The 57,671-nt window shown below is 67.7% G+C and carries 46 protein-coding genes (1 of these 46 only partly in view); 29 read left to right on the top strand and 17 right to left on the bottom strand.

From position 1 onward, the window contains the following. Both XARJCFBP2528_RS05940 and XARJCFBP2528_RS05935 read left to right on the top strand, forming a co-directional pair. Positions 1-1,066: the end of a TonB-dependent receptor gene (locus XARJCFBP2528_RS05940; RefSeq protein ID WP_016901849.1), read on the top strand. The gene continues 1,235 nt to the left of window position 1, outside the view; the window shows 1,066 of its 2,301 coding nt (coding positions 1,236-2,301); its start codon lies beyond the left edge, outside the window; the stop codon is at positions 1,064-1,066. 233 nt (positions 1,067-1,299) lie between these two features. Then, positions 1,300-2,400 carry a glycerophosphodiester phosphodiesterase gene (locus tag XARJCFBP2528_RS05935; protein ID WP_016901850.1) on the top strand — a complete coding sequence of 367 codons (1,101 nt, stop codon included), beginning with the start codon at positions 1,300-1,302 and terminating at the stop codon, positions 2,398-2,400. Positions 2,401-2,486: 86 nt separating this feature from the next. On the opposite strand, the gene XARJCFBP2528_RS05930 is transcribed toward XARJCFBP2528_RS05935, so the two are convergent. Both XARJCFBP2528_RS05930 and XARJCFBP2528_RS05925 read right to left on the bottom strand, forming a co-directional pair. Next, entirely contained in the window at positions 2,487-3,272 is a 786-nt protein-coding gene (locus tag XARJCFBP2528_RS05930; RefSeq protein WP_026064178.1) for a rhomboid family intramembrane serine protease, read from the bottom strand. Between the two features lie 363 nt (positions 3,273-3,635). After that, on the bottom strand, positions 3,636-4,592 hold the full coding sequence (locus tag XARJCFBP2528_RS05925) for a TerC family protein (protein ID WP_016901852.1): 957 nt from the start codon (positions 4,590-4,592) through the stop codon (positions 3,636-3,638). A 261-nt stretch (positions 4,593-4,853) separates the two neighbouring features. Here XARJCFBP2528_RS05925 and XARJCFBP2528_RS05920 point away from each other — a divergent pair, with 261 nt between their 5' ends. Next, positions 4,854-6,020 (top strand): class I SAM-dependent rRNA methyltransferase, encoded by a 1,167-nt coding sequence (locus XARJCFBP2528_RS05920; protein WP_047124502.1) that lies wholly within the window; start codon positions 4,854-4,856, stop codon positions 6,018-6,020. Between the two features lie 31 nt (positions 6,021-6,051). Next, the gene (locus XARJCFBP2528_RS05915; RefSeq protein ID WP_016901854.1) at positions 6,052-6,369 is read left to right on the top strand and encodes a membrane protein; all 318 of its coding nucleotides are present in this window, start codon (positions 6,052-6,054) and stop codon (positions 6,367-6,369) included. Between the two features lie 219 nt (positions 6,370-6,588). On the opposite strand, the gene XARJCFBP2528_RS05910 is transcribed toward XARJCFBP2528_RS05915, so the two are convergent. Further along, positions 6,589-6,888, bottom strand: a complete 300-nt coding sequence (locus tag XARJCFBP2528_RS05910) for a hypothetical protein (protein WP_016901856.1) — start codon at positions 6,886-6,888, stop codon at positions 6,589-6,591. A gap of 216 nt (positions 6,889-7,104) precedes the next feature. Between XARJCFBP2528_RS05910 and XARJCFBP2528_RS05905 the strand changes: the two genes are divergently transcribed. The 14 genes from XARJCFBP2528_RS05905 (at position 7,105) to XARJCFBP2528_RS05840 (ending at position 26,227) form a co-directional block, all read left to right on the top strand. Continuing rightward, positions 7,105-7,434 (top strand): DUF3088 family protein, encoded by a 330-nt coding sequence (locus XARJCFBP2528_RS05905; protein ID WP_102596592.1) that lies wholly within the window; start codon positions 7,105-7,107, stop codon positions 7,432-7,434. Between the two features lie 101 nt (positions 7,435-7,535). After that, positions 7,536-8,123 carry an RNA polymerase sigma factor gene (locus XARJCFBP2528_RS05900; RefSeq protein WP_016901858.1) on the top strand — a complete coding sequence of 196 codons (588 nt, stop codon included), beginning with the start codon at positions 7,536-7,538 and terminating at the stop codon, positions 8,121-8,123. 2 nt (positions 8,124-8,125) lie between these two features. After that, the gene (locus tag XARJCFBP2528_RS05895) at positions 8,126-9,094 is read left to right on the top strand and encodes a FecR family protein (RefSeq protein WP_016901859.1); all 969 of its coding nucleotides are present in this window, start codon (positions 8,126-8,128) and stop codon (positions 9,092-9,094) included. 156 nt (positions 9,095-9,250) lie between these two features. Further along, positions 9,251-12,013, top strand: coding sequence for a TonB-dependent receptor (locus tag XARJCFBP2528_RS05890; protein ID WP_016901860.1), 2,763 nt, complete (start codon positions 9,251-9,253; stop codon positions 12,011-12,013). 71 nt (positions 12,014-12,084) lie between these two features. Continuing rightward, complete coding sequence (locus XARJCFBP2528_RS05885; RefSeq protein ID WP_230673963.1) at positions 12,085-14,157, top strand: acylase; 2,073 nt, start codon at positions 12,085-12,087, stop codon at positions 14,155-14,157. 82 nt (positions 14,158-14,239) lie between these two features. Beyond that, positions 14,240-14,716 (top strand): hypothetical protein, encoded by a 477-nt coding sequence (locus XARJCFBP2528_RS05880; protein WP_016904927.1) that lies wholly within the window; start codon positions 14,240-14,242, stop codon positions 14,714-14,716. A gap of 121 nt (positions 14,717-14,837) precedes the next feature. Beyond that, on the top strand, positions 14,838-16,094 hold the full coding sequence (locus XARJCFBP2528_RS05875) for a dipeptidase (RefSeq protein WP_016904926.1): 1,257 nt from the start codon (positions 14,838-14,840) through the stop codon (positions 16,092-16,094). Positions 16,095-16,572: 478 nt separating this feature from the next. After that, positions 16,573-17,883 carry an MFS transporter gene (locus XARJCFBP2528_RS05870; RefSeq protein WP_047124500.1) on the top strand — a complete coding sequence of 437 codons (1,311 nt, stop codon included), beginning with the start codon at positions 16,573-16,575 and terminating at the stop codon, positions 17,881-17,883. 25 nt (positions 17,884-17,908) lie between these two features. After that, positions 17,909-19,078, top strand: coding sequence for a glycerate kinase (locus XARJCFBP2528_RS05865; RefSeq protein ID WP_016902098.1), 1,170 nt, complete (start codon positions 17,909-17,911; stop codon positions 19,076-19,078). A gap of 163 nt (positions 19,079-19,241) precedes the next feature. After that, complete coding sequence (locus XARJCFBP2528_RS05860) at positions 19,242-20,420, top strand: sugar diacid recognition domain-containing protein (RefSeq protein WP_016902099.1); 1,179 nt, start codon at positions 19,242-19,244, stop codon at positions 20,418-20,420. Positions 20,421-20,562: 142 nt separating this feature from the next. Beyond that, entirely contained in the window at positions 20,563-22,293 is a 1,731-nt protein-coding gene (locus tag XARJCFBP2528_RS05855) for a sensor domain-containing diguanylate cyclase (RefSeq protein WP_374057756.1), read from the top strand. 137 nt (positions 22,294-22,430) lie between these two features. After that, a complete protein-coding gene (locus XARJCFBP2528_RS05850; protein WP_016902101.1) occupies positions 22,431-22,823 on the top strand; it encodes a DUF2628 domain-containing protein in 393 nt (130 codons plus the stop codon). 590 nt (positions 22,824-23,413) lie between these two features. Continuing rightward, positions 23,414-23,629, top strand: coding sequence for a hypothetical protein (locus XARJCFBP2528_RS05845; protein WP_016902102.1), 216 nt, complete (start codon positions 23,414-23,416; stop codon positions 23,627-23,629). A gap of 120 nt (positions 23,630-23,749) precedes the next feature. Further along, entirely contained in the window at positions 23,750-26,227 is a 2,478-nt protein-coding gene (locus XARJCFBP2528_RS05840) for a GH92 family glycosyl hydrolase (protein WP_026064226.1), read from the top strand. 439 nt (positions 26,228-26,666) lie between these two features. On the opposite strand, the gene XARJCFBP2528_RS05835 is transcribed toward XARJCFBP2528_RS05840, so the two are convergent. Both XARJCFBP2528_RS05835 and XARJCFBP2528_RS05830 read right to left on the bottom strand, forming a co-directional pair. Beyond that, positions 26,667-28,082, bottom strand: a complete 1,416-nt coding sequence (locus XARJCFBP2528_RS05835; protein WP_016902104.1) for an amino acid permease — start codon at positions 28,080-28,082, stop codon at positions 26,667-26,669. Positions 28,083-28,263: 181 nt separating this feature from the next. Next, entirely contained in the window at positions 28,264-28,644 is a 381-nt protein-coding gene (locus tag XARJCFBP2528_RS05830) for a hypothetical protein (protein ID WP_016902107.1), read from the bottom strand. Positions 28,645-28,911: 267 nt separating this feature from the next. Here XARJCFBP2528_RS05830 and XARJCFBP2528_RS05825 point away from each other — a divergent pair, with 267 nt between their 5' ends. The 4 genes from XARJCFBP2528_RS05825 to XARJCFBP2528_RS05810 all read left to right on the top strand — a co-directional run bounded on the left by XARJCFBP2528_RS05825 (position 28,912) and on the right by XARJCFBP2528_RS05810 (position 32,559). Further along, on the top strand, positions 28,912-30,495 hold the full coding sequence (locus tag XARJCFBP2528_RS05825) for a DNA recombination protein RmuC (RefSeq protein ID WP_016902111.1): 1,584 nt from the start codon (positions 28,912-28,914) through the stop codon (positions 30,493-30,495). A 182-nt stretch (positions 30,496-30,677) separates the two neighbouring features. Continuing rightward, the gene (locus tag XARJCFBP2528_RS05820) at positions 30,678-31,082 is read left to right on the top strand and encodes a hypothetical protein (RefSeq protein WP_026064228.1); all 405 of its coding nucleotides are present in this window, start codon (positions 30,678-30,680) and stop codon (positions 31,080-31,082) included. 153 nt (positions 31,083-31,235) lie between these two features. After that, positions 31,236-31,787: a glutathione peroxidase gene (locus XARJCFBP2528_RS05815; RefSeq protein WP_016902115.1), complete on the top strand. Its 552-nt coding sequence runs from the start codon at positions 31,236-31,238 to the stop codon at positions 31,785-31,787. A 352-nt stretch (positions 31,788-32,139) separates the two neighbouring features. Beyond that, a complete protein-coding gene (locus XARJCFBP2528_RS05810) occupies positions 32,140-32,559 on the top strand; it encodes a lysozyme inhibitor LprI family protein (RefSeq protein ID WP_157789060.1) in 420 nt (139 codons plus the stop codon). A 162-nt stretch (positions 32,560-32,721) separates the two neighbouring features. On the opposite strand, the gene XARJCFBP2528_RS05805 is transcribed toward XARJCFBP2528_RS05810, so the two are convergent. From XARJCFBP2528_RS05805 to XARJCFBP2528_RS05780, 6 genes are read right to left on the bottom strand one after another with little or no spacing between them, the layout of a single operon-like run. Next, on the bottom strand, positions 32,722-33,765 hold the full coding sequence (locus XARJCFBP2528_RS05805) for an MlaA family lipoprotein (protein WP_026064229.1): 1,044 nt from the start codon (positions 33,763-33,765) through the stop codon (positions 32,722-32,724). A 10-nt stretch (positions 33,766-33,775) separates the two neighbouring features. Next, a complete protein-coding gene (locus tag XARJCFBP2528_RS05800; protein ID WP_016902122.1) occupies positions 33,776-34,075 on the bottom strand; it encodes an STAS domain-containing protein in 300 nt (99 codons plus the stop codon). Continuing rightward, positions 34,065-34,727 (bottom strand): MlaC/ttg2D family ABC transporter substrate-binding protein, encoded by a 663-nt coding sequence (locus XARJCFBP2528_RS05795; RefSeq protein ID WP_016902124.1) that lies wholly within the window; start codon positions 34,725-34,727, stop codon positions 34,065-34,067. The genes XARJCFBP2528_RS05800 and XARJCFBP2528_RS05795 overlap by 11 nt, the downstream gene beginning before the upstream one ends. After that, the gene (gene mlaD, locus XARJCFBP2528_RS05790) at positions 34,724-35,269 is read right to left on the bottom strand and encodes an outer membrane lipid asymmetry maintenance protein MlaD (protein WP_016902127.1); all 546 of its coding nucleotides are present in this window, start codon (positions 35,267-35,269) and stop codon (positions 34,724-34,726) included. The genes XARJCFBP2528_RS05795 and mlaD overlap by 4 nt, the downstream gene beginning before the upstream one ends. Before the next feature lie 11 nt (positions 35,270-35,280). Then, positions 35,281-36,030, bottom strand: a complete 750-nt coding sequence (locus XARJCFBP2528_RS05785) for an MlaE family lipid ABC transporter permease subunit (protein WP_016902129.1) — start codon at positions 36,028-36,030, stop codon at positions 35,281-35,283. Continuing rightward, on the bottom strand, positions 36,030-36,824 hold the full coding sequence (locus XARJCFBP2528_RS05780) for an ABC transporter ATP-binding protein (RefSeq protein WP_026064230.1): 795 nt from the start codon (positions 36,822-36,824) through the stop codon (positions 36,030-36,032). Before XARJCFBP2528_RS05780 ends, XARJCFBP2528_RS05785 begins: the two co-directional genes overlap by 1 nt. Before the next feature lie 235 nt (positions 36,825-37,059). Between XARJCFBP2528_RS05780 and XARJCFBP2528_RS05775 the strand changes: the two genes are divergently transcribed. Then, on the top strand, positions 37,060-37,347 hold the full coding sequence (locus XARJCFBP2528_RS05775; RefSeq protein WP_016902133.1) for a DUF6916 family protein: 288 nt from the start codon (positions 37,060-37,062) through the stop codon (positions 37,345-37,347). A gap of 6 nt (positions 37,348-37,353) precedes the next feature. Here XARJCFBP2528_RS05775 and XARJCFBP2528_RS05770 read toward each other — a convergent pair whose 3' ends face one another. The 4 genes from XARJCFBP2528_RS05770 to XARJCFBP2528_RS05755 all read right to left on the bottom strand — a co-directional run bounded on the left by XARJCFBP2528_RS05770 (position 37,354) and on the right by XARJCFBP2528_RS05755 (position 39,656). Next, positions 37,354-37,881 (bottom strand): GNAT family N-acetyltransferase, encoded by a 528-nt coding sequence (locus XARJCFBP2528_RS05770; protein ID WP_016902134.1) that lies wholly within the window; start codon positions 37,879-37,881, stop codon positions 37,354-37,356. A gap of 36 nt (positions 37,882-37,917) precedes the next feature. After that, entirely contained in the window at positions 37,918-38,454 is a 537-nt protein-coding gene (locus XARJCFBP2528_RS05765) for a phage tail protein (RefSeq protein WP_016902135.1), read from the bottom strand. Between the two features lie 57 nt (positions 38,455-38,511). After that, positions 38,512-39,039, bottom strand: coding sequence for a phage tail protein (locus XARJCFBP2528_RS05760; protein WP_026064231.1), 528 nt, complete (start codon positions 39,037-39,039; stop codon positions 38,512-38,514). Between the two features lie 71 nt (positions 39,040-39,110). Beyond that, entirely contained in the window at positions 39,111-39,656 is a 546-nt protein-coding gene (locus XARJCFBP2528_RS05755) for a phage tail protein (protein WP_016902137.1), read from the bottom strand. A 264-nt stretch (positions 39,657-39,920) separates the two neighbouring features. Here XARJCFBP2528_RS05755 and XARJCFBP2528_RS05750 point away from each other — a divergent pair, with 264 nt between their 5' ends. From XARJCFBP2528_RS05750 to XARJCFBP2528_RS05725, 6 genes are all read left to right on the top strand, one after another. Next, complete coding sequence (locus XARJCFBP2528_RS05750; protein WP_047124498.1) at positions 39,921-45,239, top strand: putative Ig domain-containing protein; 5,319 nt, start codon at positions 39,921-39,923, stop codon at positions 45,237-45,239. A 363-nt stretch (positions 45,240-45,602) separates the two neighbouring features. Beyond that, positions 45,603-49,007 (top strand): exodeoxyribonuclease V subunit gamma, encoded by a 3,405-nt coding sequence (gene recC / locus XARJCFBP2528_RS05745; RefSeq protein ID WP_047124665.1) that lies wholly within the window; start codon positions 45,603-45,605, stop codon positions 49,005-49,007. Further along, positions 49,004-53,062, top strand: a complete 4,059-nt coding sequence (gene recB / locus XARJCFBP2528_RS05740) for an exodeoxyribonuclease V subunit beta (protein WP_047124497.1) — start codon at positions 49,004-49,006, stop codon at positions 53,060-53,062. Before recC ends, recB begins: the two co-directional genes overlap by 4 nt. Before the next feature lie 398 nt (positions 53,063-53,460). Further along, positions 53,461-55,593 carry an exodeoxyribonuclease V subunit alpha gene (gene recD / locus XARJCFBP2528_RS05735; protein WP_016902141.1) on the top strand — a complete coding sequence of 711 codons (2,133 nt, stop codon included), beginning with the start codon at positions 53,461-53,463 and terminating at the stop codon, positions 55,591-55,593. A gap of 139 nt (positions 55,594-55,732) precedes the next feature. Further along, entirely contained in the window at positions 55,733-56,014 is a 282-nt protein-coding gene (locus XARJCFBP2528_RS05730; RefSeq protein WP_016902142.1) for a type II toxin-antitoxin system RelE/ParE family toxin, read from the top strand. Positions 56,015-56,031: 17 nt separating this feature from the next. Next, positions 56,032-56,322, top strand: a complete 291-nt coding sequence (locus tag XARJCFBP2528_RS05725; RefSeq protein ID WP_026064232.1) for a HigA family addiction module antitoxin — start codon at positions 56,032-56,034, stop codon at positions 56,320-56,322. A 542-nt stretch (positions 56,323-56,864) separates the two neighbouring features. Here the strand turns inward: XARJCFBP2528_RS05725 and XARJCFBP2528_RS05715 are convergent. Next, on the bottom strand, positions 56,865-57,197 hold the full coding sequence (locus tag XARJCFBP2528_RS05715) for a hypothetical protein (RefSeq protein ID WP_026064233.1): 333 nt from the start codon (positions 57,195-57,197) through the stop codon (positions 56,865-56,867). Between the two features lie 88 nt (positions 57,198-57,285). Further along, positions 57,286-57,671: integrase core domain-containing protein (locus XARJCFBP2528_RS05710; RefSeq protein WP_047124496.1), on the bottom strand; the 386-nt coding region annotated here is incomplete at its 5' end.

Here is a 57,671-nt window from a genome sequence, read left to right as displayed (position 1 = left end):
CTGGATCGACGGGCCGGTCAGCGACGACAAGTTCCTGCAGGATCCCGATCGCCGGCTGTTCTCGCAGAACTACATCATCACCACGCGGCAGTTCTACGTGCAGGGCAACTTCAAGTTCCTCGACGAGCGCCTGAGCGTGGATCTGGGCATCAAGAGCCCGAGCACCGAAATGACCGCACGCGAAACGCCGGGGCTGGCGGTGGAAGCGCCGGTGGCGACCGGTTCGATCAAGGCCAGCGAGTCGGTGCTGCCGCAGGTCGGTCTGGGCTATCGCATCGCAGATGGGCAGGAAGTGTTCGCCTCGTACGCGGAAAACATCGCCGCGTTCCAGGGCGGCGGCGCCGGTGGTCCGTTGCTGGTGACGCAGGCCTCCTTCGATGCCAGCGTCGGCGCACTGGAGCCGGAGAAGTCGCGCACCGTGGAAGCCGGTTACCGCTTCGTGCGTGACCGCTTCGAAGCCTCGCTGGTGGGTTACGACGTGACCTTCGACAACCGCCTGCTCTCGCTCAATCCCTGCGCCAGCATCCAGCAGGGCACCACGCCGGCCTGCACCACGCGCTTCTTCAACGTGGGCTCGGTGAGCAGCCGCGGCGGCGAACTGACCGTGATCTGGAAGCCGACCAGCTACCTGCAGTGGTACAACTCGGCCTCGATCAACCGTTCGACCTACGACGACAACTACGTGCAGAACGGGGTGATCATTCCGACCGCCGGCAAGACCACGGTGGATACGCCCAAGCGCATGTTCGCCAGCGAAATCGCCTTCAACTACGCCAACTGGAACATCAACCTGCGCGGCAAGTACACCGGCCAGCGCTACTACACCTACACCAACGACCAGGGCTTTGGCGGTTACACCTCGTTCGATGCGGGCGCCGGGTACGACTTCGGCCAGGCCGGCGTGCTGCAGGGGCTCAAGCTCTCGCTCAACGTGACCAACCTCACCGACAAGCGCTATGCATCCAACCTCACCGCGTTCGCCAACAGCGATCCGAATGGCCGTCAGCTGGCGTTCCATGCCAGCGCGCCGCGGCAGGTGTTTTTGACCTTGGATGCGAAGTTCTGAGTTAGGGATTGGGGATTGGTAACAGCGGGTCTTGTGGCTGCTGACTGATTTCCGGTGATGATCGACGTGGATGGTTTTAGAGTGGCTGGCAAGACCTGTCGAGTGATTGTCGGGCGGATGCGACGATGCGAAGGTGCGGGATGCAAGGTCGTGCATCCCGCCTCGCTCATCGGCCGCGCTCGCCTGGCAGTTGTACCGTGGTGTTGATGGCTGCTTTTTTGTTGGAGAAAGGCATGATGCAGTTCCACCGTGCATTGGTGTTGGGGGCGATGATGGTCGGCATGAGCGGGCCCGCGTTGGCAGAGGCGCCGTTGGCGAAGACGGTGCAGATCTTTGCGCACCGTGGCGCCAGCGCGTTGCGCCCGGAACACACCCTGGCCTCGTATGCCAAGGCGATCGTCGATGGCGCCGATTTTGTCGAGCCGGACCTGGTGTCCAGCAAGGATGGTGTGTTGGTGGCGCGCCATGAGAACGAGATCGGCGGCACCACCGATGTGGCCAGCCACCCGGAGTTCGCCGCGCGCAAGACCCGCAAGACCATCGATGGCCAGGCGATGGAAGGCTGGTTCACCGAAGACTTCACTCTTGCCGAATTGAAGACCTTGCGTGCGCGCGAGCGGTTGCCGCAGTTGCGCGGCACGCGTTGGGATGGGCAGTTTCAGATCGTCACCTTCGATGAAATCATCGATTTTGTCGCGGCCGAATCGGCAGCGACCGGGCGCACGATCGGGCTGATTCCGGAGATCAAGCACCCAAGCTATTTCAGTGCGCTGAATCTGGCGATGGAAGACAAGGTGCTGGCGAGCCTGCGTGCGCATGCCTACACGCAGACCGTGCCGGTGGTGATCCAGTCGTTCGAGACAGGCAACCTGCATTACTTGCGCGGCAAGATCGGGCGCAGCAGCAATATCCGTTTGCTGCAGCTGTTGGGCGGCGCGCAGATGGCGCTGCCCGATGCGGGCGTGGGCAGCGCACCGCGCACCTACGCGCAGATGATCACGCCCGAGGGGCTGAAGCAGGTCGCCAGCTATGCCGATGCCATCGGCCCGGACATCCGCAGCATCATTCCACTGGATGCGCAGCAACGCCTGGGCACGCCGACCAGCTTGGTGCACGACGCGCACGCGGCAGGATTGCAGGTGCAGCCGTATACCTTCCGCCCGGAGAATTATTTCCTGGCCGCCAACAACCGCAGCAGTGGTGCGGTGACCGAGCGCAACGAGGCCGGTGCATTGGCCGAGTTGAAGGCGTATCTGGATGCGGGTATCGATGCGTTCTTTGCAGATGATCCCGGCTTGGCGCGGCGTGCGTTGAGCGAGCGTGCAACGCGTTAAACGTTGGACGCATATGCGGTCTGTAGGAGCGCGCTGGCGCGCGATGAAGCGTTCCCGATAACGCTCCATCGCGCGCCAGCGCGCTCCTACGTCCCCGGTGGCCGTTCGCGTGGCGGAAAATGCAGCACTACATTTTGCGAGCCGTCTTCCTGGCGCTGCCACAGCACTGGCACCTGGCGTGGCGGCGGCGGTTCCAGCACGTCGCGTTCGGCGTTGCTGATCTCCCAGGCAGCGTCTTCGTCCTCGTCTTCCCAGCTGTAGCGCGGCCTGGCCTGTTGCGGGTCGCGCAGGCGCAGCAGCAGCGCGGCGATCAGGCCGGCCACCGCGCCGCCCAGATGCGATTGCCAGGACACGCCGGCCTCGTGCGGCAGGATGGTCAGCACCATGCCGCCGTAGAACAGGAAGGCGATCATGCTGGTGGCAATCGCCGGGCGGTCGCGGCGCAGCAGGCCCAGCACGAACACCAGGAACATCAGCCCGTGGGTGACGCCGCTGGCGCCCAGATGCCGGCTACCGGGCTCGCCCAGCAACCACGCGCCCAGCCCCGAGCCCAGCCACAGCAACGGCAGCGCCAGGGCGGTGGCACGCGGATACACGCTGCCGGCCAGCGTGCCCAGGATCAACAAGGCGGCGGCGTTGGCGCCCAGATGCGCGAGCGAGCCGTGCAGCAACGGTGCGGTGAGGATGCCGAGCAGACCGTCGGCCTGCAGCGGTGCCACCGCCCAGGCGCGCCAGTCGAACATGCCCTGGGCGGTGAACACCGCCACCAGCAGCAGCACGGCGGCCAGGCTGAAGTTGAAGGCACGCAAGACCCGGGAACGATCCAGGCGATCTTGCGAGGTGGCGTCGGCGGCAACAGGATGCGGTGTCATGCCTTCACGGATGGCGTCGCGCGGATGTTTTACAAGCCTGTCCGGCGCGGGATAAGCAGGCCCGACGACGGGATAATCCAGCTTCGCCACCGGTGATTGGCGCAGCGGCTCGCGTGGCATCACTCAGGTGGCTGGGGCGCGACACCGATTGGCTGCAGGGTCCTTGCCCACCCACCATCGCGGGCCACGCCGCAAGTACGTCCCTGTAGGCGCTTACGCGGCATCCATACCGCGTAAGGTCCCGCGACGGTGAGCAGGCAAGGACTCGTCGAATTGGTCGGTGCGCTTGGATGCGAGCAGCGCACGCGGCGCTGCCGTTCCCGATTCCCTAATCCCGATTCCCGATTCCCGATTCCCAGCCCCTCAGTGCCGAGCCGGTTTGGGCGGCCGCAGTAGGCTCAGCACGATGGTGAAGACCAGGATCACGATCACCACCGCCAGCGAGACCAGCACCGGGATCTTGTACAGATCGATGATCATCATCTTGGTGCCGATGAACACCAGGATCACCGCCAGGCCGTACGGCAGCAGGTGGAAGCGGTCAGCCATGCCGGCCAGCAGGAAGAACATCGCGCGCAGGCCCAGCACCGCGAACACGTTGGAGGTCAGCACGATGAACGGGTCGGTGGTGATCGCGAAGATCGCCGGGATGCTGTCCACCGCGAAGATCACATCGATCACCGCAATCAGGATCAACACCACGAACAGCGGGGTGAACCAGCGCTTGCCGTCCTTGATCACGCTCAGCGCATGGCCGTGGTATTGCGGGCTCAGGCGCAGATGGCCGCGCATCCAGCGCAGCACCGGGTTGGCTTCCAGGTCCGGCTCCTTGCCGGCGGAGAACCACATCTTGATGCCGGTCAGCAGCAGGAAGGCGCCGAACACGTACAGCAGCCAGTGGAACTTGGTCAGCAGCACCGAGCCGGCGAAGATCATGATCGCGCGCAGCACGATCGCGCCCAGCACGCCGATGATCAGCACGCGCTGGCGCTGCTCCTCGGGCACGCCGAAGTAGGTCATCACCATCAGGAACACGAAGATGTTGTCGACCGCCAGCGATTTCTCGACCAGATAGCCGGTCAGGAACTCCAGCCCGATGCGGTCGGCCGCCGCATCGCCCATGCTGCCCTGCAGGTACCACCACAGGCCGGCGTTGAAGGCCAGCGCCAGCAGCACCCAGCCGATGCTCCACCAGGTGGCTTCCTTGAAGGTGACCTTGTGGGCACCGCCGTGGCGCATCAGCACCAGATCGACCAACAGCGCCACGATCACCACGATCGCGAAGCCGCCCCATAACCAGACATTGCCAATGGTTTGCATAAAAGAATCCCGAAAGTGAAACGACCTGGACAGCCGGTGGGCTGAGGCCTTGTGACACGGAAATCGTGGATTCCGGGTGACGGACCTTCGCCTGCGCGGCGAAGGTCTCGCTCACAACCGGCCGGGCCGGTTGCCGTTGCACCGGAGCGCCTGATGGCAGGGCTCGTCATGACGGCGACAACGCTGGGAGCTACTCCCCTTCTGCAGCCGATTCTGCGTGCCCGGGGCAGGCACGTCAATCCAGCCGGATACAATGGGCGGATGAATACTCCTGTCCCCGTCGTCCGACTCAAGAATGCGTGGCGCTCCAGCCACCCGTGGATCTTCCAGAAGCTGGTGGAAAAGCCCGCCGCCAAGCCCAAACCCGGCACCATCGTCGATGTGGTCGGCGTGGACGAGGAGTGGGTCGGCCGCGGCTTCTACAACGGCCACTCGCGCATCGCCGTGCGCATCCTGGAGACCGACCAGGCGGTGCCGGTGGATGCGGGCTGGTTCTCGCGCAAGATCGCTGCGGCAGTGAGCCTGCGCCGCGACTGGCTCAAGCTCGACGCGGTGTCCGATGCCTGGCGCGTGGTGCACAGCGAAGGCGACGGCCTGTCCGGCCTGGTGGTGGACCGTTATGGCGACCTGGTGGTGGTGGAGTTCTTCGCCGCCGGCATGTTCCGCCACCGCGAATGGATCTACGAGGCGCTGCGCGAGCAGTTCCCGGGCTGCCGCTTCCACAGCTTTGCCGACGAACACGTGCAAAAGCAGGAAAGCTTCGATTTCCACGGCAACACCACCACCGAAGCGGCGGTGATCACCGAGTACGGCATCAAGTTCCGCGCCGACCCGGCCGGCGCGCACAAGACCGGCTTCTTCGCCGACCAGCGCGAGAACCGCCAGTGGCTGAGCGAGCAGGTCGAAGGCAAGAGCGTGCTGGACCTGTGCTGCAATACCGGCGGCTTTGCGGTGTATGCGGCTGCGCGCGGCGCGTCCGAGGTGCTGGGCGTGGACATCGACGAGGACGTGATCGCCATCGCCAAGGGCAACGCCAAGCTCAACAACGTACGCCCCAAGTTCGTGCAGGCCGACATCTTCCCCTGGCTGCGCGATGCGGCCAATCGCGGCGATCAGTTCGATGTGGTGATCCTGGACCCGGCCAAGATGACCCGCGATCGCGAGCAGGTGATTCCGGCGCTCAAGAAGTACCTGGACATGAACAAATTGGCGTTGGGCGTGGTCAAGCCCGGCGGCTTGTTCGCCACCTTCTCCTGCACCGGGCTGGTCGCCGAGCAGGAATTCCTGGACATGCTGCGGCGCGCCTCGTATTTCTCCGGGCGCACCATCCAGATCCTGAAGGTGGCCGGTGCCGGTCCGGACCATCCGTTCATGGCGCACGTGCAGGAATCGCGCTATCTGAAGGCAGTATTCTGCCGCGTGATCTAGCGCAGCGATCAACCCCTGGAGCGGCCAGTCGATGACAGCGGACGATGAGGAACGCAAGGCGCTGAGCCGGTTGCTGCGCGAGATCGAGCGGCCCCATGCCAGTCTGCTGGCCAGCAACTGGCCGGTGTTCGGCGTGTGGCTGCTGTTCTCCGGCGCCTTCATGTATCTGTTCCAGACCGGCAGCGGCTCGCCGTTGCATCCGTTGCTGCTGGCGCTGGGCTCGACCTGTCTGGGCGTGTTCGGTGCGTGGATCGTGCTGCGCTCGGTGTGGGCGCGGCAGTGGCCGCATGTGCGCGAGCACATCGACGTGGAGAGCGTGCGCGCGCGTCTGGCCGAACTGGGCGATTGAGTGCGGCGCGAGGCGCTGCTGCACGACTGCCGGGCAGGTGTGGCAGTGATGCAGGCCGCACACATCGATGCGTACGGCGGTGCCTATCTCTTGGTGCCTGTGAGCCGCTGATTGCAGCGCACGGTGCGGCGTACGCGGCTCGAACCAGTGCTGCACCGCGCGGCCGTCCCTGGCCTGTGCGTTGTCCGTCAGTGAGTGCTGTCAGTCAGGTGCGACCCATCACCAGCCCGCCGGTCGTGCGGTGATTTCCGGCACCGCCTGGCGCAGGTCGGCCCCGAACTCGGGATTGCGCATCGTCGCGCCATCGGCGTAGCCGTAGAACACGCCTTGGGTGGGGGTGGTGCCTTCGCGCAATTCGATATCGCCACGCACCTGCGTGGTGCCGGCAATGGTGACCGCACCGAACGCGCCCGGCCCCATGAAGGCCGTATTGGCTTGCGCGTTCGCACCGATCGTAGCGCCCGGATGCCACACGGTCAGGCCGTCGAGCACCGCATTGCCCTGCACGGTGCCGCCCATCACCGTGGCGTGGCCATTCGCGTGGCAGCGCGCCCCTGGTGCGTGGCGCGCCTGCATAACCCAAAGCAGTCAGGTCATTGCCAACGGCCATTTCGTTGGCCGCATCTGAGCGGACATTGTCGATGTCTGCCGCGATCCGCGCGGCGGCGGTCACCAGGCTGGACACACACGCAGCGATCGCGATCGATGCTTCCACGCAGCGAGGACGCCACCGCCATGTCCGATGTGTCCACGTCCGCGCTGTGCAGCGCCAAACCGGTTCTGCTGTTGCTGGAGCACGACTCAAAGATCCCAAGCACGCCGGCCGACGCTTCTTCTGTCGCCATGGCTGGGTTGCTGGAAGCTGCGTTGTCGGGCGTCGACGGAGAACGCGGCCGGCTGGAGGTGCGCCGGATCGGCCCCCCGCGGCCGCGTCGCGGTGTGATCGGCCTGGTCGGCGAAAGCGACCGATCGCTGCCCACGCTGGTGACCTGCAGCGCGCGCTGCGCGGGTAGTGCCATCGCAGCGAACCACCCGTCAGAGGGCATGGCGGAGTTGCGGCGCTGACGCATCGTGCCTTTGAAGAGCAGGTCATTCGCTCGAATCCCCCGGAGAACGCAATGACTTCCTCACCTCGACGTGCGGGCACGTCAGCGGCCGCGTCCTAGATGCCGGCCATCGATTCCCAGCGCGCCGCCTGGCTGGCGACGCAGATCCTGCCGCACGAGCCGGCGCTGCGGCGCTGGCTGCGCAAGCACGCCCCCGGCAACGTCGATTGCGACGATGTCATCCAGGAGACCTACGCCATCCTCGCCGGGCTGGGCGAGGTGGGCCATATCGCCAACCCGCGCGCCTATCTGTTCACCGCCGCGCAGTCGGTGCTGCTGCAGCAGGTGCGGCGCGCCAGAATTGTTTCGATCGAAAGCGTGGCGGAAATCGAGCGCCTGGACATCACACAGGACGAGCGCTCACCCGAGCGCCACGCCATTGCCGGTCAGGAGCTGCGCCGCATCGGCGAAGCGCTGGCGGCACTGCCGGACAAATGCCGCCAGGTGTTTCTGCTGCGCAAGGTCGATGGCCTGTCGCAGCGCGAGATCGCCGCGCGGCTCGGAATCAGCGAGAACACTGTGGAAAAACACATCGTGAAGGGATTGCGGCTGCTGATGGCGCGGATGGGCCGCACCCCCGCACCCGCACCGAGTGCCGGCCAGGCCGCGCCGGCCACGCGCCTGGCCGATCCGCAGCGCGGCAGCTGAGCATGCGCAGCATCGACGACATTGCCGCCGCCTGGGTGGGCCGCGAAGACGGCGACCGGCTCACGCCGGCCGAGCGCATGCAGCGCGACCGCTGGCTGGCCGAAGACGTGCGCCATCGCGGTGCCTATGCACGTGCGCACGCGGTGCACCTGCATTTCGATCGCGCGCGTGCGTTGGGGCAGGGCTTTGGCGCGGAAGCGACGCGTTCACGGCGCACGCATCGACGCGGCAGGTGGCTGGCCGCACTGGCCGCCTGTGTGGTCGCTGCGGCCACCGGCATGCTGGCATTGCAGCAGGCCGTGCCCGACCACGGCGCGCCCGGCAGCGGCCATCACCTCACCCGCATCGGCGAGGTATTGCGCCTGCCGTTGGCAGACGGCTCGGCGGTGACGCTGAACTCCGGCTCGGAGGTGGTGGTGGAGTTCAGCGCCGCCCGTCGCCAGGTCCAGTTGCTGCGCGGCGAGGCCTTGTTCGACGTGGCCAAGGACCGCCATCGCCCGTTCGTGGTGATGGCGGCCGGCGCGGAAGTGCGCGCGGTCGGCACCAGTTTCAGCATGCGCCGGCGGCAGGACGATGCCGTCAAAGTCGTCGTGCGCGAAGGCACCGTCGACGTGGAGGCCGACCAGCGCACACCGCAGCGGGTGACAGCCAACATGCTGGCCATGGTCAGCCCGACGCGTGCGGTGCAGGTGCAGCCGCTGCCAGCACGGCGCGTGCAGCAGTTGCTGGTCTGGCGCGAGGGCATGATCGCCTTCGACGGCGACACCTTGGCGCAGGCCGCTGCCGAATTCGCCCGCTACAACGACATGCGCATTCTGATCGACGACCCCGCGGTGGCGCGGCGCACCGTGGTCGGCCTGTACTCAGCCAACGATCCGGAAGGCTTTGCACGCTCCGTTGCGATGAGCATGGGCCTGCAGATCGAACACACCCGTGGCGGCATCCACCTGCGCGGCGCACTCGCGCAGTGAGGTGCAGCGCTGCACATCATCATCAGCGATGTCGATGGCGGAAAAGCGGCGGCGACGCATCCAACAGACAGGGGGCCACACAGCAACGGTGACAACGACCGGACAGCGGCGCACGCGCGCCAGCGGAGAGCAGTGATGCAGGCAGCAAGCAGGCGTTTGAGCAAGGCCATCGGCACCGCCGTGGCGATGATGGCAGCGGGACATGCGGTGGCAGCGTCAGCGCAGGGGCGCACCTTCTCGCTCCCCGAGAGCAATGCGGTGGTGGCGTTGCCGGAGTTTGCGCGGCAGGCCGGGGTGCAGATCGTGGCACCCGGCGAATACCTGCAGCAGGTCCGCACGCCGGCCGTGCAGGGCACGCTGGAATCGCGCGTGGCCTTGCGGCAGTTGCTGGCCGGCACCGGATTGAGCGTGGTCGAAGACGACGGCGAACGCATCACGCTGGCTTCGGCGCAGCCGTTGACGGCCGCGCTCCACGGCCATCCGGGGACGGGGTATGCGCAGGTGGACGCATCCGCAACCACGCCGCCAGCCGCCGCACCGCCCGCAGATGCCGCCGTCGGCAATCTGGATGCGGTGGTGGTCACCGGCGCGCGCGGCGTGCAGCGCACCGTCACCGAAAGTCCCACTCCAATCGATGTGATCGGCGCGGCGGAACTGGAAAAGACCGGTCGCCCGGGCCTGCTGGCGGCGCTCAACGATCTGGTGCCGTCGTTCAATGCGCCGGCCAAATCCGGCAACGGCACCTCGTATGTGATCGCCACCGGCGGGCTGCGCGGGCTCAATCCGGATCACACCCTGGTGCTGGTCAACGGCAAGCGCCGCCATCGCACCGCCAGCATCAACATCGCCGGCATCGTCGGGCGCGGCTCGGTGCCGGTGGACATGAGCCTGATCCCGGTCTCGGCGGTGGACCACATCGAGGTGCTGCGCGATGGCGCGGCCGCGCAATACGGTTCGGATGCGATCGCCGGCGTCATCAACATCCTCCTCAAATCCGATGCCGATGGCGGCAAGGCCGACATCCTGTGGGGCCAGAACATCGACCGCGCCGATGGCGACAGCAGCAACGCCAGCATCGGCAAGGGCCTGGCACTGGGCAGCGACGGCTTCGTCTATCTGGCCGCAGACGCCAGGTATCAGCAGACCTCCAATCGCGCAGTGCCGGTGGCCGACGATTACCGGCTGTACTACCCGGTCAACGGCCAGCCGGACCCGCGCGAGGCCACCGCCGACCGCCTGATCACGCGCAACTTCGGCCAGCCTTGGCAGAAGGGCGCCAACCTGTCCTACAACGCCGAACTCGGCCTGGGCGGCGACCTGCGTGGCTATTCCTACGCGACCTACAGCCGTCGCCTGAGCGATCTGGAATGGTCGTTCCGCAATCCCAACGCCAACAACACCCTGCAAGAAATTTATCCAGACGGTTACAGCCCGCGCCTGCGCATCGACGAGACCGATTACGAGTTCACTGCCGGCATCAAGGGCCTGTGGGGTGAGTGGGACTGGGACCTGGCCACCAGCTACGGCCGCAACGCCTCCGAACGCGACGGCCTGCACACGCTCAACGCCAGCCTGGGGCCGACCAGCCCCACCGCGTTCTATCTGGGCCAGCTGACCTCCACCGACTGGACCACCAGCCTGGACATCACCCGTGGCCTTCAACTGGCCGAGCGCCCGCTGCAGGTGTCGCTGGGCGTGCAATACCGCTACGAGAAATACCAGATCCAGGCCGGCGAGCAGGCGGCGTATGCGGCCGGCGACTACGTGTTTCCGGCTAGCCATCCGCGTGCCGGCCAAGCGCCGCCGCCGGGCGCGCAGGGCGCGATCACTTTCCAGCCCGACGAGGCCGGCAGCCTGGATCGCAACAGCGGCGCGGCCTATGTCGACTTGACTTGGGACGTGGCCGACAGCGTGTCGCTGGGCCTGGCCGGGCGCTACGAGCGCTTCGACGATTCGGCCGGCGACACTGCGGTGGGCAAGTTCACCGCGCGCTGGGCCATCACCCCCACCTTCGCGCTGCGTGGCGCGGCCAGCACCGGCTTCCGCGCGCCTGCGTTGGCGCAGGCCTTGTACGCGGCCACCAACAGCAGCTGGCGCACGCTGGACAACGGCGATCGCGAACTGTTCCTGGCCAAGACGCTGCCGGTGGATTCCCCCGCCGCGCTGGCACTGGGCGCCGAACCGCTGAAGCCGGAGGAATCCACCAACGCCAGCATCGGCTTCACCTACAACCCCACGCGCGCGCTCAGCCTCACCGTGGATGCCTACCGCATCGATCTGGACGACCGCATCGGCATGACCGGCTACATCACCGGTGCGGCGATCACCGACCTGCTCACCCGCGCCGGCGTGTCCGGGGTCGACAGCGCGCAGTACTTCACCAACGCCATCGATACCCGCACCGAAGGCGTGGACGTGGTGGCGACCTGGCGCATGGAGGCCGGCGACTGGGGCCGGGTCAACTGGAACCTGGGCTACAACTACAACACCACCGAGATCACCCGCATCGCCGACAACCCGGCCGCACTGGACTCGCTAGGCGCCGGCTACGAACTGTTCGACCGTGCTTCGCGCGGCTATCTGTCGCGCACCCCGCGCAGCAAGGTGTTGCTGGGCGGCAACTGGGTGATCGGCGACTTCGCGCTCAACGTGCGCGTCAACCGCTTCGGCAGTTTCGATGTGCTGGAGAACAACCCGGCCAACGACGAACACGTGCCGGCCAAATGGATCACCGATCTGGAAGCGTCCTACGCACTGTCCGGGCGCATCACCTGGACGCTGGGCGCCAACAACCTGTTCAACCAATACCCGAAGAACATCGGCGCGGTCGCCAGCACCGGCAGCGGTTTCTACGTCACCAGCGTGCCGTACGGCCTCACCGGCGGGTCCTATTACACCAAGTTGACCTACACCTTTTGAGGAGTGATCCAGTGCCGCGACTTTCTTCGATGCGGGCGCATGCGCGCAGCGCTTCCCTCTGCGCAAGGCTGTTGATCGCATTGTTCTGCGCCCCGCAGGCGGCGCTGGCCGGCGCCGGCCAGGACAGCGGCGAAATCCTGTGGGACCGCTACGGCGTGCCGCATATCTATGCCAGGACCGAAGCCGGCACCTTCTACGGCTTCGGCTGGGCGCAGACCCACAGCCACGGCAATCTGTTGTTGCATCTCTATGGCGAAGCACGCGGCCGCGCCGCCGAATACTGGGGCGAGAAGTACGCCGAACAGGATCGCTGGCTGACCAGCAACGATGTCTACCCACGCGCGCAGCAGTGGTACCGACAACAGACCCCCCGCTTTCGGGCCGACCTGGACGCATTCGCGCAAGGCATCAACGACTACGCGGCCGCACACCCGCAGGCCCTGGACGCAGAGGTCAAGGTAGTACTGCCGATCACCGGCGTGGACGTGGTGGCGCATGCGCACCGGTTGATGAATTACGTCTACATCGCCTCGCCGGCCAAGGTGCTGGGCGAGCCACCCAAGGACGGTCAGGCCCGCGACGGCTCCAACGCCTGGGCGCTGATGCCGAGCAAGACCCGCGACGGCCACGCCATGCTGCTGGCCAACCCGCATCTGCCTTGGGGCAGCGGCTTTTTCACCTATTACGAAGCGCATCTCAACGGACCGGGCGTGGATCTGTATGGCGCCACCCAGGTGGGCCTGCCGATCCTGCGCTTCGGCTTCAACAAGCAACTGGGTTTCACCAATACGGTGAACACGCTGCTGGGCCAGACCACCTACAAACTCACGTTGTCGGGCGATGGCTATCTGCTGGACGGCAAAGTGCTGCCGTTCAAGCGGGAAACCAAAACGCTGAAGATCCGCCAGGCCGATGGCGCGCTGAAAGAACAGACCTTGCAGGTGCGGCAGTCGGTGCACGGCCCGGTGTTCGAACGTTACGACGGCAGCACCGTGGCATTGCGTGTGGCCGGCCTGGATCGGCCCGACATGCTCAAGCAGTACTGGGACATGGGCAAGGCGCAGGACTTTGCGCAGTTCCAGCGCGCGCTCAAGCAACTGCAGGTGCCGATGTTCAACATCGTCTATGCCGACAACGCCGGCAACGTACTGTTCCTGGACAACGGCATCCTGCCCAAACATGCGCAGGGCGATCTGAAGTACTGGAGCGGGCTGGTGCCGGGCGATACCGCGTCCACGCTATGGCGCGATGTGCACAGCTACGACGAGCTGCCCAAGGTGATCAATCCGGCCGGCGGTTTCGTGCAGAACACCAACGACCCGCCGTGGCTGGCGAGCTGGCCGCGGGTGCTGGACCCCAGCGCATTTCCGGCCTATGTCGCACCGACGGGGCCGATGTCGCTGCGCGCGCAGAACTCGGTGAAGATGCTGGCCGAGCACGACAGCATCGACTTCGACCAGCTGGTGGCGCTCAAGCGCACCGCGCAGGCGCTGGCGGCCGATCGCACGTTGCCGCAGCTGTACGCTGCCGCCGCAGACAGCACCGATCCGGACATTCTCGCTGCGGTCAAGGTGCTCAAGGCCTGGGACCGCCACTTCGAAGCCGACAGCCGCGGCGCGTTGCTGTTCGAGGAATGGGCGCGCTTGTTCACCGGCGATGCGCGCTATCTCTCGCAGGCCGGCTATGCCACGCCGTGGTCGCTGGACGCTCCGCTGACCACGCCCAGCGGCCTAAAGGACCCGGCGCTGGCGCTGCGTCAGCTCAAGCAGGCCGTTGCCAGCACCAGGCAGGCCTATGGCGCCATCGACCGCCCGTACGGCGAGGTGTCGCGCTTCCACCTGGGCGATGTCGATGTGCCCGGCCGCGGCGGTTTCGGCAATCTCGGCGCGTTCGACGTGATCACCTGGAACCCGCCCAATGCCGATGGCCAACGCCTGCCGCAGCATGGCGAAACCTGGGTCTCGCTGGTGGAGTTTTCCACGCCGATCAAGGCCAAGGGCCTGATGAGTTACGGCAATGCCAGCCAGCCTGGCTCGGCGCATATCAACGACCAGTTGCAACTGCTGTCCAAAGGCGAGTTCCGCACCTTGTGGACCACCCGCGAGCAGGTCGAACAGCACCTGGAATCGCGCACCGACTTCTGACGACTACTCCCGACGATCGCCCCAGCTTGAAGCAGCTACCCGACAGCACCGCCCGCCATCCCAGCATCCAAGGACACAGACCATGCGCACCTTTCCGACCGCCGCCTTGTTCGCCATCGTGGCGTTGACTGCCACGTTCACCGCGTCTGCGGCCGATCCGCACGACGGTGCCTGGACCCTGGTGGAATCCAAATCCAACTGGAGCGACGGCAAGTTCCCCAAGGGCATGCGGCTGACCATCAATGTGCAGTTCTCCGACAACCGCATCGAATACCACTCCATCAACACCACCCGCCCTGACACGCCGTACAAGGTCGATTACGTCACCACACTGGACGGCAAGCCCAGCCCGCTCAACGAGCAGGCGCGCTTCAACCAGATCGCGGTGAGCAAGACCGGCGCCGACACCTACCAGATCCTCAAGATGAAGGACGACGACGTGATCGTCGGCGAGTTCTGGACGTTTTCCGCAGACGGCAAGACGCTGATCCGCAATGGCGTGGGCAAGTCGCCGGAAGGCAAATCCAAGGCCTACCACGAGTTCTTCGAACGCAAGTGAGCACTGGCGCGTGGTCGCGGGCAGCAATGTCTGCGACCACGCGCCACGACAGCCAGTGATCGTGCAGCGGCTGAGGCAAGCGCAGCTATGATCGATGCACCCCCATCTTCTGCGAGCTGCCATGACCCTGCATCGCCTGTGCACCGCCATCCTGCTCAGTCTGGCCGTGGCTGCACCCGGCCACGCGCTGGAGTTTTCCAAGGCCGAACTGGCGCGCGCCACGGCGCTGCAACAGCGCCTGGTCACGCTGGATTCGCATCTGGACACGCCGGCCAATCTGGAGCGCCCCGACTTCGACGTGTTGCAGGCGCATGCCGGCAACCGGCTGTCGCAGGTGGATTACCCGCGCATGGTCGAAGGCGCGCTGGATGGCGGCTTCTGGGCGGTCTACACCGGGCAGGGCAATCGCAGTGCGGCCGCGCATCTGGACGATCGCGATGCCGGTCTGCAGCGGCTGTTGAAGATCCACACGCTGCTGGCCGCGCAACCGCAGCGCTTCGCCTTCGCCACCACGCCCGCCGATGCCGCGCGCATCAAGGCCGATCGCAAGCGCGTGGTGTACATCAGCATGGAAAACGCCAGCCCGCTGGTGGCCGACCCCACGCTGCTGCGCTTCTATTACGCGCAGGGCCTGCGCCTGATGAGCACCGTGCATTTTCTCAACAACGAGTTCGCCGACTCGGCCACCGACCCCAAGGGGCCGGAGTGGAAGGGCCTGAGCCCGGCCGGCAGGCACCTGGTGCAGCAGGCACAGGCGCTGGGCATCGTGATCGACCAATCGCATGCCTCCGATGCGGTGTTCGACCAGTTGATCGCACTGTCGCCGGTGCCGATCGTGCTCTCGCACAGCGGCGCACGTGCGGTGTTTAACCATCCGCGCAATATCGACGACGCGCGACTGAAGGTGCTGGCCGAGCACGGCGGGGTGATCCAGGTGAATTCCTACGGCGGCTATCTGGTCGACAGCGGCGCCAGCCCCGAGCGCAAGGCTGCCGAGAAGGCGCTGACCGAGCAATACGGCGGCTGGGAGCACATCAAGATCGCCGACGGCACGGCTTTGAGCGCCGCGCTCAAGGAGCTGGATGCGCGCTACCCGATCAAGCGCGCCACCGAGGAGGACTTCTTCGCCCATCTGGAGCATGTGCTCAAGGTGGTCGGGCCCGAGCACGTGGGCATCGGCATGGACTGGGACGGCGGCGGTGGCGTGGTCGGCCTGGAAGACGTCTCCGACCTGCCGCGCATCACCGCCTGGCTGCTGCGCAAGGGCTACACCGAGCAGCAGATCGCCGGCATCTGGGGCGGCAACCTGCTGCGGGTGATGGGGCAGGCGCAGGCGTATGCGGTGGGGAATGGGGAATCGGGAGTGGGGAATCGGTAGAGCGCGGGAGTTGGGATTGGGGATTCGGGATTCGCAAAGCCGAGGCGGTCTGTCGTGCGGGGCTGGGTGCTGTGTCGGGCTTGGTGGTGGCCGCCGGCTTGGTTGTGGGTGCAGGGCTGGGGTAAGGCAGCGTTGCTGCTGCGGGCTTCTTCGCCGGATGGGTTGATTGGGGCGCGCGCGGAGTGCGTCGGCGCTGGTTGTCAGCCAGGTGGTTGGGGGCGGGTCGCCGTCGCAGCATCGGGGTGGCCAGCTTTGCACCAACAGCATGGTTGCTGTCGCGTTCCGAGCCCGGCACACGCCGGGAGCGGTTGTGGCTGATTTGGGCATTTGCACAAAAACCGGCGTGTGCCTGCCGGCAGACAGGCAGCAGGCTGACGATGCTTCCGGGAAAAAGCTCCAACTAGAATGCGCCGACCCCCTGTGTGGTGCCGGTGCCAGCACTGCGCGCCGGTGGGCCCACCGACTGCTGGAGCGTGCGATGACCCAAGCCACCCGGCCACTGCCGCCCCCCGATGGCATGGCCCCGACCTACCGCAAGATCCTGTGGTGGCTGATCCCGTTCCTGTTCGTCTGCTACCTGTTCAACTACCTGGACCGGGTCAACGTGGGCTTCGCCAAGCTGCAGATGCTCGGCGATCTGGGCATGAGCGAGACCGTGTACGGGCTGGGTGCGGGCATCTTCTTCATCGGCTACCTGGCCTGCGGGGTGCCGAGCAATCTGATCCTGCAGCGCATCGGTGCGCGCCGCTGGGTGGCGATCATGATGGTCAGCTGGGGCCTGCTGTCGACCTGCCTGATGTTCGTGCGCACGCCGGCCGGCTTCTACACCCTGCGCCTGCTCACCGGCGCGGCCGAGGCCGGCTTCTTCCCCGGCATCGTGCTGTACCTGACGCGTTGGTTCCCGCGCGCCCAGCATGGCCGGGTCATGACCGTCTTCATGTCGGCCATCCCGATCTCCGGCGTGCTGGGCGGGCCGTTGTCGGGCTGGATCCTCGGCCATTTTTCGGCCGGGCAGGGTGGCCTGGCCGGCTGGCAATGGATGTTCCTGCTGCAGGGCCTGCCGACCGTGCTGTTGGGCATCGGGGTGTGGTTCCTGCTCAGCGATGGCGTGCAGCAGGCGACCTGGCTGGACCCGCAGGAGAAGCAGGCACTGACCCGCGCGCTGGCCGCCGACGAAGCCGGCAAGCCGGCCGGCGCCTCCAGCTCGCTGGGCGCGGTGCTGCGCAACCCGGCGGTATGGATGCTGGGCACGGTGTACTTCTGCATCCAGAGCGGGGTGTATGCGATCAACTTCTGGCTGCCCTCGATCATCCAGGGCAGCGGCGTCACCGACCCGACCCGGATCGGCCTGATGAGCGCCATTCCTTACCTGGCCGCGGCGGTGTTCATGCTGCTGATGGGGCACTCGGCCGACCGCCGCCGCGAGCGCCGCTGGCACCTGGTGATCCCGTTGCTGATGGGGGCGGCCGGGCTGTGCATCGCTGCCAGCGTCACCGACAACCTGGCTCTGGCCCTGTTCGGCATGACCCTGGCCACGATGGGCGCGGTCAGTGGCTTGCCGCTGTTCTGGCCGCTGACCAACGGCTTTCTCACCGCCGCCGCCGCGGCCGGCGGGCTGGCGCTGATCAACTCCACCGGCCAGGTCGCCGGCTTCGTCAGCCCGTACCTGGTGGGCTGGATCAAGGACGCCACCCATAGCACCGAGCTGGCGCTGTACGTGCTGGCCGGGGCCATGCTGCTGGGCGCCGCGCTGGTGCTGCGGGTGCCGGCACGCGCGGTGAACCAGTGATGCGTCCGTCCCAGCGAGTGTGCCCATGAAGATCGTCATCGCCCCCGATTCCTACAAGGAAAGCCTGTCCGCGCTGGAGGTGGCCACCCAGATCGAGGCCGGCTTCCGCGAGGTGTTCCCCGACTGGCAATACCGCAAGGTGCCGGTCGCCGATGGCGGCGAAGGCACCGTCGACGCCCTGGTGGCGGCCACCGGCGGACGGGTGATCGACTGCACGGTCAGCGGCCCGCTCGGCACCCCGGTGCAGGCGTTCTTCGGCCTGACCGGCGACGGCCGCACCGCGGTGATCGAAATGGCCGCCGCCAGCGGCCTGGCACTGGTGCCGCCGGCCGAGCGCGCGCCGCTGCGCACCAGCACCGCGGGCGTGGGCGAGTTGATCCTGGCCGCGCTGGATGCCGGCGCGCGGCGCTTCATCATCGGCATCGGCGGCAGCGCCACCAACGACGGCGGCGCTGGCCTGGCGCAGGCGCTGGGCGTACGGCTGCTGGATGCGCAGGGCGAGTCGATCGGCCCGGGCGGCGGTGCGCTGGCGACGCTGGCGCGGATCGACACCCAGGACCTGGACCTGCGGCTGCAGGACTGCCAGTTCGAAGTGGCCTGCGATGTGGACAACCCGCTGATCGGCCCGACCGGCGCCTCGGCGGTGTTCGGCCCGCAGAAGGGTGCCACCCCCAGCATGGTGCGCCAGCTCGACAGCAACCTGCAGCGCTACGCCGATGTGCTGCAACGCGACCTGGGCGTGCGCCTGCACGACCTGCCCGGCGGCGGTGCGGCAGGCGGCCTGGGCGCGGCGCTGGTGGCCTTCCTGGGCGCGCAGTTGCGGCCCGGCGTGGAGATCGTGGCGCAGGCGCTGGGGCTGGATGCACTGGTCGGCCAGGCCGATCTGGTCATCACCGGCGAAGGCCGCCTGGACAACCAGAGCCTGCACGGCAAGACCCCGGTGGGCGTGGCGCGGCTGGCGCAGCGCCACGGCAAGCCGGTGATCGCCATCGCCGGTTGCCTGGGCAATGGTGCTGCGCTGCTGCATGGGCACGGCATCGACGCGATGTTTGCGGTGGTGCATCGCGCCTGCACGGTGGAGCAGGCGCTGGCCGAAGCCGCCAGCAACGTGCGCATCGCCGCACGCAATGTGGCCGCCGCGCTGCAGCTGGGCCGGGCCTTGGCGCAGTTGCCTGCGAATGCAGCCACGCGCTGACGGCAGCGCGCGGGATGCCGTGCGCAGGCAACTGCCGCGCGGTCGCCACGTGATCCACGGGCGCTGCCTGCCTGATGCATGAGCGCATAGGACGGGGCGCCGCCATGCAGCACCGAACGTGCCACCGTGTCCTCCCGCGATCGCGCCAACAGACCCCACGCCCATGCTCACGCTCGACCGCACCCTGGCGCAGTCCATCGTCGACCGCGCGATGACCATCATCGACGGCAACGTCAATGTGATGGACCACACCGGCGTCATCATCGCCAGCGGCGAGCCGGCGCGCATCGGTCAGCTGCACGAGGGCGCGCTGCTGGTGCTGTCCAGGCAGGGCCGGGTGGAGATCGATGCAGCGCTGGCGCAGCAACTGGATGCGGTGCGCCCGGGCGTCAATCTGCCGCTGATCGCCGATGGCCGCATCGTCGGTTGCGTCGGGCTGACCGGCGACCCGCAGCGGATCGGGCAACAGGCCGAACTGGTGCGCATGGCCGCCGAAGCGATGCTGGAACAGGCCGGCCTGCTGCGCCTGCTGGCCCGCGATGCGCGCCTGCGCGAGGAAGTCACGCTCGGCCTGATCCGCGCCGACGGGCCGACCCCGGCACTGGCCGGCTGGGCCGAACGGCTCGGCATCGCGCTCGACCTGCCGCGCGTGGCGGCGGTGATCGAAGTGGAAAGCGACACCCTCGACCTGGACGCGATGCTGGTGGAACTGCAGCGCCTGCACACGCTGCTGTCCACGCCCGAACGCGGCAACCTGATCGCCGCCACCGCGCTCAACGAACTGGTGGTGCTCAAGCCCGCACTGGACCGCCGCGGCCACTGGGATGTGGACGAACAACGCCGTCGCGCCCACACCTTGCTCGAGCGCATGCGCGCCAGCAGCCCGCTGCGTATCCGCCTCGCGTTGGGGCAGTACTTCCCGCAGCCCGGCGGGCTGGCGCTGTCGCACCAGATCGCGCGCACCACCATGCGCATCGGCAAGGCGCGCGCGCCGCAGGCCGATGCCTTCTTTTACGACGACCATCGCCTGCCGGTGATGGTGGACGACCTGCGCCAGGCCTGGCAGGCCGAGGAACTGCGCAAGCCGCTGCAGGCGCTGCTGGCCCAGGACCGCCGCGGCGACCTGGTGCAGACGCTGTCGGTGTGGTTCGGCGCCGGCATGCGCATGGCGCCCACCGCCAAGGCACTGGCCATCCACCGCAATACGCTGGATTACCGCATGCAGCGCATCGCGGAACTCTGCGGCGTGGACCTGCGCAATACCGACGACTGCGTGCGCCTGTATCTGGCCTTGCAGATGCGCGACGACACTGCGGCAAGCGGGACCGAGCCCATCCAGTGACGGAGCGTGTGGGCTGCGCACAAGGCATCTTCTGTGCGATGGCGCACGCAACGCTGCGTTAGCAGGTATGTTCGGTCCGCTAGACTGAGCGGATTGCCCGGGGGACCAAGCGAGCATTTCATTGAGCCACTGCGACGCCGTCGTGTCATCCACCTCCCGCGAGGCCGAGCGGCTGTCGCGTCTGGCGCTGTTGCAGGTCGTCGATACCGATGCCGAGCCGTTCTTCGATGCGCTGGCCGCCGCCGCGCAGGCGATCGCCGGCACGCCGATCGCACTGGTGTCGCTGGTGGACGAACATCGCCAATGGTGGAAGGCCAATATCGGCCTGCCCGACGCCAGTGAAACCCCACGCGAACTCGCGTTCTGCGCCTACACCATCCAGGACGATGCGGTGATGGAAGTACGCGATGCGCCGGCCGATCCGCGCTTTCGCGACAATACGCTGGTCACCGATGCGCCGGGGATCCGTTACTACGCCGGTGCGCCGATCGTGTTGTCCGACGGCTTGCGCATGGGCACGGTGTGCGTGATCGACAAACGCCCGCGCGCGCTGGAACCGGCGCAACTGGCCGCCTTGCAGCAACTGGCCCGGGTTGCCGCCGAAGGCCTGGAGCAGCGCCGGCTGATGCTGGAACGCCAGGCCGCCAACGAACAGCTGCAGCAACGCCTGCGCGAGAGCGAGGCGTTCCTGGAACGCACCGGCCGGGTCGCCGGCGTCGGCGGCTGGGAAGTGGACGTGGCCAGCGGCACCCTGACCTGGTCGGACCAGACCTGCCGCCTGCACGATCTGCCGGCGGGCTACCGGCCGACCCTGGCCGAGGGGATCGGCTTCTACCCGCTCGATGCGCGCGCGGTGATCACCGAGGCGGTCGAGGCCTGCGTGCGCGATGGCACGCCCTGGGATCTGGAACTGCCGCTGGTCAGCGCCACCGGCCGGCAGCTGTGGGTGCACAGCACCGGCTCGATGGAGCATGTGGACGGACGCACCCGCCTGATCGGCGCGATCCAGGACGTCACCGACCGCCATCGCGCGGTGGATGCGCTGGCCGCCAGCGAGCGCAAGTTCCGCAACATGTTCCAGTACAGCCTGGGCCTGATCTGCACCCACGACATGGATGGCCGCCTGATCAGCGTCAATCCGGCCGCCGCGCGCTCGCTGGGCCGCAGCGTGGATGGCATGGAAGGCCGCTCGTTGCTGGAATTCGTCCGCCCCGAGCTGCATGCCGCCCTGCACGGCTATCTGTCGCGGATGGTGCTCGACGGCCAGGACGCCGGCGTGATCGAGCTGGTCGCCAGCGATGGCAGCCTGCGCCACTGGCAGTACCGCAACGTGCTGGACGTTGAGGCCGACGCCACCATCGTGCTGGCGCACGCCCAGGACATCACCAACCAGTACCAGCAGGAGAAGCAACTGCTGGAATGGTCGTTCACCGACCCGCTCACCAACTGCTACAACCGCCGCTTCCTGGACGAGCTCGACAAGCGCGACCCCAGCGTGCGCTGGGGCTGCATCGTGGTGGATCTGGACAAGTTCAAGCTGGTCAACGACACCCATGGCCACCAGCGCGGCGATGAGGTGCTGGTGCAGATGGCCTGGTTCCTCAACCAGCCGCTGCGCACCCAGGACCGTCTGGTCCGCCTGGGCGGCGACGAATTCCTGGTGCTGCTGCATCAACCCACCCAGCCGCAGCTGGCGGCCCTGGTGCGCGACTACATGGCCGCCATCGACGAGGCGCCAATCCGGTTCACCCTGGGCACCGCCCTGCGCAACGACGGCGAAGCACTGGCGGCGGTGGTCGACCGCGCCGACCACTCGCTGTATGCGCTGCGCCGGGCGCGCCGCGGCACCGGCCTCAGCGACCAGCGCGAATAACGCGCGCTGCACGGCTGCAAGCGGCCACTGCCGAAGCTGATCGGCGGCTGACCCCGTCTTCCGTCCGGCGCCCGCAGACGTGTCCGGTGAATACGCGATCGCCTATCATGTAACCGTTTTCAACTACATGGTTTGGAATGGACACCTTCGATCGCACCCAGCTCAGTCCCAAGTGGCAGTTCCGTTTCGACTTCTTCGACCGGCACGGTGGCCCCAAGGACCCCAGTTACAAGAACGCACTGAAGACCTTGAGCTTTGGTGAGAAGGTCAAGGTCGGCATGAACTTCTATGCCTTCTTCTTCGGCGTCATCTACTTCTTCATCATCGGCCTGTGGCGCAAGGCGTTGAGCCTGATCGGCATCAGCGTCGTGGTGAGCATCGTGGCTTCATTCCTGCCGGCCGCGTTTCAGAATGTGCTGTGGCTGCCGCTGTCGTTGTTGACCGGCATGATCGCCAACTACGCCTATTACCTGGACAAGGTGAAGGGCAGCACCAGCTGGAACCCGTTCGAAGGCATGCGCTGGATCTGAGCAACTGCGTCACCGGCGCGTCGGCCCCTCCCGCCGCCACGCCAGCGTCGCCAAGCCCGGTCACTGACCGGGCTTTTTTATGGGCCAACCACACCCCAGGAACCAAGCCCCTCTCCCCCAGGGGCGATAAGGCACAGCTTGCGCGCCACTGGCGCGCGTGCCTGGGAGCGGAGCGGGGGTTGGGGTGAGGGTCTGGCACCCCGATACGCGAAACGCCCAGGCGCACGCCTCTCAACCAACCGCACGCAACGCAGCCAAATCATCCCAAGCCAGCTCATCTGTCAGCGCAGCTGACACGCTTCAAAACTGCAGCACCCGCCACGTGCAACAGCCTGATTCAAAAAGCCTAAAACGCCGAAAAACTGCCAGACCCCGCACACTTTGCTGCGACGCGGTGTGCAGCCGCGGATCGGGAATGCTTAATCTTTACCAACCGATGACATAAGCTGTACCAAATTTAGATCGATCCAAGTACGCCATTCCCCTGCAAGTGTTTGAAAAGACGATGTCTTTCCGTCGTACCACCGCCCTCGACGAGACGCTTGAATGACCGATTACGCCGTTGTCGCCCGCAGCTGCTGTCCCGTCCCGTGCTGCTCGCATTGCTGTCGCCCCTGTCCGCCCTGGCCCAGCAGGCCGGCGCCCCGCAACAACTCGATGCCGTCACCGTGACCGGTTCGCGCATCAAGCGCGTCCAGGCCGAAGGGCCGGCGCCGGTGCAGATCATCGGCGACGAGGAGATCCGCAGCCGCCTGTTCAGCCCGGTCGGGCGCGAGATCGCGGCAGAATACGTGTTCGATTTCTGAGCCGCTGCCCACCTGTCGCAAGCCGCCGCCAGGCGGGTATCGGCCGATCGCCGCGTCTGGGCCGTCGGCAAGCGTCATCCACCTGCGGCCTCGCCCGCTCTCTCCCCCGAGGTGTCCTGCATGCCCTTCGCCGTTGCATCCGATCGCTCTTCGTCGCATCTCCCATCAATGCCGCGGTGGCGCCGCGCCGCCGCCGGCCTGTGCCTGCTCGGCATGGCGGTGTGCGCGCCGCTGGCCGCGCAGGACCCGGCGCAGGTCAACACCTTCATCGGCAGCAAGGACGACGGCAACACCTTCCCCGGTGCCTCGGCGCCGTTCGGCCTGGTCCAGGTCAGCCCGATCGGCGCGCACTACGCCGGCTGGCGCTACGACGACCCCAGCATCCGCGGCTTCGGCCATTCGTTCCTGTCCGGGGCCGGCTGCTGGGAGCAGGGCGGGCAGGTCTCGGTGCTGCCGGTCACCGGCCGCATCGGCCCGGGCGGCGACTTCGACACCGGCGACGCCAAGGCCTTCGACCAGAAGCGCTACGCCGCCCGCTACACCCATGACGGCGAAGTCGGCCAGGCCGGCTACTACAAGGTGCGGCTGACCGACTACGGCGGCATCGACGCCGAAGCCACTGCGCTCACCCGCGCCGCCGCCGAGCGCTACAGCTTCGCCCCCGGCGCCGACACCGGGCATGTGCTGGTCAACCTGGGCCAGGCCAACGACCGCCACGTGGTGATCGGCAGCCAGCTGCAGGTGGTCGGCGACCGCGTGGTCGAAGGCAAACTGACCACGCAAAGTTTCTGCGGCGGCCACGAATACACCACCTGGTTCCGGCTGGAATTCGACCGCCCGTTCACCGCACACGGCGTCTGGGGCGAAGACGGCGGCGTGCCCGACGCGCGCCACGGCATGGGCGGCGAACTCAAGCCCAACGGCGCCTGGCTCAGTTTCCCGCTGGGCAACAACAAGAACGCGCGCGCAGTGACCGTGGTCAGCGCCATCTCGCACGTGGATGCCGAAGGTGCACGCAACAACCTGCGCGCCGACGGCATGCTCGGCGGCAAGCTGCTGGGCCTGGAGCAGATGCGCCAGCGCGCGCAACAGGCCTGGTGCAAGCAGCTGGCCAGCCTGCAGCTGGATGGCGCCAGCAACGACGATCGCAGCGTGGCCTACACCGCGCTGTATCACGCCCTGCTGCAGCCGCTGACCGGCAGCGATGCCGATGGCCGCTATCGCGGCTTCGACGATGCGATCCATCGCGCCGATGGCTGGACCTACTACGAGTATTTCTCGCTATGGGACACCTATCGCTCGCAGAACCAGCTGCTCGCCTTGCTGCAGCCGGCGCGCGCGCGCGACATCGGCCGCTCGCTGCTGGCGATCCATCAGCAAGGCGGCTGGCTGCCGCGCTGGGGCTATGCCAACTTCGATACCAACATCATGACCGGCGACCCGGTGACCCCGTTCCTGGTCGACCTGTGGCGCTTCGGCGCGCTGCAGGACAACCAGGCGCAGGCGTACGCAGCGCTGCGCCAGAACGCCTTCGAACAACCGCCAATCAACTCGCGCCACGCCGGCCGCTCCGGCAACGCCAGCTACCTGGCCAACGGCTTCGTGCAGTACGACCGCGCGTTTCCGTCCAAGGGCATGGACGTGGACCCGCACCACGGCGGTTCGGCCACGCTGGAATACGCGCTCGCCGACTGCGCGCTGGCACAGATGGCACAAGCACTCGGCCACCCCGACGACAGCGCGCTGCTGCGCAAACGCGGCGGCAACTGGCACAACGTCTGGGACGCCGGCGTGCCCGATGCCGACACCGGCTTCAGCGGCTTTCCACGGCCGCGGCTGGAAGACGGCAGCTGGTACGCACCTTCGGACGATCGCTACAGCCCGCGCTCGCAGCATGGCTTCCACGAAGGCACCGCCTGGCAATACCAGTGGCTGGTGCAGCAGGACATCCCCGGCATGCTGCAGGCCATGCACGGCAGCGAGCAGGCCGGCCAACGCCTGGATGCCTTCTTCGCCTACGACGACCTGCTGAAGGACCCGCTCAACGCCGCGCGCACGCACTGGGTGGTCGGCCCGTACAGCTACTACAACCAGTACCGCTACAACCCCAACAACGAACCGGACCTGCACGCCCCGTGGATGTACACGTTGATCGGCCAGCCGTGGAAGACCGCCACCGTGGTGCGCGCCGCCCAGCAGCTGTTCACCAATGCGCCCAACGGCGTCACCGGCAACGACGACCTCGGCACGATGTCGGCCTGGTACCTGTTCAGTGCCCTGGGCCTGTATCCGGCGGTGCCGGGCAGCGGGCAGTTCCTGCTGCATGCCCCACGCTTCAAGCGGGCCACGCTGGACCTGGGCAACGGCAAGCGCCTGCGCATCGACGCCCCCGGCGCCGACGGCCGCGCGCTGCAATACGTGGACAGCGTGCGTTTCAACGGCGCACCGCAGCGGCAGGTGTTCCTGGACTGGGCCCAGCTGCAGCAGGGCGGCACGCTGTCGTTCGCGCTGACCAAGCAGCCCCCGACCCAGGGCTGGGGCACGCAGGCAGATGCACTCCCAACCTCGTTCTGCGCCACGCCTGCAACCGCGCCTTGAGCCAACGCTCCTCCCCGGGTTGCGGGGAGTGCGAGGGAAAGCCCTGACGTTGCCGGAGCATGTGCTAAGCCCCTCTCCTGCGGGGCGATAAGGCACAGCTTGGGCGCCTCTGGCGCGCGTGCCTGGGAGCGCCCGCGCTGCTAGCGCGGGCCGGGGTGAGGGTAGGGAGCGGAGCACCTGACCAAGTTGGATAACACCAGGCGTCGCCCGTCCCCTCATCCAGCCTTTCGGGCCACCTTCTCCCGATGGGAGAAGGGAGTGGTCAGCGTGCATCCGCAAGCAGTCGTGCAGCACGGGACTGCTACCGCCAAGACTTTCCCATCGACGATTCAACCTTGAAGGCGCGTGGCGACGCGTTCGTCATCGCTGGCTATTGGTGGATATCCGGGGTGCCCCTCATCCGGCCCTTCGGGCCACCTTCTCCCGATGGGAGAGGGAACTACGCGACCTTCGCCAAGCGGCTATTCCGCCGTCCATAGGCCACATACACCACCACGCCCAGCACGTTCCAGACCAGGAACCAGCCCTGTGTGGTGCTCGGCAGGCTCCAGAACAGGTACAGGCAGCCCAGGATCGCCACCGGTCCCACCACCCACGCCAGCGGCGTGCGGAAGGAGCGCGCACGCGTCGGCTCGCGCACGCGCAGCACCAGCAGGCACGCCGCCACTGCAGTGAACGCGGCCAGGGTCCCGGCATTGGCCAATGCGGCGATTTCATCCAGGCGTGCCACACCGGCCAACGCGGCCACCAGCACCGCCGTGAACAGGGTGATCGCCACCGGCGTGCCGGTGCGCGCGTTGACCTTGGACAGGCCGCGCGGCAACAGGCCATCGCGCGACATCACGAAGAAGATGCGGCTCTGCCCGTACAGAAACGCCAGCAGCACCGTCGGCAGCGCGATGATCGCCACCGCACCGATCACCAACGCCGCCTTGCCGTGGCCGAGCTCGCGCATGATCAGCGCTAGCGGCTCCGGACTCTTGCCGAACACGGTGAAGCTCATCGCGCCCACCGCCGACAACGCCACCAGCACATAGATCAGCGTGCAGCCGATCATCGAACCGACGATGCCGATCGACAGATCGCGGCCCGGGTTCTTGGTTTCCTCGGCCGCGGTGGAGATCGCATCGAAGCCATAGAACGCGAAGAAGATGATCGCCGCCGCCGCCATCACCCCGCGCTCCACGCCATCCGGGCCTGCGGTCTTGGGAAAGCCATACGGCATGAACGGCTGCAGGTTGGCACTGTCGAAGGCCGGCAACGCGATCGCCACGAACACGCCCAGCGCCACGATCTTCAGCACCACCAGCACCGCATTGAGCGTGGCGCTTTCCTTGGTGCCGGCCATCAGCATGCCGGCCACCAGGAAGGTGATCACCACCGCCGGCAGATTGACGATGCCGCCGGCGTGCGGCCCGGCCACCAGGGCATGCGGCAGGTTGACCCCCAACCACTGCAGGAAGCCGACGAAATAGCCCGACCAGCCCACCGCCACCGTACTCACCACCAGCGAGTACTCCAGCACCAGGCTCCAGCCCACCACCCAGGCGATGCTCTCGCCGAGCGCGGTGTAGCTGTAGGTGTAGGCGCTGCCGGCGGCCGGCATCATCGTGGCCATCTCCGCATACGCCAGCGCCGCGCAGGCGCACACGATGCCGGCGGCCACAAACGACAGCAGCACCGCCGGGCCGGCCTTGTCCGCGCCCACCCCGATCAACGTATAGATGCCGGTGCCAACGATCGCGCCGATACCCAGCGCGATCAGATGCGGCCAACTCAGGCTGCGGACCAGTTGCCGACCGGCCTCGTGCACGGTGACCTGATCGATGGATTTGCGCCTGAGCCAAGACGACATGCGGACCTCGCGGGAATCAAAGAATTCCCGAGTGTCGCCCAACGCGCCGCAGCAAAGCTATCGGTCCAAGGTCATGCGTCGGCGCAAGCATGGCAGCGCAGACACGCCCACCGCCTTCTGTGAGCGCGCGGCGCACCTCGCCGTTCCCTGGCCAAACGCGACCGCCCCGCACAATCCCCGCTCACTCAACCGACGGGCGATGCGGTGGACGCACATTGCGATACACCAACTGCACCGCCCACGCGCCCACCAGGCCCACCGCACCGGCGGCAAAGTGGGTCCAGTCGAGCAGGCGTGGCGCCGCCCCGTTGGCATCATGTCCCCAGAAGTTGAACCACAGCAGCACCAGTGCGGTGACCCCGATCCCGATCCAGAACCACAGCCGCGTGCCGCCGATCGCATAGAACCCGAACGGCAAGGCCGCGCCGATCAAAAAGTGCACCGGGAAGAAATACGCCGTGCCGTACGGCCGCATCAGGTACCACACGATTGCCGCAAAGCTGCCGAGAAACGCGAACAGGCCCAGCGCGAACAGACGGGTTTGGTTGGTGGCAGTGGTCATCAGCTGGCCTGGCAGGAACGAAGCCCCACCCTAGCCATGCGCAGGTCACGTTGAGGTCAATGCGCTGCAATCTGCCTGCAACTCCATCACCGCGGCGCTGTCCTGGCCCGCTTCGCGCAGCGGCTGCAGCATCTGCGCGGAGTGGCCGCGACGTGCTGCGTTGGCGCAGTGCGCGCGCCACCCAACTGCGCCCTGCAGCCGCGCCGACACCGCCGGCCGGCAAGCCACTGACGCAGCCCCTGCGACCGGCCCGGCTACACTGCGCACATGTCATCCGAATCCCTGATCCTTCTCGGACTGCTCGTCGCAGTCCTGGTGTTGCAGCTGATCGCGCTGCTGCGACGTCCTTCCACCAGCGGCCTGGAGCTGGCGCTGCGCGCCGAGCAACGCGACGGCCGCGGCGAATTGCGCGAGCAACTCGAAGGCCTGGCGCGGCAGCAGGACGGCCGCCTGGAAACCTTCGCGCGCAATCTCACCGAACTGTCCACGCGCACCGACCAGCGCCTGGACCTGTTGCGCGATGCGCTCGGCGAAGATGCCCGCAAGGCCCGCGAAGAAAGTGCCCTGGCGCAACAACGCACCGGCGAACTGCTGACGCTGCGGCTGACCGAATTGCGCACCCAGCTCGACGGTTTCGGCCAGCAACAGGAAACCCGCATCCAGGTGTTCGGCCAGCAACTGACCGAGCTGATCGCACGCACCGATACCCACATGGCCGCCCTGCGCGATGCGCTGGCCGAAGATTCCCGTAAGGGCCGGCAAGAAGCCGGCGAGTCGCAGCAGCGCTTCACCGAGGCCTTGGGCCAACGTCTGACCGAACTCACCCAGCGCAACGAACTGCGCATCGGCGAAATGCGCGCCACGCTGGAACAACAGCTGGCCAACCTGCAGAACGACAACGCCAGCAAGCTCGAACTGATGCGCGCCACCGTCGACGAAAAACTGCAGACCACGCTCAATACGCGCCTGGATGCCTCCTTCAAGCTCGTTTCCGAACGCCTGGAGCAGGTGCAGCGCGGTCTGGGCGAAATGCAGCAGCTGGCCACCGGCGTGGGCGATCTCAAGCGCGTGCTGACCAACGTCAAGGACCGCGGCGGCTGGGGCGAGGTGCAGCTGGAGAACATCCTCGAGCAGACGCTGACGATGGAGCAGTACGCGCGTAGCGTGCGGGTCAGGCCCGACAGCGCCGAAGCGGTGGATTTTGCGATCCGCCTGCCGGGGCGTGGCGACGACACCGTGGTGTGGCTGCCGGTCGATGCCAAGTTCCCGCGCGAGGACTACGAGCGCCTGATCGATGCGCAGGAAAAGGGCGACCTGGATGCGATCAAGAATTCGACCGCCCAGCTGGAGCGCGCCATCCGCATCCAGGCCAAGTCGATCAGCGACAAGTACGTCTGCCCGCCGCAGACCACCGACTTCGCAGTGATGTTCCTGCCGACCGAAGGCCTGTACGCCGAAGTGATCCGTCGCGCCGGCCTGGTCGACCTGCTGCAGCGCGAACATCGCGTGGTGCTGGCCGGCCCGACCACGTTCACCGCCCTGCTCAACAGCCTGCAGATGGGCTTCCGCACGCTGGCGATCGAGAAGCGTTCCAGCGAGGTCTGGCAGGTGCTGGGCGCGGTGAAGAGCGAGTTCGGCAAATTCGCCGGCATTCTCGAAAAGGCCGAGCGGCAGATCAGTACGGTCGGCAAGAGCCTGGGCGAAGCCAGCCGCAAGACCCGCACCATCGAACGCCGCCTGCGCGGTGTGGAAACCCTGGCCAGCGAACAGTCCCAGGCGCTGCTGGATGATGCCGGCAGCGACGACACCGGAAGCAGCAGCGAAGACGACGGCAACGACGAGCAGGAGTGATCCGTTGCGTGAGGCGATGCCACAAGTCATGACGTAGGAGCGCACCCGGGCGCGACCAGGCATTACCGATAACGCCTCATCGCGCCAGGGTGCGCTCCTACCAACGCAGGCCTCCGGCGTGTCCTCCTGCGCCGATAGCGAGCACGCCGCGCAGACATCGCCACCGCGATGCTGGTACCCACCTGGTTCAAGACGAGAGTTTCAACATGGCAACCCGATGGATTCACGCAGTGCTCTGCGCGCTGCTGTTGACCGCATGCAGCAATACCCCGGCGGCCAGGTCGGACGCTGCGGCGGACGCCCCGCAGGCTCCGCGCGCCGTTTCCGCCGACGCTGCCGAATGCACGGCAAAGGGCGGGCAGCTGCGTCCGGTCGGCCGCATGCAGACGGTGCGTTGCGTGGTGCCGTACGCCGATGCCGGCAAGACCTGCAGTGACAACTCCGACTGCAGCGGCGATTGCCTGGCCACCAGCATCGTGCCGACCGGCACCGCGACCTCAGGCACCTGTCAGCGCGACAGCGACCGCTTCGGTTGCCGCCAGGAAGTGGTTGGCGGCATGGGCCAGGCCGCGTTGTGCATCGATTGATGGCTGCGAACAGGGCCAAGCGTTTGCACAGGCCGATCAGCCGATCGACCTGTGCGCGTCGCTGCAGATAACTGCAAGCGTCATGAGCCAGCGGCATCGCTCGCTCCACCCTGGCGGTTTATGCTCTCGGCTCCACCTGTCCAGGACGCACCGATGAGCCAGACGCTGTACGACATCCCCGTGGCCCGCATCGACGGTGAGCCCGCCACGCTGGCCGACTATCGCGGCAAGGTGTTGCTGGTGGTCAACGTCGCCTCCAAGTGCGGGCTGACCCCGCAGTATGAAGGCCTGCAGGCGCTGTATCGCGACAAGCAGGCACAGGGGCTGGAAGTGCTGGGCTTTCCGGCCAACGACTTCAAGGGCCAGGAGCCCGGCAGCGAGGCGGAGATTGCGCAGTTCTGCCAGCTCACCTACGACGTGAGCTTTCCGATGTTTTCCAAGATCGCCGTCACCGGCGCCGAAACCCATCCGCTGTATCAGGCATTGACCAACGCCCGCCCGCAAGCCACCGGCGATGGCCCGATGCGCGAGAAGCTGGCCGGCTACGGCATCGCACCCAACCCGGCACCGGGCGTGTTGTGGAACTTCGAGAAATTCCTGATCGGCCGCGACGGCCAGGTCATCGACCGCTTCGCCCCCGACGTGCCGGTAGACGATGCGCGCCTACGTGCAGCGGTGGATGCGGCGCTGGCATCGGCTGCCTGAAGTCCCCCTCTACCAAGGCCAGACACCACGCGTGCGCAGCAGTGGCACGCGTGGCTTGAAGCGCACACCGCGGAGCAGGGCTTGCGGTAGGGATACGCTTAAAGACGGCTGCACCATCTACATTTGACGCTGAAACAGATAGATGTCTGGAGTGATCTGCACAAGTGCAGGAACACGCTGCGTTTGCTGGCATGGCCAAAACATCATGGCGGTTGCGGATGGACCGGGCTCCGCCAGGCAGCGTGCGATTGCACTGCTCGATTTTCAGTCACCGGCCGCCCGAGCTGCGAGCAAGCTGCATCCAATATGTCAGTTCAATCACCGCGAAGACGACACAACAAGGAGCCTGTCGATGCGTCTTATCTTTGTCGCCTTGATGCAGCTTGGCAGTTCGTCGCTGCACGCTGCGGAACCTTGCCGCGATCTGCAGACAACCTCGGAAAGTAATGCCTGCTGGAACCAGCAAGTCGGCATATCGCAGGAACGTCTGGACGATTATCTGGCTACCGCGCGCGACACGGCCATTTCCACGTTGGGTGTTCCCGCCGACGCGTTCGACAACGCACAGACGGCGTGGACAACTTACCGGGATCTTCAATGCGGCAATGTGCGAACGCGTTGGCGCGATGCGACAGTCCGGCCGGCAAAGGTGGCGAGCTGCATCGTCGACCTCAACGATCAGCGGGCGCACGACCTGTGGAAACACTATCTCACCTATGTCGACCGCACGCCGTCGCTCAGGCCCGAACCCGCGTTGCGCTCCGGCAAGTGATACCGCAAGTGCAATCCGATTCTTTGGTTCGGATTGCCCGAAGTAATCATCCGCAGATGCAACCAGGCCTTCGGTGACCACCTCGCATGATGTTGCGGAAAACAAAAAGCCCGGGATCGCTCCCGGGCTTTTCGTATTACTGCAAACAGCAAGCTCAACCGATCAACGGATCCACTGCGGGATCGGCATCGCATCCACCGGCACGGTGCTGTCCTTGTCCTCGCGCAGGTAGTCGGGCAACTCGTTGTCCTTCTCGCGATGGCTGCGCAGATCGCGCACGATCTGGTAGTTGCGGCGCTGCATCCACGCATCGCGGGTCAGCGCGTACTCGTCCGGTGCCTGGTCGCGCAGCGAATCCAGCGACATCAGTTGCGAGCGCGTATCCACCAGCTGCAGACCCTGCAAGGCGAAGCGCGCACCGCTGTCGTCGACCTGGCGCAACGGCGACAGCGGAATGTCGCCGCCCAGGCCGAAGGTATCGCGCACGGTGCGCGGGCCGAACAGCGGCAACTCGAAGTAGCGCGAATTGCGCCAGCCCCATACACCCAGGGTCTGACCGAAGTCCTCGCTGCGGCGCGGGATGCCCGCCGCGGAGGCCGGGTCGAACAGGCCAGCCACGCCCAGCGTGGAATTCATCACGAAGCGGCCCAGCGACTGCACCGCATACACCGGGTGACCCTGCAGCAGCTGATTGACCATGGTCAGCGGCGTGCCGAGATTGTCGAAGAAGTTGGTCACGCCCAGGCGGGCCGGACGCGGCACCACCTTGGTGTAGCCGGTGGCCAAGGGACGCGCCACGCCGCGGTCCACCGCCAGGTTGAAGCGGTGCATGCCGCGGTTGTAGCGCTCCCACGGATCGTAGGACGGCGCGTCACCGGGTTGTGCCGGTGCACCGTTGGCGCCGGCCTGCGGAGTGGTGGGGCCGTAGAGCGCAGCGAAGTCGTCCTCGGCCGAGGTGGGGGCACCGGCCGTGCCGGCATCGGCGCTGGTTTGCTCGGCAGGCGCCGCCGCGGTGGCTGGTAGGGCGTCGGGTGCGGCAAAGCCGGCTGCGGCCGGCTGCGCGGTCACGCCGGCATCGTCGCGTGCCGGCGCGGGCGTCGCATCCGAGGCGGACGCGGCCGCAGGCGGTGCGGGCTTCGGAGCATGGCTGGCACAGGCGCCAAGCAGCAGGCAGGCCAACAGGGAAAGGGGGCGAAGCTGGGTCATGGGGTGGCGCTCAGGCCTGGAAATCGAAAGTAGGGGACAAACGGTAGGCGGCACGCAATTCGTCCAGACCGGACGCTTCACCCACCACCGTGACAGGACCGGCACCGCTGCTGCGCACACGCGCAGCCAGTTCGGCCAGCATCGCCACGCCGGCACTGTCCAGGCGTTGTACACCCGACAGGTCCAGCGTGCGAATGCCGTCCAGCTGCGCGATCGCTTGCGGCCAGGCCGCAGTGACCGCATCGCGGTCGAGCACGCCGGTGAGTACCAGCGTGTCGCCATTGCGTTGCACGGAGCTGTTACTTGCCATTGGCCGGTGCCGGACCGACCTGCAGATTGCCGCTACGCAGCTCTGCGGCGACCTTGGCAATACCCTTTTCGCGCAGCGGGCCGTCGAACTGGGTCTTGAAGGTCTGCACGTAGGAGATGCCTTCGATCATCACATCGAAGATCTTCCACTGGCCACCGACGTTACGCATCATGTAATCGACCGGGGTCGGGTCGTTACCGGCGCGCATCAGGTCGGTGGAGACCTTGACGCCGCGGTTGCCCGGCAGCGCGCTTTCGGACTTGGCACGGAAGGTCGGCTTGCCTTCGAAGTTCAGCAACGCGGTGCCGTAACGCTGCATCAGGTTGTCGGCCAGCGCATCGGCGAACAGCTTGACGTCCGCATCGGAGGCGCCACGGCCGTTGACGCCCAGCACCAGGCGAGCCGAGTAGTCGCGGTCGAAGGCCTTGTTCAATTCGCCATTGATGTACTGGCGCAGGGCGGCCGGGTTGCTGCGGAACTCGGCGCGGCGCTGATCCAGCGTGCTCAGGATGCGGGTGCTGCTGTCGATGACGGTCTTGGTCGCCGCGCCCTGCGCAGGCGCGCTGGCGGCAGCCGGCTGCGCCAGCACGGTGGCCGGTGCGCACACCAGCAGGGTCGAGGCCAGGATGGCGGAAAGCAGGGTGGTCTTCATTGATGTGGTTCCGTAGAGGGAGAAGCGGTCTGGGCAGGCGCCGGGGCCTGGCCATCGGTGGCGGCCGGGGCATTGCTGCCACCACCGCCACCACTGAACATGTACTTGCCGACCAGCTGCAGCAGATCCACCGCCGGCTGGGTGAAGCCGATTTCTTCGCCCGGCTTGAGCGTCTCCGGGTCGCCGCCCGGCTGCAGCCCGATATAGCTCTCGCCCAGCAAACCGCTGGTGAAGATGCCGGCCGAGGTGTCGGCGGGCAGATCTTTGTATTTGTTGTCCAGCGACAGGGTGACCACCGAGTCAAACTTGGTCGGGTCCAGGCTGATGTCGGACACCTTGCCGATGGTCACGCCGCCGATCTTCACCGGCGCCTGCGCGCGCAGCTGGCCGATCTGGCTGAAGCGCGCGGTCAGCGTGTACTGGCTGGAGCCGAAGCCCCAGCGCTGGTTGGTCGAGGCCACCGCCAGCACCAGCAGCGAGGCCAGGGTCAGCAGCAGAAAGGCGCCGACGGCGAATTCGAGTCGTGGTCCACGCATGGCCATAGTTATTCCACTCACCTAAACAACATTGCAGAAAGGACGAAGTTGAACATCAGCACCAGCAGCGAGGCGTTCACCACCGCACGGGTGGTGGCGATCGAGGTGCCTTCGATGGTCGGCTCGGCGTGGAAGCCCACGTAGGCGGCGACCAATGCGGCCGTGCCGCCGAAGATCGCCGACTTGAGCATTGCCACGCCGAAGTCATCCCAGAAGTCCACGCTGTTGCTCAACCCCGACCAGAATGTGCCGTTGTCGATGCCCAACACGTGTACGGCCTCGAAGTAGCCGCCGGTGATGGCCAGCGAGCAGAACACGCCGGTGAGCAATGGCACCGTCAGTACCGCCGCCCAGAAGCGCGGTGCCACCGCCTTGGCGACCGGATCGATGGCCATCAGCTCCAGCGCCTTGATCTGGTCGGTGGCGCGCATCAGGCCAAGCTCGGCCGCGATCGAACTGCCGGCCCGGCCGATGAACAACAGCGCGGTCAGCACCGGTGCCAGTTCGCGGTACAGCGACAGTCCCAGCAAGGTGGACAGCGCATCCGACGCACCATAGGTGGTCAACGTGCGGTAGCCCTGCAGGGTCAGCACCAGGCCGACGAAGGCGCCGCCGACGGCGATGATCGGCAGCGAGCGCGCACCGACCTTGTAGATCTCGCGCACCAGTTCGGCGATGAAGTCGCGCGTGGGCACCGAGCCGCGCAGCACGGTCAGCGAGAACAGCCCGGCACGGCCGAAGGCGCGGATCGAGTCGACCATGGCCATCAGGCAGCACTCCGGTCGCGCCGCGGCGCCGCATCGAAGGCGATCGGGCCATCCGGCTGGCCATGCAGGAACTGCTGCACCAGCGGGTCGGTGCTGTCCTGCAATTGCTCAGGCGTGCCGGCGAACACAATGCCGCCATTGGCGATGACCACGGCCTGGTCGCTGATCGGCAGGGTTTCGTGCACGTGGTGACTGACGATGATGCTGGTCAGGCCAAGGCTGTCGTTGAGGCGCTGGATCAGGCTCATGATCACGCCCGACGCGATCGGGTCCAGCCCGGTCAGCGGTTCGTCGTAGATCATCAGCGGCGGGTCCAGTGCCAGCGCCCGCGCCAGCGCCACACGCCGCGCCATGCCGCCGGACAACTCGCGCGGCCAGGCATCGGCGGCGGCCAGCAGGCCCACCGCATGCAGCTTCATCTGCACCAGGCGCTGCAGCACCGGCGCCGGCAGGCGGGTATGCGTGCGCAGCGGCAGCGCGACGTTGTCGGCCACGCTCAGGTCGGTCAGCAGGCCATTGCCCTGCAGCAGCACGCCGACATTGCGACGCATCTCCAGCAGTGCACGGTTGCCATGCGGGATCTCGCTGCCGAACAGGGTGACCGTGCCGGCAACCGGACGCAGTTCGCCGGTCAGTGCGGCCAGCAAGGTGGACTTGCCGCTACCGGAAGGACCGAGCACGGCCGTGATGCTGCCGCGTGGCACGTCGAGCGAGACGTCGCGCAGGATCGTGCGACCGCCGCGATCGATGCGGACACCGGACAACTGCACGACAGGGGATGCGGACGCCGTCATCGAAGCCTTTAACAGAATTCCAACGCGATAGAGTAACCGTCACACGGCTGAACATAACCGAACCGGCGCGTGCAGTATTGTCGCATGACGCCTGTACCGCAGCAGACGCATTACGGCTGATACGTGTGCAACAAGCCGTCTCATGCATGACGCAACGCAATCTTCGAACGCGCGGGTGTTGTGGCAGGTATGCCCTATGTGGATGATCGGATTCCCAGCCGACCATGAGCACAAAATGGACTTACTGACCCTGGAGCACTTTGCAGGCAGCGTCAACGACACGTTCTCTGCCGCATTGAACGAAGGCGAGGTTCCATTCGTGCTGGTCGAGGCGCGCGCGCTGCCCACCACGCATGCGGTGCATCGCGCGCCGTTTTCGCTGCTGTTCCGCAACAGCTCGGCATTCCTGTTTCCGCAGCAGACCTATCGGTTACGTCACACGCGGCTGGGCGAGATCGGCATCTTCCTGGTGCCGGTGGCGCGCGAGCGCGATGGCTTTCTGTATCAGGCGGTTTTCAACTGAGCGCGTTCAACTGCGGTGCTCGGGAAAATGCCAGTGCATCTGCAGATGCGTCTGGTTGCTCATACCCGTGACGAAACCGTGGCGGACATACAGTCGCTGCGCGGCGGGGTTTGAGTGCAGCACGTGCAGTGACAAGCCGCATCCCGCCTCGCGCGCCATCGCTTGCGCGTAGGCGAGCAGTTGCGAGCCGATGCCCTGGCCGCGCCAGTCAGGCAGCAGGCTGATATCCACCAGCGTATGTTGCGTGGCAGCGCGGTGCAGATACAGGCGCCCGATACGCAGATCCTTGGCCTGGACGATCAGAAAGTCGCCGCCTTCAAAATGTTGCTGGTAGTGCGCGCGCTGCAGCGCAAACTGCTGCTGAAGAAAGGCGCGTTTGCTCGCCTCCGGCCACGGTACCGGTGCCAGCTCGTCGCTGCGGGTGCTGGCATAAAGCGCCTGCAGCCACGCGATGTCGGCTGGCTGCTCGGGGCGCAGCGCAAGGTCTACTGCCCCCCGAATAGCGGTAGCGCGCGTTACCAACTGCATCTTCATCGCCGCCTCTGCAACGCGCCCGGGTGACGGCAGCGCTCAGTTGAACGCCGGATAGTCGCCCTGCAGCGCGATGCAGAAGTTCACGGCCAGATAGGGCTGGCGGTTCTCGTGCGCCTGTCCGCTGCCGGTAGGCAACAGCATGGTCGGGGAGAATTGCTTGTCCGGCGCGACCGCCAGGAACGGGCGCTCGGTGTTGACGTTCAGCGACGACAGCGCCACACCGTTGGCTGGCGTGCCCGTCTTCTTGGTCACGTCCGGCTGCGAGAGTATGTTGACGCCATGCTGGTGCATCGGGATCTGCGTGCTGAGCAGGCTTTCCGACGCGGAGCCGAAGTTGCTACCCAGCGAGTGCGGGGTCAGGCCCGGCCCCGCGCCCTGCTGGCAACCGGCGCGCGCGGAAAAGTTCGGTAACTGGAAGGTGCTGCTACCGTTGCCGCCATAGGCCACGCCGAGCAGGGAGTACAGCGTGGTGTTCTGCGTGATCGGCAGCGTGGCGCCATTGCAGAACGCCCAGCCGTAGGGGTTGTAGTCGAAGCCGAACAGCTGGATTTCGCCGATATAGGGTTCGGTCATGAACAGAGTCTCCGATGAAGCGGATGCATACCGCGGCCTGCCGGCGCGGCGCGGGGATCAGGCCTGCTGCGGAAAGATGCCCGTGGTGGCGATGCAGTACTGCACCGTCAGTGTCGGCATGAGGTTGTCGTGCGGCTGGTTGCCGCCGGCGAACGAGGTGCTCTGCGTGGACATCGCCAAGGTGGTGCCACCGGTCGCATCGCTCACGTAGAACGTGCTGCCGTTGACCGCCGCCGGCAATAACCCCGCGGGTGCGGTCGCCGTCGCTGCGGTGCTGGTGGCCTGAGCGGTATGCGTGTGCGCCGGCATCTGCAGGTCGGTCAACGTCACCGTCTCGGTGCCGGCGTGCTGGGCGAGCACGTAGTTGCTCAGGCCCGGCCCCTGGCCCTGGTGGATCGGCAGGCGGCCGCGCAGATCCGGCACGCCGAACGTGCTGGTGCCATTGCCACCGTAGACAGTGCCGAGCAGGACGTACAACGGTTCGTATTCGGAAATCTGCAGCAACGAGCCGTCGCACGCCTGCCAACCCTGGGGAGTGCGGCCAAAACCGAACATGCGGATTTCGCCAATGAAGGGAGTACCCATGAAATTCTTCCTGGTCGATGGGGCGTCCTACGCAAGGCTGCGTACGCCGGCGCCCCCGGATACGGATGCGCCTAGCTGCGCGAAGGGAAGATGCCGGATAGCGCGATGCAGAAATTGATCGCGGTATACGGCTGCAGGTTCGGATGCGCCTGGCTGCCGCCGCTGTTGGCGATCGTGGACTGTGACAGCGGCACCATCGCGCCAGGCGCGGCGTACAACGCGTGCGCAGTCCCGGAGGCGACGTTGTTGTTCGCGAACAGACGACCTGTTGGTGTGCGGTTGTCGCCGTTGGCGCTGCTGCAATCCATCAGGTGGCTGTGCGGGGGCAGGTTGTCTGCCACCAGCGTCACCGTCTCCGCGCCTGCCGCCTGGCCCATGGGAGCGGCAGGCGGCTGCCAGTTCGGATCCGCCGACGGCCCATAGCCCATCGGGGTGCGCCCACGCATGTCCGGCAAGCCGAACGTGGTTTTGCCGTCGCCGCCGAAGCGCGTGCTGAGCAGACTGAACAGGGCCTGGTTCTGATTGATCGGCAGCAACTGCCCGTTGCACTGCGCAAAATACTTCGGCGCGAATGCGAAACCGGTCAGCATGATCTGGCCGATGAAGAACTCACTCATGCAGCTCTCCCTCCATAGGTGCGCCGCCGACCGATTGCCGGAGACTGAGGTACTGATACCTGCCGAGATTGCACAACACAACCCATCGGCGTCTTGAACTGGAATGAAGTATTAATTTTTCATTATTTAACTGCCAGTCAGTTCCTGCTTAAATAGCTCCACAGTCCACTCGCATGCCCATTCAGGCATTGTGTTGCGCTGATCCGAGGCACCAGGACCGTTGCCGACGCCATTGGGGTGGCGTGTTTTTTGGGGGAAAAACATATGTCTACGAACTTGACCGCCTCAGGTGGTGTGCGCTCGCTGTTGCGCTGGATGCTGGCGCTGTTGCTATTGGCGACCTCTCAGGTTGCCCTGGCCGCCTACTGCCCGACGCCGAAAAGCGCCACCGTCAATTCAGGTGGCTCGGTGTCCTTCGAAGTCGGCGACTGCGACGGCCCTTCCAACTTCGGTATGACCGATCCTGGCGTGCCCCCTGCGCATGGCACGTACAGTCTTCCCGGTCAGAATCCTGACAGCACCGAACAGGTGACCTACACCAACAACGGCGATGGCGCGACATCGGACTCGTTCTATCTGCTGGACGAAGACAACAACCAGATCGTCTTCAACATCACCGTCAATCCCTCGCGCACTGCCAGCATCGCGGTAAGCCCATCCAGTCGCAACGAAGACAGCGGCGCCGCCTTCACCTACACGGTGACGCTGAGCCAGACCAGCAGTTCGGCGACCACGATCAACCTCAGCCGCAGCGGCACCGCCACCAGCGGCACCGACTACACGGGCGCGCCGAGCAGCATCGTGGTGCCCGCCAACGCCACCACTGCCACCTTTTCCGTCACCCCGGTCGCCGACACCACGGTGGAGGCCGACGAGACGGTGGTGATCAGCGTGGCCAGCGGTAGCGGCTATGGCATCGGCAGTCCATCCAGCGCCACCGCCACCATCGTCAACGACGACTTTCCGAACGCATCGATCGCAGTGGCTCCGTCCAGCGTGGCCGAGGACGGTGCAGGCAATCTGATCTACACCGTCACGCTCGACCAGGCCGCACCGAGCGCGGTGTCGGTCGCCTTCAGTGTTGGCGGCACGGCAACCTCGGGCACCGACTATGCGGCCGTGAGTTCGCCGCTGGTGATCGGCGCCGGCCAGACCACCGGCACCATCACCATCAATCCGACCGCCGATTCCACCATCGAACCGGACGAGACCGTGGTGCTGACCCTTGCCAGCGGCACCGGCTACAACGTGGGTTCGCCCAACAGCGCCACCGGCACCATCCTCAACGACGACCAGCCGACGCTGTCGATCAACGACGTGTCGGTGAACGAGGGCAATGCCGGCACCACCAATGCCACCTTCACCGTCTCGCTCAGCCAGCCGGCGGGCACCGGCGGCGTCAGCTTCGATATCGCCACCGCCGACGGCACCGCCACTGCCGGCGTGGACTACGTTGCCTCCAGCCTGACCGGGCAGACCATCCCCGCCGGCAGCAGCAGCGCCACCTTCACCGTGCTGGTCAACGGCGACACGCTCAGCGAGCCGAACGAGACCTTCTTCGTCAACGTCAGCAACGTCACCGGGGCGAGCGTGGGCGATGGCCAGGGCCAGGGCACCATCGTCAACGACGATGCGCTGCCTGCACTGTCGATCGACGACGTCAGCGTCAATGAAGGCAACAGCGGCACCACCACGGCCACCTTCACGGTGAGCCTGAGTGCGGCCAGCGGCCAGACCGTGTCGGTCAATTACACCACCGCCGATGGCACCGCCACCGCCGGCAGCGACTACGTCGCCCGCTCCGGCACGCTGACCTTCGCGCCGGGCGTTACCGCGCAGGGCGTGGCGATCACCGTCAACGGCGACACCGCGGTCGAACCCAGCGAGACCTTCAGCGTCGGCCTGTCCGGCGCCAGCAACGCGAGCATCGCCCGCGCCACCGGTACCGGCACCATCGTCAACGATGATGTGGTGGTGACGGTCGGGCCGGCATCGCTGCCGGCGGCGACCGCGGGCAGCGCCTATAGCCAGACCCTGAGCGCCAGCGGCGGCACCGCGCCGTACACCTTTACCGTCACGGCCGGTGCGTTGCCGGCCGGGTTGAGCCTGAGCGCTGGCGGCGTGCTGTCCGGCACGCCCACCGCCAGCGGCGGCTTCAACTTCACCGCGACCGCCACCGACAGCGGCGGCAGCCCCACCAGCGGCGCCCGTGCCTACACGCTGACCGTGGCCGTGGCCACGACCACCTTCCCGGCGACCAGCCTGCCGGCCGGCACCGCCGGCCAGGCCTATTCGAGTGCGCTCAATCCGGCGACCGGCGGCGTTGCGCCGTACACCTACGCCGTCACCGCCGGTGCCTTGCCGGCGGGCATCACGCTCGACGGCAGCAGCGGCGCCCTGACCGGCACCCCCGGCAGCGTGGGCAGCTTCAGCTTCAGCGTGACCGCCACCGACAGCACCACAGGCACGCCGTCGCAGGCCACACGTAGCTACACCTTGACCATCGCTGCGCCGCCGATCGTGGTCGCGCCGTCCACGCTGCCGGCCGCCACCCGCGGCACCGCCTACAGCCAGACCCTGAGCGCCAGCGGCGGCACCGCGCCGTATACCTACGCGCTCGCCAGCGGCACGTTGCCGGCAGGTATCACCCTGGCCAGCAACGGCACGCTGTCGGGTACCGCCACGGTGGAAGGCAGCTTCAACGTCACCGTGACCGCGACCGATGCGGGCAGCTTCACCGGCAACCAGGCCTACACCCTGACCGTGGCTGGCCCGAATCTGGTCTTGCCGGCGAGCACCTTGCCGGCAGGCACGGCCGGGCAGGCGTATGCGGCGACGATCGCCTCGGCCACCGGCGGCACTGCGCCTTACACCTACGCATTGACCGGCGGTGTCCTGCCGGCGGGCGTGGTCGTGGATGCGGCCACCGGCGCGCTCAGCGGCACGCCGACCGTGGCAGGCACGTTCAACTTCACCCTGACCGCATCCGACAGCACGCCCAGCCCGGCAGCGCAGGCCAGCCGCAGCTACACGCTGACCATCGCGGCACCTGTGGTCGTGATCGTGCCCACCACGCTGCCGGCCGCCACCCGCGGCACCGCCTACAGCCAGACGTTGAGCGCCAGCGGCGGTACCGCGCCGTACACCTACGCGCTCGCCAGCGGCACGTTGCCGGCAGGTATCACCCTGGCCAGCAACGGCACGCTGTCGGGTACCGCCACGGTGGAAGGCAGCTTCAACGTCACCGTGACCGCGACCGATGCGGGCAGCTTCACCGGCAACCAGGCCTACACCCTGACCGTGGCTGGCCCGAATCTGGTCTTGCCGGCGAGCACCTTGCCGGCAGGCACGGCCGGGCAGGCGTACTCCGCGGCGATCACGCCGGCCACCGGCGGCACGGCGCCTTACCGCTATGCACTGGCTGCGGGCGCATTGCCCAATGGCGTGGTCGTCGATGCAGCGACCGGCGCGCTCAGTGGCACGCCGACCTTGTCCGGCACCTTCAACTTCACCCTGACCGCGACCGACAGCACCCCGAGCCCGGCTGCGCAGGCCAGCCAGAACTATTCGGTCACGATCGCGGCGGCAACGCTGGTGCTGGCGCAACCGACCCTGCCACCGGCGGTGCGCGGCAGCGCGTATAACCAGGTGCTCACTGCCAGCGGCGGCGTTGCGCCCTATCGCTACAGCATTGCCAGCGGCACGTTGCCGGCCGGCCTGACGCTGGCCAGCGACGGCACGCTGTCGGGCACGCCGACGACGCAGGGCACCTCGTCCTTCACCATCGCGGTGGCCGATGCCGGCAATGCCAGCGCCACCCAGGCCTACAGCTTCACGGTGAGCGATGCGGCGCCGGTGGCGGTGGCGGATGTGGCGGCCACCATGAGCGATGCTGCGGTGACGGTGGCGGTGACCGCCAACGACACCGGCAATATCGCCACGATCGCCATTGCCGCTGCGCCGACCAACGGCACCGCCGTGGTCAACGGGCTGGAGCTGGTCTACACGCCGGCCGCCGGTTTCGTCGGCACCGACGTGGTGAGCTACACGGTCACCGGTAGTGGCGGCACGTCTGCGGCGGCCACCGTGACCATTGCGGTCAATGCGCGGCCGGTTGCGGTGTCGGTGACTGCTGCGGCAGTGCCGGGCGAGGCGCAGCAGGTCGACCTGACCCGCAATGCCACCGGCGGGCCGTTCGTGGCGGCGGCCGTGGTCGCGGTGCTGCCGGCCTCGGCCGGTACCGCCACCATCACCCAGGTTGGTGGTCTCGCCACCGCGGCGGCGGCACGCGCATCGGGCCCGTCGCCGGCGGCGGCTGCAATGGCCGAGACGCCCACCTTCATGCTGACCTTCACCCCGAACCCGGCCTTCGTCGGCCAGGCCACGGTGCAGTTCACCTTGTCCAATGCGTTCGCCACGTCGGTGCCGGCCAGCGTGGTGTTCACCATCGCGCCGCGCCGCGACCCCAGCGTGGATGCGGAAGTGCGTGGCCTGATCGATGCGCAGTCCGAGTCCACGCGGCGTTTTGCGCGGGCGCAGATCGACAACTTCCAGCGCCGTCTGGAAGCCACCCATCGCAGCGGCAGCACCTTCAGCAACGCGGTGAGCTTCCAGCCGACCTCGCATTGCCGCCAGGCCGACCGCGGTATCAGTGCGCAGCCGTGCAGCCCGGACACGCAGGAGGCCGACAACGACTTCCGCGATGCGCCGGCAATGACCAGCAGCGGCAACGGCGCTGCGCACGGTCAGGGCGATCTGGGGCTGTGGGTGGGCGGTGCGATCCGCTCGGGCAGCCTGGACACGCAGTCCAACAGCAACGGGGTGGACTTCCAGACCGACGGCCTGAGCGTGGGCGCCGATTACCGGGTGGCGCAGTCGCTGGCGATCGGTGCGGGTCTGGGTTGGGGCCGCGACGACAGCGATGTGGGCAGGAACGGCAGCCACTCCAAGGCCACCGCCTACACCATGGCGCTGTATGCCAGCTTCCATCCGGGCAAGGCGTTCTTCTTCGACACCCTGGTCGGCTACCAGCTGCTGTCCTACGACCTGCGCCGCTTCGTCACCGACGATGGCTCGATGGCCGAGGGCAACCGCGACGGCAAGCAGTGGATCGCGTCGGTCTCCACCGGTGCGGACCTGCAGCGCGGCGAGTTGCAGATCACCCCGTATGCGCGTGTGGATGTCGCCCGCGCCACGCTGGATGGCTATGTCGAGGATGGCGTGGCGCCGTTCGCGCTGCGCTATGACGACATGGACGTGGCCACCACCACCGGCAACCTGGGCCTGCGCCTGGAATGGCGCCGCGAAGTGGCCTGGGGCCGGCTGACCCCGCAGTTGCGCGTGGAATACCAGCGCGACTTCCAGGGCCGCGGCGATGCCACGCTGAGCTACGCCGATCTGAACGGCGGGCCGTTCTATCGCGCGGGGCAGAGCGCGTTCGATCGCAACCGCCTGATGGTCGGCATCGGTGCGGCGCTGCTGACCGAGCAGGGCCTGTCGACGCGGCTGGAATACCGCGGCATCACCGACGGCGACAGCAACAACGATCAGACCTGGATGATCAATCTGGAAAAGAAATACTGATCGCGTCGAGCGTCATGCACTGAGCAACGCGATGGGCCGGGCGAATACCCCGGCCCATCGCGTTTGTCGTGCAGCCGGAGGCATGTGTTGCATGCTGCGTCGGCGCCGCGCTGCGCATGGGCCGACGCTGGCGTGCAGCGATGCCGCCGAGCGCAACGGCCGCACTCCATCCAGGGCCATGCGCAACCCGGTCGTGCCTGCTGCGTTGGAGCGGACTCAGGCCCGCAGCGTGTCGTCCGTCGATCGCCAAGGCGGGCCGGGCGCCGACGACGCGAGTACAGCCGCTGTATCGGTGCCGGCGTCTGCGCGCCGATCCCGCGCCAACGGCGCGGCACGGCTGCATCCGGCACAATGCACGCACGCATGCACGCCACTTCCGCGCCCGATTTCCGTCTCTATCCGTCAAACGCGCTGGATACGCTGGCCGCCTTGCTCGCCCAGGAGCTGCGCCGGCCGGTGCCGGAGCAGCCGTTGCTGCAGCCGGAGGTGGTGCTGATCCCGCAGGTGGCGATGCGGCGCTGGCTGCAGTCCACGCTGGCGGCCGAGCACGGCGTGGCGGCGAATCTGGAATTCCTCACTCCCGGTGAATTCGTCGCACGCGCGCTGGAGTGCAATCTCGGCCCGGCCGACGACGATCTGGACATGGCGACCACGCAGTGGCGGTTGTACGCCGCGTTGCAGGCCGATCTGGGCAGCGATGCGGCGCTGGCGCCGTTGGCCGGTTATCTGTCCGATGGCGATGCGCTCAAGCCCTGGGCGCTGGCCGGCGAGCTGGGCAACGTGTTCGAGAAGTACCAGGCCTGGCGACGCGACTGGTTGCTGCGCTGGGAAGGCGGTGCCGACCCCGATGATCCGCAGGCGCGCCTGTGGCGAAGCATCGCCGCCGGCCGCCAATACCGCGCGCGCCGCATCGGCCAGTACCTGGATCGCTACGCGCGCCCGGAGGGTCCGCTGCCGCAGGGCTTGCCCAGGCGTCTGTTCGCCTTCGCCATCCTCAATATTTCGCCCGACGTGCTGCGCGTGCTGGCCACGCAGGCGCGCGTGGGCACGCTGCATTTCTATCTGCCCACGCCCACCCAAGGCTATTGGGGCGATCTGCAGACCCTGTGGCAGCGCCGTCGCGACGACGGTGCGGTGCAGCTGTTTGCCGGGCAGGTGCAGGAAAACCCGCTGCTCCAGGCCTGGGGCGCGGCCGGGCGCGACTTCATGGCGTTGATCGGCGATTACGAGGTGGTGCATCCGCTGGCCGAGATCGCCGTCTACGCCGATCCGCTGGAGTCCGGCCGCCGCGCACTGGCCGACGGCGGCCTGGGCGACAGCCTGCTGCGGCGCATGCAGAGCGACCTGTTCCATCGCCGCGCGCCAGGCGTGCCTGCCGTGTTGCCGACGGTGAATCCGCACGACCCCAGCCTGCAGGTGCATGCCTGCCACACGCGGCTGCGCGAGCTGCAGGTGCTGCACGACCAACTGCGCGCCCTGCTCGACGATGCGAGATTCGACCCGCCCCTGCAGCCACGCGAGATCGCGGTGCTGTCGCCGGACATCGACCCGTACGTGCCGTACCTGGATGCGGTGTTCGGCAGTCACGGCAACGACGACGCGCTGCCGTACGCGCTGGCCGATGCCAGCCCGTTGGCGAGCGAGCCGCTGGCCGAGGTGTTCCTGACCTTGCTCGGCCTGCCGATCGCACGCTTCGGCCTGCACGAGATTCTCGACCTGCTGGCCAGCGCGCCGATCGCCGAGGCCGCCGGCCTGGACGAAGCCGGGCTGGAACGCCTGCGCGGCTGGCTGCACGCGGCCGGCGCGCGCTGGGGGCTGGATGCGGCGCATCGCCGTCAGCACCAGGCACCGAGCGACGACGCCTACACCTGGCGCTTCGCGCTGGACCGGCTGCTGCTCGGCCATGCCAGCGGCGCCGATGAGGAGATCGAGGGCGTGGCGCCCTGGCCGCAGCTGGAAGGCAGCGCGTTGGCCGCACTCGATATCCTGTTGAAGCTGCTGCGCGTGCTCGAACGTCACCAGTCCGTGCTGGCCGACGCGATGACGCCGGTCCAGTGGCGCGAGCGTCTGCTCGGCCTGCTGGAGGCGTTGATTCCGAAGGCGCCGTCGGCACCGCGGGCGCAGCGCGCGCTGGATCGGCTGCGCACATTGATCGATCAATTCGCCCGCGATGCGGTGCGCGCCGACTACGCCGGCAACGTGCCGGCCGAGGTGGTGCGCGCGCACTTTGCTGCGGTGCTGGGCGAATCGGACACGCGTGCGCCGCTGCTCACCGGCGGCATCAGTTTCGGCCGCATGGTGCCGATGCGCCTGCTGCCGTTCCGCGTGATCTGCCTGCTCGGCATGAACGATGGCGACTTCCCGCGTCGCGACCCGGCCGCCGGACTCAATCGCCTCACCGCCGAACTGGGCACCGAACGTCGCCGGCACGGCGATCGTTCAACCCGCGAGGACGACAGGTTCCTGTTTTTGCAGTTGTTCGCCTCTGCGCAGGAGGTGTTCTACCTGAGCTATCTCGGCGCCGATGCGCGCGATGGCAGCGCGCGCGAACCGTCGGTGCTGGTCAGCGAACTGCTGGGCAGCGCCGCGCAGTACCACGCCGACCCGCAGGCGATCGCCAGGCTGGTGGTGGAGCACCCGTTGCAGCCATTCGCCGCCGCCGCCTTCGGCGCGCCGGGCGATCACGGCGCCGACCCGCGCCGTTTCAGTTATCGCCGCCAATGGCGACCGTCGGTGGACAGCCTGGTCGGCCAGCGCCAGCCGCTCGCGCCCTGGGTGGCCGGTGCGTTGCCGGCCGATGACAGCGCGGTGCCGGGCAGCGTTTCGATCGACGACTTGCGCCGCCTGTTTTCCGACCCGGCCGGGCAGTTCCTGCGTCATCGTCTGGGCATGCGGTTGCCCGACCCGGCCGGCGAAGACAGCGATCTCGAACCGCTGCTCGCGCCCACGCGTGGGCTGGACCAGTACGGCCTGCAACAGCAGGTGTTCGACGCCACACTGGCCGGCGACACCGAGCGGCTTTACGAGCGTCTGCGCGCGCGCGCGCTGCTGCCGTCCGGGCCGCTGGGGCGTCGTCAGCTCGACGAGCGGGTGGCGCAACTGCGTCCGTATGCCGAGGCCTTCCGGCAATGGCGCGGCGAGGCGCCGGTCGAGTCGCGCCGGCTGCAGGTGCAGATCGGCCAGACCGAGGTACATGGCCGCGTGCCCGGCTGGTATGCGAGCGGGGTAGGGCGGGTGCAGGTCGGCGCGCTCAGCGGCCGCAGCGCGATCCGCCACGGTCTGGAATGGCTGCTGCTGCGCGCTGCCGGCGAACACGCACCGTACGTGCGCTTCTTCGAACACGACGACGGCCTTGGCCCGCATCCCATCGACCCCGACCCGCTGTCGCAGACGCAGGCGCAAACCGCGTTGGCCGCACTGCTGCAGGTGTATCGGCACGGCCTGCAGGCGCCGCTGGCGTTCGCGCCCTACAGCAGCTGGAAATACCACCAGGCCGCGCGCGGCGACGACCTGGACAAGGCCATCAAGGACGCCGCCGGGCAGTGGCAGTCCAGCTTCGGCTGGAGCGAATCGCACAGCCCGGAGCTGCGCCTGGTCAACCGCGGCCGCGACCCGTTCGCCGATGCGCAGCGCTTCGCCGAGTTCGCCGTCACCAGCCATCGCGTGTACGACCTGCTCGAGCGCGGCCATGCCGATGCCACGCTGGAGCCGCAGCGTCTGATCGAGAGCTGGCGCCACTGGCACGGCGCGCAGGAGGAGGCCGAATGAGCGCCGGCCCGGTCACCGACCCGTACCTGCACCTGCCATTGCATGGCGTGCGCCTGATCGAGGCCAGCGCCGGCACCGGCAAGACCTTCACCCTGGCCACCCTGTTCACCCGGCTGGTGGTCGAGCGCGGCCTGCGCATCGGCCAGATCCTCGCAGTGACCTTCACCGAGGCCGCCACCCAGGAACTGCGCCGCCGCATCCGCGAACGCCTGGTGCTGGCCGCGACGCTAGTCCCCGACGCCCCCGTAGGAGCGGCCCGGGCCGCGACCGACCTCGCCGATGACCCGTCGCGGCCAGGGCCGCTCCTACACGAAGCGCCAGACGCCTTTGTCGCCACGCACCTGGCCCCTGGCACCGAAACACCCACCGCCTCCGTAGGAGCGGCCCGGGCCGCGACCGACCTCGCCGACGACCCGTCGCGGCCAGGTCCGCTCCTACAGGACGCGCCCGATGTGCTGCTTACGCGCGCCGTCCTCGCCACCCACCTGGCCAACGGCACCGAAACACCTGCCGCCCTGCGCCGCCGCCTGCAACAGGCGGTGGAAGAAATCGACCTGGCCGCCGTGTTCACCATCCACGGCTTCTGCGCGCGCGTGCTGCGCGAGCATGCGCTGGAAAGCGGCCAGGCCTTCGCCGCACCGGAACTGCTCGCCAACGACCGCGAACTGCTGGGCGAAGTCGCCGCCGATCTGTGGCGCCAGCGCGCCGCCGATGCGGCAATGGCCGAAGACCTGATCGCGCTGTGGTCGGGCGGCCCGGAGGCATTGGCCAGCGATCTGCGCGCACTGGTGCGCCATCCAACGCTGCTGCCGGCGGCCGCCACGACAAACGACGATTCCGCTGCGCTGCTGCAAGCGGTGCAGGACGCCAGTACTGCACTGGCCGCGGCATTCCACGCGCACGGCACCGCGTTTTTCGACACCATCATGGCCGCCATCGACGGCGGCATCCTGAGCAAGGTCAGCTACAAGCCCGAGTGGCTAACAGCGTTGTGGCATTGGTTCGACAGCTTCGTCGCCGCGCCATCGATGCACACAACGCCGCACGCCAAGCTGATCAAACTCACCGCTGCGGAACTGGCCGCCGGCACCAACAAGAAGTTCGTCGATCGCACCCCGGCCTCGCCGCTGAGCCACGAGATCGACGGCTATCTCACCGCGCTGGCCGGTGTCGAAGCATGGCGCAGCCGTCGCCGCATCCGCCTGCTGCACGCCCTTCGCGAGGACGCCATTGCGCGGCTGGCGTTGCTCAAGCGCCAGCGCCGCGTGCAGACCTACGACGACCTGGTCGATGGTGTCGCGCACGCGCTGGAAGGCGCGCAGGCGCAGGCGCTGGTCACACGGCTGCGCGCGCAATACGCCATCGCGCTGGTGGACGAATTCCAGGACACCGACGACCGCCAATGGGCGATCTTCTCCAACGTGTTCGGCGAAGGCACGCTCGCACGCGACGCCGGCCTGAAGCCGGCGCTGTTTCTGATCGGCGACCCCAAGCAGGCCATCTACGGCTTCCGCGGTGGTGACGTGCGCACCTATCTGGCCGCCGCGGTCACTGCCGAACTCGCCCCGCCGCTGAGCCACAACTTCCGCTCGCGCCCCGGCGTGCTGGCGGCCATCGACGCGCTGTACGCACAGGCCGGCTACACCGATGCCTTCCTCACCGATGGCATCGCCTTCCACCCGGTGCGGCCCGGCACCAAGCGGGTGGATGCCGACCTGCAACGCGATGGCGCCGCCGCCCCGGCGCTGACGCTGTGGCGCGCCCCGGAACCGCCGCCGCCAAGCAAGGGCAAGCCCAAACCCTGGAGCGCCAACCGCGCCCGCGAGCTGGCCACCGCCGCCTGTGTGGCGGCGATTCGCGGCTGGCTGGCCGGCGGCCGCGACGGCACCGCCACCGTCAATGGCCGCCCGGTGCAGGCCGGCGATATCGCCGTGCTGGTGCGCAGCCACGGCGAGGCCACGCGCATGCAACAGGCGCTGGGCGCGGTAGGCATCCCCGCCGTGGCGGCCGGCAAGCAGAGCCTGTTCGCCACCGACGAGGCGCTGGAGCTGCTGGCCCTGCTGCAGGCCTTGCTCGACCCGGGCGACGACAGCCGCCTGCGCGCCGCGCTGGCCACCGTGCTGATCGGCGCGGACGCCGCCGCCATCGCCGCACTCGCACACGACGGCGAGCGTCACCGCCGCTGGCAGCAGCAGGCGCTGGACTGGCGCGAGCGCTGGCAGCGCGGCGGCCCGCTCGCCCTGATCGGCGACCTGGGCGCCGCGCACGGGCAACGCCTGCTCGCCCTGGTCGATGGCGAGCGCCGCCTCACCAACTACCTGCAACTGGCCGAACTGCTGCAGGAAGCCGACGCCCGCGCGCTCGGCCCGCATGGCCTGGTCGACTGGCTGTCGCGGCGCATCGCCAATGCCGACGACAACGACGAAGCCCAGCAGCTGCGGCTGGAATCGGACGCGCGCCGCGTGCAGATCGTCACCCTGCACAAGAGCAAGGGCCTGGAGTATCCGCTGGTGTTCCTGCCGTACATCGGCATCGGCCGCAGCGACAAGGGTGCCGGCCGTCACTGCGTGGTGCACGCGCCCGAGCTCGGCCGCCAGATGCATTGGAAGACTGATAAAGACGATCCAAGCTGGAGCGCCGCCGAAGCGGCCTGGAAGCAGGAACAACGCGCCGAGGACGCGCGCCTGCTCTATGTCGGCCTGACCCGCGCCGAGCACGCGCTGTGGATCGCCAGTGGCCCGTTCCACCAGCACGAGCGCACCGCCTTGTCCGGCATGCTGCGCGCGCTCGACGCGCTGCAAGGCGCGGCCGGCGAGGGCGCGGTGGTGGTCGACACGTCCACGCCGCCGGCCACCCTGCCGCGCCTGCCGCCACCGATCGAGGCGCAGGTGCCGCCCGCGCGCAACCCGCAGCGGCATATCGCACCCGAGTGGTGGGTCTACAGCTTCACTCAGCTGGCCAATGCCGATGCCGGCGCCGCCACCGACCCGATGGCCAGCGCCACGGTGGTCGGCAGCGGCGGCAGCGACGAGCCGTCCGGCAGCGAGGCGATCGCGGTGGCCGCAGAGGTCGACACCTTCGACCCGCGCTTTGCCGGCAACCGTTTCGGCGTGGTGATGCACGACGTGTTCGAGCGCTGCGACTTCGCCGTCTGGCAGGCCTGGCGCCCCGGCCTGCCCGCACCCGAGGGCCAGGCCGCCGCCATCCTCGAGGCGCTGCAACGCGGCGGCTACGCCGAGAAGGACTGGGACGACGGCCTGGCCATGCTCACCACGTTGATCGGCCACACCCTCACCGTCGCCCTGCCCGAAGGCACCACCCTGGCCGCCGTGCCCGAGTCGCAGCGCCGCAACGAGATGGAATTCCACTTCGCCATGCGGCCCACCCGCGTCGAGGCACTGCTGGCACTGCTGCACCGGTTTGGCGTGGTCGGCGAGCGCCAGGCCTTCGGCGCGCGCCAGCGCCTGGAAGGCCTGATGACCGGCCTGATCGACCTCACCTACACCGTGGACGGGCGCTGGTACGTGCTCGACTACAAGTCCAACCGCCTGCCCAGCTACGACGCCGACGCCCTGGCCCGCGCCATGGCGCACAGCGAGTACGAATTGCAGGCGCTGATCTACACCGTCGCGCTGCACCGCTGGCTGCGCTTCCGCCTGGGCCAGGCCTACGACTACGCCCGTGACTTCGGCGGCGTGCGCTACCTGTTCTGCCGCGGCCTGGACGCCACTCGCAACCCCGCATCAGACCCCGGCTCCAACCCTGCTCGCAACGCCGAGGCCAACCCCGGCTCCGACCCCGCCAGCAGCGCTGCAACCGACCCCGGCGCCGACCGCGCCCGCGATGCCGAGGCCAACCCAGGCGCCGACCCTGCCCGCAACGCCGTAGCCGACCCTGGCGCCGACCGCGCCAGCGACGCCATGTCCGACACGCCCGCACCCGGCATCCACGCCTGGCGCTTCGATCCGGCGCTGGTCCAAGCCCTGGACGCCCTGTTCGCCGGCAGTGCCCCGGAGCCGACATCCAGCAACCCAGGCACGCCCGATGCCCGCTAGCGCACAGCCCCTTACCGCTGACGCACCAAAGCCCCGCTCCCCCCGGGGCGATAAGGCACTGGTTGCGCGCCACTGGCGCGCGTGCCTTGGAGCGCCCGCGCCGCTGGCGCGGGCTGGGGCGCGGAGCGGGGGTTGGGGTGAGGGCAGGTCCGCCGCCGAAGCATCCGAGCCATGACCCAACAGACCGGACTCCCGATCAGCGCGGTGCGCAAGCCCCTCTTCCCCCGGGGCGGGCAGGCACCGCTTGCGCGCCACGGCGCACGTGCCCGGCAGTGCCTGCGCCACGCCGCGCGGGCCGGGGCGCGCAGCGGAGCTTGGGCTGAGGGTGTCGTGCAGGGTCAGAAATGTGCCGATCGACAACTCGCCCGAGGCGCCTCCGCCCAGCAGGGGGCCGCCCCATGAACCAGCCAACCCTCTTCAGCGCGCTGATCAGGGCCGAGGCGCTACGCCCGCTGGATCTGGCGCTCGCGCAAAGCCTGCAACGCCTGGCCCCGGACACCGACCCACAGGTCCTGGCCGGCGCCGCGCTCGCCTCGCTGGCCGTCACCAGCGGCCACGCCGGGCTGGACCCCACCCGCGCCGCCATGCTGCTGGACGCGCGCGAAGGCCCATCGCCCGCGCTCCCGGACCCCACCGACTGGCAACGCACCCTGGCCGCCTCGCGCTGGGTCGACCAACCGACTCCCGAAGAACCCGCCGCCGCCGACTGCCCGCTGGTCCTCGAACACGGCCTGCTCTACCTGCGCCGCTACCGCGAGTACGAGCGCCGTCTGGCGCTGGGCCTGCAACGCATCGCCGCCCACTCGCCGCCGCCCTTCGACGCCGCCAAGCTGGCCCCGCTGTTCGCGCAGTTGTTCCCGAACCCGGCGATCCCTCTCCCGCCTGCGGGAGAGGGTGCCCGAAGGGCGGGTGAGGGTACGGGCCTGCCCGAGCCATCCGTCCACCAAGAAGGTACGGACCCGCCCGCCCCATCCCACCACCAAGACCGCCAGGCCCAGGCCGCCGCCCTGGCGCTGCGCCGCACCCTGCTGCTGGTCACCGGCGGCCCCGGTACCGGCAAGACCACCACCATCGCCCGTCTGCTGCTGCTGCGCATCGCGCAAGCCCACGCAGCCAACACCCCGGCCCCGCGCATCGCCCTGGCCGCGCCCACCGGCCGCGCCGCCGAGCGCATGGCCGAGAGCCTGCGCGCCGCCGTCGCGCGCGCCATCGCCAACGGCACCGACCCGGCCCTGGCCGACGCGCTGCCCACCGGCGCCAGCACCCTGCATCGCCTGCTCGGCGTCATTCCGGATTCCCCGCAGTTCCGCCACACCGCCGACAACCCGCTGCCGTTCGACCTGATCGTGGTCGACGAAGCCTCCATGGTCGACCTGCCGCTGATGTGCAAGCTGGTCGAAGCCGTGGCCGACGGCACCCAGCTGATCCTGCTCGGCGATGCCGACCAGCTGCCCTCGGTGGAAGCCGGCGACGTGCTCGCCGCCATCCTGCAGGCCGCCGGCCCCGGCGATGCCCTGCAGCCGCAGGACGCACAGGCGCTGCAGCCGTTGCTCGGCAACGTGCCCGCTGACACCACGCCCACCGCCACCCACGGCGGCGGCCTGGCCGGTCACCGCGTGCACCTGCTGCGCGGCTACCGCCAGGCGGACGACTTCGCACTCGCTCCGTTGGCCGACGCCGTGCGCGCCGGCGATGCCGACACCGCCCTGGCCCTGCTGCGCAGCGGCGAACTGGCCGGCGTGCACTTCCACGAAGACGGCGAAGATCCGCTCGCCCTAGGCCGCGACGCATTGCTCGCGCACTGGCGCGCGCTGGCCGACGCGCACGACCCGGCCGCGGCCCTGCGCGATGCCGCGCGCCTGCGCCTGCTCACCGCCGTGCGCGCCGGCCCGCAGGGCGCACGCGGCCTCAACGCCCGCATCGAACAACTGCTGGCCGACACCGGCGCCGGCGGCCGCCGCCTTGGCGCCGCCTCGCCCTGGTTCCAGGGCCGCCTGCTGCTGATCACCGAAAACAGCTACCGCCACGGCCTGTTCAACGGCGACGTCGGCATCTGCCTGCGCAGTGAAGCGAGTCCCTTTTCGGGGCGCAGCGACGCAAGCCCGTCTTCAGCGCCAGGCCAGTCCGGCGGCACCGACAGCCGTGCCCAAGGCCCGTTGGTCGCCTGGTTCGAAGGCGACGGCGACGGCCAGGTGCGCGGCTTCCACCCCGCCGCACTGCCCGCACACGAAAGCGCCTTCGCCATGACCGTGCACAAGGCCCAGGGCAGCGAATTCGACACCGTCTGGCTGCAACTGCCCACCCGCGACGCCCGCGTGCTCAGCCGCGAACTGCTCTACACCGGCATCACCCGCGCCCGCCGCGCACTGCACCTGGCCGGCAGCGAAGCGGTCATCCGCAGCGCACTGGCCCGGCACGCCGCACGTATCTCTGGCCTGGCTTGGCGATTGGGTGCGCAGCAGCAGGCGGCACCCGCCAAGCCAGCAACAGAACCATCCACTGCGTTGCCCGTGCAGGGGTCGTTGTTCTGATTAAGGGTGTTCAACGAAAGTGGAGTGACAGCAAGCGTCAGTTATCCGAAATCTTCGGATGACTGCTGCCCACGGAACCTGACTGACCACTCAGCCATGACGGCTTGCGTCATATGACGGATCGCGTTATGGTTACAGCATGATCAGGAGCTTTGTCGACAAGGAAGCCGAAAAGATCTGGATGGGTGAGCGCTCCCGCCGGTTGCCGGCCGACATCCAGTCGGTCGCGCGCCGCAAGTTGCGCATGCTCAACGCTGCCGCGCACCTCGACGATCTGCGCATTCCGCCCGCCAACCGGCTGGAAGCGTTGAAGGGCGAGCGGCGCGGGCAGTACAGCATCCGGATCAACGACCAGTGGCGCATCTGCTTCCGATGGATGGAGGGCGATGTCGCCGAGGTCGAAATTGTTGATTACCACTGAGCACGAGGCATCTGTCCATGACAGTCCTACCCAACATCCACCCTGGCGAAATCCTGCGCGAAGAGTTCCTCGAGCCGATGGGCATCAGCCAGAACGCGCTGGCGCGGGCCACCGGCGTACCGCCGCGTCGCATCAACGAGATCGTCCTGGGCAAGCGCGGCATCACCGCCGACACCGCCGTGCGCCTGGCTGCAGCGCTGGGCACGACCGAGCGCTTCTGGCTGAGCCTGCAAGCCGATTACGAGCTGGAACAGGCACACCGCGCGCTGGGCGATCTGCCGTCGCGGATCAAGCGGCTGGCGGCTTGAGGGGAAGGGTGTCTCGCGCGTCACGCTGACAACAGAGCAGGCCCAGTGACCTGTAAGGCCTGTCGATCGGAGAGCAGCGCAGCGTGATCGTGCGCAGGCAGGAACGCGCACGCTGATGCTTGGTGTGATCCAAAAAACGCGAGGCCAGGCCTGCGCCTGACCTCGTCTGCCGTCTGGCAGGCCGGGCGGCTTACTTGCCCTTCTTTTCCTGCTTGGCCGCGCGCTTTTCCTTCAGCGTCTTGGTCGGCTCTTTCTTCTGGCTCTTCTTCTGGTCCATCCCCTTGCTCATGACACCCTCGTAGTTGCTGGATTGATCGGTGGGGCAGCGCCATGACCCTGGCGTGCCTGCGCACTGTACGGCTTGCGCGGGGTGGAATGGCAGCGGCAGCGCAAGGCCGGGCGACGGGCGGTGTGTCCGGCCCGGCGTCTGCGCGAGGCAGCATGCACCAGTAGCCCTTCGGCGTGGCCGGCTGGGCCACAAACGCAAACGCCCGCGTGCGACCGGCAAGGTCCACACGCGGGCGCTGGCGACAGCGGCGGCCTTACTTGGCCGGCACGCGCTGGTACTGCTCGCCACCGGTGTTGAGGTGGCCGTTGGCCGCGTCGATGGCGAAGTTCACCGTCTCGCCATCGTTGCTGACCTGCAGCGCCCCGTCCTTGTAGACCGCCGGGTAGCTCTCGGTCTTCGGCTTGCGGCTGAAGAACTTCGGCGTGGTGCTGCGGACCATGAAGGTCTCGCCATTGCGCTCGATGTCCATCGTCTCTTCCTGCGTCTGCACGTTGACCCAGTGGCCGACGAACTTCTCGCCTTCCTCCTTGGCGCAACCGCTCACCAGCAGTGCCGCGGCCAGCGCGGTGCCCATCCACTTCATCATCGTGTGTTCTCCAGTTGAGTCTGCGGCGAGGATGGCGGGTGGGGGATGTATGGGAGCGACATCCCCCCGCCCTGAGTAGCGGCTTGGTTTAGAGTCCCGGGTTAATGATATCGGTGTTTGCCAGATGTTGGGCATACGCAGCCGGCGTCATGCCGCCAATTGCTTTCTTGGGTCGGTCCTCGTTGTATTCGCGTCGCCAGCGTTCGATCTCGGTGCGCGCGTGCAGCAACGTCGGGAACCAGTGCTCGTTGAGGCATTCATCGCGTAGCCGGCCGTTGAAGGATTCGACGTAGGCGTTCTGGTTCGGTTTGCCTGGTTGGATCAGCCGCAACTGCACGCCACGGGCATGCGCCCAGGCGACCATTGCCTTACCGCAAAACTCCTTGCCGTTGTCGGTGCGGATCACCTGCGGCAGGCCGCGACTGTGTGCCAACCGATCCAGGACGCGCGCAACCCCGTGCCCAGAGATCGCGC

It is taken from the genome of Xanthomonas arboricola pv. juglandis, from assembly GCF_001013475.1.
In the GTDB taxonomy this organism is placed as follows: domain Bacteria; phylum Pseudomonadota; class Gammaproteobacteria; order Xanthomonadales; family Xanthomonadaceae; genus Xanthomonas; species Xanthomonas arboricola.
The sequence above is the reverse complement of the archived record's forward strand: the minus strand, read 5'-3'. Positions and strand labels throughout refer to the sequence as shown.

Excerpts from the sequence above, each read along its gene's own strand:
- XARJCFBP2528_RS05935 (WP_016901850.1), top strand. The coding sequence starts at position 1,300 with ATGATGCAGTTCCACCGTGCATTGGTGTTGGGGGCGATGATGGTCGGC.
- XARJCFBP2528_RS05930 (WP_026064178.1), bottom strand. The coding sequence starts at position 3,272 with ATGACACCGCATCCTGTTGCCGCCGACGCCACCTCGCAAGATCGCCTG.
- XARJCFBP2528_RS05925 (WP_016901852.1), bottom strand. The coding sequence starts at position 4,592 with ATGCAAACCATTGGCAATGTCTGGTTATGGGGCGGCTTCGCGATCGTG.
- XARJCFBP2528_RS05920 (WP_047124502.1), top strand. The coding sequence starts at position 4,854 with ATGAATACTCCTGTCCCCGTCGTCCGACTCAAGAATGCGTGGCGCTCC.
- XARJCFBP2528_RS05915 (WP_016901854.1), top strand. The coding sequence starts at position 6,052 with ATGACAGCGGACGATGAGGAACGCAAGGCGCTGAGCCGGTTGCTGCGC.
- XARJCFBP2528_RS05910 (WP_016901856.1), bottom strand. The coding sequence starts at position 6,888 with ATGGGCGGCACCGTGCAGGGCAATGCGGTGCTCGACGGCCTGACCGTG.
- XARJCFBP2528_RS05905 (WP_102596592.1), top strand. The coding sequence starts at position 7,105 with ATGTCCGATGTGTCCACGTCCGCGCTGTGCAGCGCCAAACCGGTTCTG.
- XARJCFBP2528_RS05900 (WP_016901858.1), top strand. The coding sequence starts at position 7,536 with ATGCCGGCCATCGATTCCCAGCGCGCCGCCTGGCTGGCGACGCAGATC.
- XARJCFBP2528_RS05895 (WP_016901859.1), top strand. The coding sequence starts at position 8,126 with ATGCGCAGCATCGACGACATTGCCGCCGCCTGGGTGGGCCGCGAAGAC.
- XARJCFBP2528_RS05880 (WP_016904927.1), top strand. The coding sequence starts at position 14,240 with ATGCGCACCTTTCCGACCGCCGCCTTGTTCGCCATCGTGGCGTTGACT.
- XARJCFBP2528_RS05875 (WP_016904926.1), top strand. The coding sequence starts at position 14,838 with ATGACCCTGCATCGCCTGTGCACCGCCATCCTGCTCAGTCTGGCCGTG.
- XARJCFBP2528_RS05870 (WP_047124500.1), top strand. The coding sequence starts at position 16,573 with ATGACCCAAGCCACCCGGCCACTGCCGCCCCCCGATGGCATGGCCCCG.
- XARJCFBP2528_RS05865 (WP_016902098.1), top strand. The coding sequence starts at position 17,909 with ATGAAGATCGTCATCGCCCCCGATTCCTACAAGGAAAGCCTGTCCGCG.
- XARJCFBP2528_RS05860 (WP_016902099.1), top strand. The coding sequence starts at position 19,242 with ATGCTCACGCTCGACCGCACCCTGGCGCAGTCCATCGTCGACCGCGCG.
- XARJCFBP2528_RS05850 (WP_016902101.1), top strand. The coding sequence starts at position 22,431 with ATGGACACCTTCGATCGCACCCAGCTCAGTCCCAAGTGGCAGTTCCGT.
- XARJCFBP2528_RS05840 (WP_026064226.1), top strand. The coding sequence starts at position 23,750 with ATGCCCTTCGCCGTTGCATCCGATCGCTCTTCGTCGCATCTCCCATCA.
- XARJCFBP2528_RS05835 (WP_016902104.1), bottom strand. The coding sequence starts at position 28,082 with ATGTCGTCTTGGCTCAGGCGCAAATCCATCGATCAGGTCACCGTGCAC.
- XARJCFBP2528_RS05830 (WP_016902107.1), bottom strand. The coding sequence starts at position 28,644 with ATGACCACTGCCACCAACCAAACCCGTCTGTTCGCGCTGGGCCTGTTC.
- XARJCFBP2528_RS05825 (WP_016902111.1), top strand. The coding sequence starts at position 28,912 with ATGTCATCCGAATCCCTGATCCTTCTCGGACTGCTCGTCGCAGTCCTG.
- XARJCFBP2528_RS05815 (WP_016902115.1), top strand. The coding sequence starts at position 31,236 with ATGAGCCAGACGCTGTACGACATCCCCGTGGCCCGCATCGACGGTGAG.
- XARJCFBP2528_RS05810 (WP_157789060.1), top strand. The coding sequence starts at position 32,140 with ATGCGTCTTATCTTTGTCGCCTTGATGCAGCTTGGCAGTTCGTCGCTG.
- XARJCFBP2528_RS05805 (WP_026064229.1), bottom strand. The coding sequence starts at position 33,765 with ATGACCCAGCTTCGCCCCCTTTCCCTGTTGGCCTGCCTGCTGCTTGGC.
- XARJCFBP2528_RS05800 (WP_016902122.1), bottom strand. The coding sequence starts at position 34,075 with ATGGCAAGTAACAGCTCCGTGCAACGCAATGGCGACACGCTGGTACTC.
- XARJCFBP2528_RS05795 (WP_016902124.1), bottom strand. The coding sequence starts at position 34,727 with ATGAAGACCACCCTGCTTTCCGCCATCCTGGCCTCGACCCTGCTGGTG.
- mlaD (WP_016902127.1), bottom strand. The coding sequence starts at position 35,269 with ATGGCCATGCGTGGACCACGACTCGAATTCGCCGTCGGCGCCTTTCTG.
- XARJCFBP2528_RS05785 (WP_016902129.1), bottom strand. The coding sequence starts at position 36,030 with ATGGCCATGGTCGACTCGATCCGCGCCTTCGGCCGTGCCGGGCTGTTC.
- XARJCFBP2528_RS05780 (WP_026064230.1), bottom strand. The coding sequence starts at position 36,824 with ATGACGGCGTCCGCATCCCCTGTCGTGCAGTTGTCCGGTGTCCGCATC.
- XARJCFBP2528_RS05775 (WP_016902133.1), top strand. The coding sequence starts at position 37,060 with ATGGACTTACTGACCCTGGAGCACTTTGCAGGCAGCGTCAACGACACG.
- XARJCFBP2528_RS05770 (WP_016902134.1), bottom strand. The coding sequence starts at position 37,881 with ATGAAGATGCAGTTGGTAACGCGCGCTACCGCTATTCGGGGGGCAGTA.
- XARJCFBP2528_RS05765 (WP_016902135.1), bottom strand. The coding sequence starts at position 38,454 with ATGACCGAACCCTATATCGGCGAAATCCAGCTGTTCGGCTTCGACTAC.
- XARJCFBP2528_RS05760 (WP_026064231.1), bottom strand. The coding sequence starts at position 39,039 with ATGGGTACTCCCTTCATTGGCGAAATCCGCATGTTCGGTTTTGGCCGC.
- XARJCFBP2528_RS05755 (WP_016902137.1), bottom strand. The coding sequence starts at position 39,656 with ATGAGTGAGTTCTTCATCGGCCAGATCATGCTGACCGGTTTCGCATTC.
- XARJCFBP2528_RS05750 (WP_047124498.1), top strand. The coding sequence starts at position 39,921 with ATGTCTACGAACTTGACCGCCTCAGGTGGTGTGCGCTCGCTGTTGCGC.
- recC (WP_047124665.1), top strand. The coding sequence starts at position 45,603 with ATGCACGCCACTTCCGCGCCCGATTTCCGTCTCTATCCGTCAAACGCG.
- recB (WP_047124497.1), top strand. The coding sequence starts at position 49,004 with ATGAGCGCCGGCCCGGTCACCGACCCGTACCTGCACCTGCCATTGCAT.
- recD (WP_016902141.1), top strand. The coding sequence starts at position 53,461 with ATGAACCAGCCAACCCTCTTCAGCGCGCTGATCAGGGCCGAGGCGCTA.
- XARJCFBP2528_RS05730 (WP_016902142.1), top strand. The coding sequence starts at position 55,733 with ATGATCAGGAGCTTTGTCGACAAGGAAGCCGAAAAGATCTGGATGGGT.
- XARJCFBP2528_RS05725 (WP_026064232.1), top strand. The coding sequence starts at position 56,032 with ATGACAGTCCTACCCAACATCCACCCTGGCGAAATCCTGCGCGAAGAG.
- XARJCFBP2528_RS05715 (WP_026064233.1), bottom strand. The coding sequence starts at position 57,197 with ATGATGAAGTGGATGGGCACCGCGCTGGCCGCGGCACTGCTGGTGAGC.